We start from the raw sequence: 57671 nt of genomic DNA, 5'->3' as shown, positions 1-57671 counted from the left end.
CCGATGACGGTCGGCCGGCACGTTCCGGAGATCAACGTGCGGGTGGTCCAGCGGATCGCATCAAACAATGCCATCGTTGTTCACCCCGCTCAGGGCTGCGGCGCGCACGGCGTCAAGGCTTTCCACGACGGCCAATAGATCCGTGGTGGTGTGCACGATTGCCATGGCGCCTGCCTCATGGAGTTCACCATCCGGGGCGAATCCCCAGCTGACGCCGATGCAGTCGAGGCCGTTGGCCAGGGCACCGGCCACATCCTGGGCACGGTCCCCCACCATGACGGCGTGCTGGGTGCGGAGGTCGGACAGGGCGGCGGCAACAATTTCAGTCTTGCCGAGCGGAACCCGGGCGTGCGCGGCTTCGTCCGCGGCGGAACCGCGGATGAAGCGGAACGAGGACGCAATGCCGTGGTATTCCAGCACGATCCGGGCCAGTCCTTCCGGTTTCTGTGTGGCCACGGCTATGGGCCGGCCCGCCGCGGCGTATTCCTCAACGAGCTCGCGGATGCCCGGGTAGAGGCGGCTCTGGGCGATGCCCGTTTCGAGATAGTAGGACCGGTACAGGCGGATGACCTCGCCCAGCTGCTCCTGCGGAACTCCCGCGATATTGAGCAGGGAGTCGCTGAGTTTCGGACCGATCATCGAGTTCAGCAGGGCAGGGTCGGGAACCCCGATGCCGAGTTCGGTAAGGGCCGCGGAGATTCCGTCCGTGATCCCCCCTGCCGGGTCGACAAGAGTGCCGTCCAGGTCGAAGATCACGGGCACTGTTGAAAGGGTCACCGGGTTAGTTTCCCACAAGTGCGCGAATGGCTGAAACTCGCATTCCCCGGCAGGAATACTTCTTCCCGCCGGATCAGCAAGCTCCAGCCATTCGTCGCAGCCCGGCAGACACTAGCCCAGGATCTCCGCCAGGAAGGACGCCGTGTAGCTTGTGGTGGACTTTGCGACCTGTTCCGGGGTTCCGGTTGCGATGATCTGGCCGCCGCCGGAACCGCCGTCCGGCCCCAGGTCGACGATCCAGTCCGCGCTCTTGATGACATCGAGGTTGTGCTCGATGGTGATCACGGTATTGCCCTTGTCCACCAGGCCCTGGAGGACCATGAGCAGCTTGCGGATGTCCTCGAAGTGCAGCCCGGTGGTGGGCTCGTCCAGGACATAGATGCTGCGTCCGTTGGATCGCTTCTGGAGTTCCGCGGCCAACTTGACGCGCTGGGCTTCACCGCCGGACAGCGTGGTGGCCGGCTGCCCCAGCCGCACGTAGCCCAGTCCGACGTCCACGAGCGTGCGGAGGTGGCGGGCGATGGGGGTAAAGGCGGCAAAGAACTCCGCGCCCTCCTCGATGGGCATGTCCAGGACGTCGGCGATCGTCTTGCCCTTGTAGTGGACTTCCAGGGTTTCCCGGTTGTACCGCGCACCGTGGCAGACCTCGCATGGCACATAGACGTCCGGCAGGAAGTTCATTTCGATCTTCAGCGTGCCGTCGCCGGAGCACGCCTCGCAGCGGCCGCCCTTCACGTTGAACGAGAACCGCCCGGGCTGGTAGCCGCGGACCTTGGCTTCGGTGGTCTCGGCGAAGAGCTTGCGGATGTTGTCGAACACGCCTGTGTACGTGGCGGGGTTGGAGCGCGGCGTCCGGCCGATGGGGCTCTGGTCGACGTGCACCACCTTGTCCAGGTGCTCCAGGCCCTGCACGGACTTGTGCCGGCCGGCCACCTGCTTGGCGCCGTTGAGCTTGTTGGCCAGCACCTTGTAAAGGATTTCGTTGACCAGGGTGGACTTGCCGGAACCGCTCACACCGGTGACCGCCGTCAATAGGCCCAGCGGGAAGGCGGCATCCACGTTGACGAGGTTGTTTTCCCTTGCGCCGATGACCTTCAGCTCACGCTTTTTGTCATACTTGCGGCGCTTCTTCGGGATTTCAATCTTTTTGCGCCCGGAGAGGTAATCGCCGGTGAGGGACTCGGTGTTTTCCAGGAGTTCCTTGTAGGAGCCGGAGTGCACCACCTGGCCGCCGTGTTCACCGGCTCCGGGGCCGATGTCGACTACCCAGTCGGCTTCCTGGATGGTGTCTTCGTCGTGCTCCACCACAATGAGGGTGTTGCCGAGGTCGCGTAGGCGGGTAAGCGTTTCGATCAGCCGCCGGTTGTCCCGCTGGTGCAGGCCGATGGAGGGCTCGTCCAGGACGTACAGGACGCCCACGAGGCCGGAACCGATCTGGGTTGCAAGCCGGATGCGCTGGGCTTCGCCGCCCGACAACGTGCCGGAGGGGCGCTCCAGGTTCAGGTACTCCAGCCCGACATCCAGGAGGAAGGTCAGGCGCGCCTGGATTTCCTTCAGGACCTGGTGCGCAATCTGCGCCTCGCGGCCGGTCAGCACCAGGGTGTCCAGGAAGTGCGCGCATTCACGCATGGGCATGGCAGCAACGTCGGCAATGGACTTGCCGTTGATCAGCACGGACAGCGAGGCCGGGTTCAGGCGGGCGCCGTTGCAGGCAGGGCACGGGATCTGCCGCATGTATTCCTCGTAGCGGTCCCGGGCAGAATCCGAATCCGTTTCCAGGTGCTTGCGGTGCACGTACTGGATGACGCCCTCGAAGCCGGTGCTGTACTTGCGCTCCCGGCCGAAGCGGTTGCGGTACTGCACCACGACCTTGTGGTCCTTGCCGTGCAGGACGGTCTGCCGGATGTCCTTGGGAAGCTTCTGCCACGGCGTCTTCATTGAGAAGCCGAGCTCTTTCGCCAGCCCGGACAGCAGCCGGTTCCAGTACTCGCTGGTGGCCGTGCCCAGCGACCAGGGCGCGATGGCACCCTCATTCAGGGAAAGCTCCCCGTTCGGAATGATGAGTTCCTCGTCAACTTCCAGCTTGGTGCCGATGCCGCTGCATGCCGAGCACGCCCCGAAGGGGTTGTTGAACGAGAACGAGCGGGGCTCGATTTCATCGATGGCAAGCGGGTGTTCGTTGGGGCACGCGAGGTGCTCGGAGAACGCCCGGATCCGCTCCGGATCATCGGCTTCGAGGTCGACGAACTCGGACAGGACGCGGCCCTCAGCCAGTCCGAGTGCCGTTTCGACGGAGTCGGTCAGTCGCTGCCGGATGCCGTCCTTGACCACGAGCCGGTCCACCACGACTTCGATGGTGTGCTTGAACTGCTTGCCGAGCTTGGGAGGATCGCTGAGCTGGATGAGGTCGCCGTCCACCCGGGCCCGGGAGTAGCCCTTGGCCGTGAGTTCCTTGAAGAGGTCAACGAATTCGCCTTTGCGGCCGCGCACCACGGGAGCGAGGACCTGGAAACGCGTGCCGTCCGGCAGCTCAAGAAGTTGGTCGACGATCTGTTGCGGCGTCTGCTTGGCCACTTGCTCGCCACAGACGGGGCAATGCGGACGGCCTACACGAGCCCAGAGCAGGCGCATGTAGTCGTAGATCTCCGTGATGGTGCCCACGGTGGACCGGGGGTTCTTGCTGGTGGATTTCTGGTCGATCGAAACAGCCGGAGACAAGCCCTCGATGAAGTCCACATCCGGTTTGTCCACCTGCCCGAGGAACTGGCGGGCGTACGCAGAGAGGGATTCAACGTAGCGGCGCTGCCCCTCGGCGAAGATGGTGTCGAACGCCAGGGACGACTTGCCGGACCCGGACAGCCCGGTGAAAACGATCATGGAGTCGCGCGGCAGGTCCAGGTCCACGTTCCGCAGGTTGTGCTCCCGTGCCCCCTTCACCACGAGGCGGGAAAGGTCGGGGCGCGCCGGTTTTCCTTGTTTTAAGGGGACGACGGCGGAGCGGGCATCAAGGGCTGGTTCTTCAGCTACGGCTTTAGGCACTCACTAATGCTAATCGAAAACTTCTTCGAATTTCTATTGCGGGCGCCTATTCCGCGTCGTAGGCGGCCGCAAGCAGCTGCACTGCCTCCGCGAAGCTGGCGCCCTGGGCCTTCGCCGCCGCGGCGAATTCCGCCGCCACTGCGGTCAACGATGTCCAGGCCTCGTCCCTGGCGCAGATCACGGTGCCGTGCCGGCCACGGGTGGCAACCACCCCGGCCGCTTCCAGCTCCTTGTACGCCCGGGCGACGGTGTGCGGTGCGACGCCCAGTGCGGTGGCGAGGCTCCGCACGGCGGGAAGGCGGGTACCGGCAGCGAGGGCCCCGCTGTCCGCCCGCTCGATGATGTTTAGGCGCAGCTGTTCGAAGAGCGGTACCGAACTGCCCTGGTTCGGTTTCCAGGTCCCCGGGAACTCATTCGCGCCGCTCACAGCTCGGACGCCCCTGCCCGCAGGGACTCTTGCCCGCCGGCAAACTGGGCATCGTAGAGCCTGCTGTAGTGGCCGTTGGCTGCCAGCAGCTGTTGGTGGTTCCCTTGTTCAACGATTCGTCCGTGGTCCATGACCAGAATTAGATCAGCGTCCCGCACCGTGGACAAACGGTGGGCAATCACGAAGCTGGTCCGGCCATGGCGCAGCCGTTGCATCGCCTGCCGGATCTGAACCTCCGTGCGGGTGTCCACGGAACTCGTTGCCTCGTCCAGCACCAGGATGCTCCGGCCGGCGAGGTGGGCCCTGGCGATGGTGATCAGCTGCCGCTGCCCCTGGCTCAGGGTGTCGCCGTCGTTGCCCAGCATGGTGGCATAGCCGTCGGGGAGGGCCCGCACGAAGTGGTCCACCAGCGAGGCTTCGGCGGCCGCAACGACGTCGGCTTCGCTCGCGCCGGGACGGCCGTATTCGATGTTTTCCCGGATGGAGCCGGTGAACACCCAGGCGTCCTGCAGCACCATCCCGATCATGGAACGCAGCTCGTCGCGGGAGCGCCCCGCGATGTCCGCACCGTCGATGGTGATCCGGCCGCTATCCAGCTCGTAGAACCTCATGAGCAGGTTCATCATGGTGGTCTTGCCGGCCCCGGTGTGGCCCACGATGGCCACGGTCTGCCCGGGCTCGGCGGTGAAGGACAGTTCCCGGACCACCGGAGCCCCGCTGGTGTAGCCGAAGGTGACGGCGTCGAACACGACCCGTCCGCCGCTGGCACCTGCCCCGGGCTGGCGGGCGCCTGCCGGTTCCGCCCCGTCCGGTTCTAGCCCGTCCGGTTCCGCCCCGTCCGGTTCTAGCCCGTCCGGTTCCGCCCCGTCCGGTTCTACCCCGTCCGGCGAAATCTCCGCCGCATCCAGCAGGGCGAACACACGCTCCGCCGACGCAATGCAGGACTGGATCAAGGTGACCATACCGCCAATCTGGCCGATGGGCTGGCTGAAAAGCCTGCTGAACTGGATGAACGCCTGGACCCCGCCGATGGTCATGGCCCCGGCCGTGACCTGCAGGGCCCCCACCACAGCCACGGCAATGTAATTGAGGTTGGAGACGAACACCAGGAGGGGCTGCACTGCGCCGGAAACATACTGGGCGCGGGCGCTGGTCCGGAAGAGCCTGTCGTTGCTGTTGGTGAAGGTTTCGGTGGCCAGGCCCTGCCGGCCGAAAGCCTTGAGTACCTCGTGGCCCGTGATGTACTCCTCAAGATGCGCGTTGAGTTCGCCTGTAGTGCTCCATTGCTCGGAAAAATGAGCCTGCGACTTCCGGGCCACCAGCACCGTGACCACCGTGGAAAACGGCACGGTCACGAGCGCAATGACCGCCAGCAGCGGCGAAATCCACAGCATCATGGACAGGGCGCCGAGCAGCATCAGCACCGACAGGATCAGCTGGTTCAGCAACTGGTTCAGGGCCTGTGAAATATTGTCGACGTCGTTGGTTGCCCGGCTCAGGACGTCGCCGCGGCGCTGCTCGTCGAAATGCGCGGACGGCAGCCTGGCCAGTTTGTCCTCCACCGCGGCCCGCAGCCGGTAGCTCACGCGTTGGACCGCCGTGGCCGTGACAGCTCCCTGCACCCAGCTGAAGGCCGAGGCGCCGATGTACATCACTGCCACGATGAGAAGCAAGGAAGCCAGCTTCTGTTCGTTGAAGGTCCCTCCAAAAACACCTTCAACCACGACGTCGGTGGCGTCGCCCAACAGTTTGGGCGCCGACACGTTAAGCGCCACAAAGGCGCACGTGGCCGCGACGGCGGCGAGCATGCGCCAGGTGACGGGACGCAGCAGCCGCAGGAGCCGCCTGCCGGTGACCCAAGCGCCACCCCCGGCGCTGCCTGCGGCGTTGTCCGCCGTCGTCGTTGTAGTGGGCGCGGTCACAGCCTGCCTCCCAGAGCGAGCTGTGAGGCAGCGATCTCCTGGTACACGGTCGACGTGCGCATGAGTTCCGTGTGCGTCCCCTGCGCAACGAGCCTGCCCTGGTCCAGCACCAGGATCAGGCCCGCGTCGAGGATGGTGGCGATGCGCTCGGCCACGATGATCACCGTGGACCGGCGGGTGAGCGGCGCAAGCGCCTGGCGGAGCCGGCCGTCCGTTGCGTAGTCCAGGGCAGAGAAGCTGTCGTCGAAAAGGTACACGGGAGCGTCCCGGAGCAGTGCCCGGGCAATGCACAGGCGCTGGCGCTGCCCGCCGGAAAAGTTGGTTCCGCCCTGGCTCACGGCGCTGTGGATCCCGTCCGGCAGTTCGCGCACGAAGTCCTCCGCCTGGGCGGCACGGAGTGCCCGGAGGATGTCCTCCTCGCTGGCGCCAGGGGCCGCGATGCGCAGGTTCTCTGCCACGGTGCCGGAAAAGAGGTAGGCGCGCTGGGGCACCAGCGACAGGCTGTCCCGCAGGAAATGAAGCGGAAGTGAGCGCACGTTGTGGCCGCCGATCAGGACCTCACCGGACGTGGCGTCCAGGAACCGTGGCAGCAGGTTGAGCAGCGTCGACTTCCCGCTGCCCGTTGAACCGATGATGGCAGTGGTGGTACCCGGCGAAGCGGTGAAGCTGATGCCGTCCAGCACGGGCGCTTCCGCTCCGGGATAGGCAAAGGTGACGCCGCGGAATTCCACAGTCCCGCCCGGCGTGCGGCGCCCCGGAGGCAGCCCTGCCCGTGAGATCAGGGGGTCCGCGATGGCCGGGCGGGTGTCCAGCACCGCCTGGATCCGTTCGGCGCAGACGGCTGCGCGGGGAGCGGTCATCAGCACGTACATCGCCATCATGATGGCGATGAGGATCTGCAGGATGTAGGCGATGAAGGCTGTCAGCGAGCCGATCTGCATGTCCCCGGCCTGGATCCTGTGGCCGCCGAACCACACCACCGCCACTGACGACAAATTAACCACAATCATGATCAGCGGGAGCATCCCCGCCACCAGCAGCGCCGACTGCAGGTTGTTGCGGGTCAGTTCGCGGTTCACGACGGCGAAGCGTCGCGCCTCGTGTGCCTGGCGGACGAACGCGCGGATCACGTTGGCTCCGATGATCTGCTCGCGCAGCACCCGGCTGATCCGGTCGATCAGTACCTGGCCCTGCCGGTACAGGGGCACCAGGCGGCGGACGATCACGTACATGATGAGAACCAGCAGGGGCACGATGGCCACCACGATGCCGGAGAGGACAACGTCCTGGTCAAGGGCCAGGACAATGCCGCCGATGCCCATGGCCGGGGCCGCCACGAGCATCGTGAAGACCAGCACGGCCAGCGCCTGGATCTGTTGGACATCATTGGTGGCCCGTGTGACCAGGCTGGGTACGCCGAACGTCCCGACTTCCTGGGAGGACATGGACTGGACTTTGGCGAACAGCTCCTGGCGCAGCTGGCGGCCAAGCTTCATGGCCACAGTGGCGCTGAAGTACCCCGCGGCCAGCGCGGCCGCAACCTGGACGGCGGCAATTGCGGCCATCCAGCCGCCCAGCCGGAGGATGAGGTCCGTATTTCCCTTGACGATTCCATCGTCGATGACGGCGGCATTGAGCGTGGGCAGGAAGAGGTTGGCCGTGGTCTGGACGAACTGCAGCACCACGATGGCCAGAACGGCAGGCTTATGCGCGGCGAGCAGCCGCATCATCATGCCCCGGAGCACCGAAGCTCCTCCCGCCGTCGCGCCATGCTCAGCCCCGTTTCCGCGCGACTGCGAAGATCCTTCGGAACGGAAACACTGTGCCGTGGGCCGTGGCGGGATAGGCGTCCTTGAGCAGTGCGGAATATTCCGCTTCGAATTCAGCCGCCTCCTCGGGTGAGTGCGCCGCCAGTACCGGCCTCAGTCCGGCTCCCCTGACCCATTCCAGCACCGGATCCGGTCCGTGGAGCACCTGCTGGTAGGTGGTTTCCCACGCGTCTGCGTCACAGCCGGCGTCGAGCATGATGTTCAGGTAGCCGGCGGGTTCGGCGACGGCATCGTCGTGGCGCAGCACGCCGTCGAGCGCGTCCTTCCAGCGGCCGGACTCCGCCAGCTGCCGCATGAGCACATGGGAGGGGGACCTGAAATTCCCGGGTACCTGCAGGGCAAACCACGCACCGGGCGTGAGCGCCTCCAGCCAGCCGGCCAGCAGGGCGGGATGGCCGGGGACCCATTGCAGCGCCGCGTTCGACACCACCACGTCGGTGCGCTCCGATGGCATCCAGTCGGCGATGTCCTGCAGCGTAAAGGAAAGGTTGGCCGCCTGCACCGAGTGCTCCGCTGCCTTGAGGAGCATCTCGGCAGATGAGTCGACGCCCACCACCCGGGCAGCGGGCCAGCGCTCCGCCAGGGTGGCGGTCAGGCTGCCCGGACCGCAGCCAAGGTCCACGACGTTGCGGGGACTCTCAGCATGGACCCGCGCGGTGAGGTCAAAATATGGCCTGTCGCGGTGGTTTCCGAACTCCACGTACTTCGCTGGATCCCACTTCAAAGACGCCCCTCCAATGGCTCGTGCTGTTGCCGTCAGGCCGAGCCTAGCCCGGCCCGGCCCCGCGACCAAGGAGGAACCACCCATTGGCGGCGGGCACTAAGCTTGAAAGCAATGAAACTCGTTGAGCAGCTCCCTGTCCCGGCCGAACGCACGTCCAGCGGGACGGACCACGATCCGGACGAGCTCTACACCCGCTTCGTCGAATGGACGGAAAGCCGCGGGTTGTCCCTCTACGCCGCACAGGACGAAGCCATTATGGAGCTGGCGTCCGGGGACAACGTCATTCTGGCTACACCCACCGGTTCCGGCAAGTCCCTGGTGGCAATCGCCGCGCACTTCCAGGCCATGGCACGCGGGGACCGCAGCTACTACACGGCACCCATCAAGGCCCTCGTCTCGGAGAAATTCTTCGCCCTGTGCGACATCTTCGGCGCCGAAAACGTGGGCATGATTACCGGCGACTCGGGCGTCAACCAGGACGCGCCCATCATCTGCTGCACCGCGGAAATCCTGGCCAACATCGCCCTTCGCGAGGGCGCCGGAGCGGACCTCGGCGCAGTGATCATGGACGAGTTCCACTTTTACTCCGACCCCCAGCGCGGCTGGGCCTGGCAGGTACCGCTGCTGGAGCTCCCGCAGGCGCAGTTCCTGCTGATGTCCGCCACGCTCGGTGATGTCAGCCGCTTCGAGGCCGGCCTCACGGAACTGACGGGGCGCCCGACGACGACCGTCAGTTCCGCTGAGCGTCCGATTCCGCTGCACTACTACTACGAGCAGACACCTGTCCACGAGACCCTCGAGGAGCTGCTGTCCACCAAGCAGGTGCCCGTTTATGTGGTCCACTTCAGCCAGCTTGAGGCAATAGACCGGGCGCAGAACCTGATGAGCATCAACGTCTGCACCCGCGAGGAGAAGGACAAGATCGCTGAGCTGATTGCCGGCTTCCGTTTTGCGGCCGGGTTCGGCAAGACCCTCAACCGCCTGGTGCGGCACGGCATCGGCGTCCACCACGCCGGCATGCTGCCGAAGTACCGGCGGCTGGTGGAGCAACTGGCGCAGGCCGGCCTGCTCAAGGTCATCTGCGGCACCGACACACTGGGCGTTGGGATCAACGTGCCCATCCGCACCGTCCTGCTCACCGCACTGAGCAAGTACGACGGCGTCCGCACCCGGCTGCTGAACTCGCGCGAGTTCCACCAGATCGCGGGCCGCGCGGGCCGGGCCGGCTACGACACCGCCGGCACCGTGGTGGTGCAGGCTCCTGAACATGTGATCGAAAACGTCAAGGCGATGGCCAAGGCCACCGCCAAGTTCGGCGACGACCAGAAGAAGCTCCGCCAGGTGGTCAAGCGCAAGCCGCCGGAGGGCTTCGTCTCCTGGGGCGAACCGACCTATAACCGGCTGGTGAGCTCCGTCCCGGACCCGCTGACGTCGAGCTTCACCGTGACGCACGCCATGCTCATGAACCTGATGGAACGCCCCGGCGACCCGTTCAAGGCCGCCCGCCGCCTGCTCACCGAAAACCACGAACCCCGCAGTTCACAGCTGCAGCTGATGAAGAAGGCACTGGGCATCTACCGGGAGCTGCTGGCCGCGGGAGTTGTGGAGCGGATTCCGCCCGAGGAACAGGGCCCGGACGGCAGGACCGTCCGGCTCACGGTCCACCTGCAGGCCAACTTCGCGCTGAACCAGCCCCTCTCGCCGTTCGCGCTGGCGGCGCTGGAACTCCTCGATCCGGAGTCGCCGTCGTACGCCCTAGATGTGGTGTCCGTCATCGAATCCACGCTGGAGAAGCCCCGGCAGATCCTCTCGGCCCAGCAGAAGAAGGCCCGCGGCGAAGCCATCGCCGCCATGAAGGCCGACGGCATTGAGTACGACCAGCGCATGGCCATGCTGGAGGACGTCACCTATCCGCAACCGCTCGCGGAAATCCTTGGCGAGGCCTTCGATGTCTATCGCAAGGCCGCGCCGTGGGTGGGCGACTTCGAACTCGCCCCCAAATCGGTGGTCCGGGACATGTACGAACGGGCGATGAACTTCGGCGAATTCGTCCAGTTCTACGGGCTGGCCCGCTCCGAAGGCATTGTGCTGCGGTACCTCGCCGACGGCTTCAAGGCACTGCGGCAGACTGTGCCGCAGGACGCCCTGAGGGAGGACCTCGAGGACCTGATTGCGTGGCTGGGCGAGCTGGTCCGCCAGGTCGATTCCAGCCTCCTGGACGAATGGGAGGAGCTGACCTCCGGCGCCGCCCCGACTCCGCATGACGCGCCCCCGCCTCCCCCGCCGTCACTGACGTCCAACATCAGGGCCTTCCGGGTCATGGTGCGGAACGAGATGTTCCGGCGCGTGGAGCTCTTCGCCGATGAGGCGGCCACCGATCTGGGCGAGCTCGACGGCGCCGCCGGCTGGGATGCCGAACGCTGGGAAGACGTCCTGGACGACTACTTCGACGAACACAATGACATCGGCACCGGGCCGGACGCCCGCGGACCGGGCCTGCTGATCATCACCGAGGAACCCGGGATCTGGAAAGTGCGGCAGATCTTCGACGATCCCGCCCGGAACCACGACTGGGGCATCTCGGCTGAGGTGGACCTGGCGGCGTCCGACGAAACCGGCACGGCAGTGGTCCGGGTGACCGACGTGAACCGGCTGTAGTCGCTAGTAAACTCGAACAATGAGTGTAATCCGCCCCGCAACCGTTGAAGACGTCCCCGTCATCCTGCAGATGATCCACGAACTGGCCATCTACGAGAAGGAACCCCACGCCGTCCGGAACACCCCGGAAATGCTCGCCGGGGTCCTCTTCGGCGAAAATCCGCGGGTATACGCCGCGATGGCGGAGAACGAATCCGGTGACGTCCGCGGCTTCGCGCTCTGGTTCCTGAACTACTCCACCTGGGAAGGCGTCCACGGCATCTACTTGGAGGACCTTTACGTGACCCCGGAGGCCCGCGGCGAAGGCCACGGCAAGGCGCTGTTGCAGCACCTGGCGGCCACCGCCGTCGAACGTGGTTACGCGCGCGTTGAGTGGAGCGTTCTGGACTGGAACGAACCTTCCATCAACTTCTACAAGAAGCTGGGCGCCTTTCCCATGGAAGAATGGTCCACTTTCCGGCTGACGGGGGAAGCCCTCGAATCCTTCGGGACGTCCCGCGAGGCGCAGGTCCTTGGCTGACCTACCGATGACCGGGCTCTCCGCCGTGGGAATGCTGGAGGCCGCAGCCGATGCCGCCGCCAAGGTTCCCGATGCCGTCCCGCACACCGTCAAGGCCCGCCATGAGTACCGCGGGATGCGCACCGCCGAGCACTATTTCGAGGTGCCGCTGGATCATTTCGGCGGCGGTACCGGGGAAACCATCACCGTGTTTGCGCGCGAGTACGTCTCCGCCGACCACAGCGAGGAAGATGCCGCCAGGCTGCCGTGGCTGCTGTACCTTCAGGGCGGCCCCGGCGGACGCGGCAACCGTTTCCCCTCCCTGGGCGGCTGGAGCAAGGCCGCCGCCAGGGATTTCCGTATCCTCATGCTGGACCAGCGCGGCACGGGGCTGTCCACTCCAATCGACCGCAACACGCTCCCGCTTCGGGGGAACGAAACGGACCAGCTGGAGTACCTGACGCACTTCCGGGCGGACTCGATCGTGGCTGACGCGGAAGCGATCCGGTATGCCCTAGGGTCCGCACCGTGGACCATCTACGGGCAAAGCTACGGCGGCTTCTGTGCCCTCAGCTACCTCTCTTTCGCGCCGCACGGTCTGCGCGAGGCGCTCATCACCGGCGGGCTGGCTCCCCTGCAGGGCCCTGCGGACCGTGTGTACCAGGCCACCTACCGCCGCGTCGCGGCCCGCAACGCAGAATACTTCAAGTCCTACCCCGAGGACCGCGCCGCGGTCACCCGCATTGCCCGTCACCTTCGCGAAACGGTGGAGCACCTGCCCGACGGCGAGCGGCTCACCGTGGAGCGTTTCCAGATGGTGGGCTCGTTCCTTGGCGGAAACACCCGGGTGGACACCCTGCACCATCTGCTCGAGGACGCCTTCGTGGCCACGCCCGCCGGCGACCGCCTTTCGGACGCGTTCCTGGAGCAGGTACGTGGGGTCGTCACCCGTGCAGGGAACCCGCTGTATGCACTCATGCACGAGTCCATCTACGGGCAGCAGGAAGCGACGGACTGGGCCGCGTTGCGCGTACTCCAGGACTTTCCCGAATTCCGCCCGGACGCTGCCGAGCCGCTGCTGACCGGGGAAATGGTCTATCCCTGGTACTTCGAACAGGACGCCGCGCTCCGGCCGCTGCGCGATGTTGCCCAACTGCTGGCCGAGAAATCCGGCTGGAAGCCGCTGTATGACCTGGAGCGGCTGGGAGCGAACACCGTTCCCGTTGCTGCGGCGGTGTACAGCGAGGACATCTACGTTGACCGGGACCTTTCGCTCGAAACGGCTTCGGCCGTGCGCGGGCTCCAGGTCTGGGAGACCGCGGACTTCCACCACGACGGCATCGCGGACGACGGCGAAGGCATCTTCGGGCGGCTGCTGGGAATGGTGCGCTCAGTCCGCAACTAAGCGGATCCGGAAAACAGAAAACCCCGGCCACCCATGCGGCCGGGGTTTTCTGTGCGTTGGGCGGTGCGGGAGCCTAGTCGGCGTCGCTCATGCTCTTGCGGGCATCCTCTTCGAGGCGGGCGTCCACTTTCGCCTGTGCGGCCTTGGAGCTCACCAGGCTGGCAATCACGGCGACGATGATGGTGCCGACGATGACGGCAAGGGACACGAACGTGGGGATTTCCGGGGCCCATTCGATGTGCTTGCCGCCGTTGATGAAGGGGAGCTCGTTGACGTGCATCGCGTGGAGGACCAGCTTGACGCCAATGAACGCCAGGATGAAGGACAGCGCGTGCTTCAGGTAGATCAGGCGGTTCATCAGGCCGCCCAGCAGGAAGTACAGCTGGCGCAGGCCCATCAGGGCGAACAGGTTTGCGGTGAAGACGATGAACGGACTCTGCGTCAGGCCGAAGATCGCCGGGATGGAGTCAACAGCGAAGAGCAGGTCGGTCAACCCGATCGTGACGAAAACGATCAGCATGGGGGTGAAGACCTTCTTGCCGTCAACCGTGGTGCGCAGCTTGCCGCCGTCGAACTTCTCCGACATCGGAATCACCTTGCGGAGCTTCGCGATCAGCGGGTTTTCCTTGTCCTCTTCGTCTTCACCCTCGTCCTGGGCCTGCTTCCACGCGGTCCAGAGCAGGAAGGCGCCGAAGATGTAGAAGACCCAGCTGAACTGCTCGATGACGATGGCGCCGAGCAGGATGAAGATGCCGCGCAGGATCAGCGCGATGATGATGCCCACCATCAACACTTCCTGCTGGTACTTACGGGGCACCGAGAAGCGCGCCATGATGATGATGAACACAAAGAGGTTATCGATGCTGAGGCTGTACTCCGTCACCCAGCCAGCAACGAACTGCCCGCCAAATTCCGGGCCCGTGAAGGCAAACATCGCACCCGCAAAGACCAGGGCCAGGGCAACATAGAACGTGACCCACAGGCCGGCTTCCTTCATGGAAGGCTCGTGCGGGCGGCGCAGCACCAGGAGGAGGTCGAAAGCGAGGATGAGGCCGAGGACGACGAATGAGCCGACCTCAAACCAAACGGGTAAATCGAGCACAGGGATGCCTTTCGCAGGGTACAGAGATGCGGTGTAAGTCTCTCCGGCTTGCCTGTGCACTTGGTGCTGAATCGGCAGCCCGCTACGCCCGGCAGGGCATCTATGCCGTGCGTGTTGACGATCGTAGCGCTTGGGATACTCCCCTACGTGACAATAACTTTACCCTAGGCGTGCCCCGCTGCCTGCATCTGCCGCAGTTCCTTCTTCAACTCCCCTACTTCATCCCGCAGCCGGGCCGCGAGTTCGAACTGGAGTTCGCCGGCCGCGGCGTGCATCTGTTCCGTCAGCTGCTCGATGAGTCCCACGAGGTCCTCCGCCGGCGCGGCCGCCAGACCGTCCGCGCGCACAGTCGACGCGCCCTTGCCCTTGCCGCGGGTCTTCCCGGAGGCGGCGAGCAGTTCGCGCGTGTCGGCGTCCTCTTTGGCGAGCTGGTCGGTGATGTCTGCGATCTTCTTCCGCAGCGGCTGCGGGTCGATGCCGTGTTCAGTGTTGTAGGCGACCTGGATGGCCCGCCGGCGGTTGGTTTCGTCGATGGCGTGCGCCATGGAGTCGGTGATGCGGTCGGCGTACATGTGCACCTGTCCCGAGACGTTACGGGCTGCGCGTCCGATGGTCTGGATCAGTGACGTGGAGGAACGCAGGAAGCCTTCCTTGTCCGCGTCCAGGATGCTCACGAGGGAGACTTCGGGCAGGTCCAGGCCTTCGCGGAGCAGGTTGATACCCACCAGGACGTCGAAGACACCCATGCGGAGTTCCCGGAGGAGTTCCACGCGGCGGAGCGTGTCCACGTCGGAGTGCAGGTATTCCACCTTCACGCCGTGGCCCAGCAGGTAGTCGGTGAGGTCCTCGGCCATCCGTTTGGTGAGGGTGGTGACCAGGACGCGTTCGTTCTTCGCGGTGCGGGTCTTGATCTCGCCCAGCAGGTCGTCGATCTGGCCCTTGGTGGGTTTCACTACCACCTCGGGATCGATCAGGCCGGTGGGCCGGATGATCTGCTGCACGAAACCGTCGGACTTGCCGAGTTCGTACTTGCCGGGGGTGGCCGAAAGGTAGACGGTCTGGCCCACGCGCTCCTGGAACTCGTCCCACTTGAGCGGCCGGTTGTCCATCGCTGAAGGCAGGCGGAAGCCGAAGTCCACCAGGTTCCGCTTGCGGGACATGTCGCCCTCGTACATGGCGCCGATCTGCGGAACGGTGACGTGGGATTCGTCGATGACCAGCAGGAAGTCGTCGGGGAAGTAGTCGAGGAGGCAGTGCGGCGCGGTTCCGCGGGCGCGGCCGTCGATATGCGAGGAGTAGTTCTCGATGCCGTTGCAGAAGCCCATCTGCTGCATCATTTCGAGGTCGTACGTGGTGCGCATCCGGAGCCGCTGGGCCTCGACGAGCTTGTTCTGGCTTTCAAGCACCTGCAGCCGCTCGGCGAGCTCGTCTTCGATCCGCTTGATCGCCCGGCTCATGCGTTCCGGACCGGCCACGTAGTGCGACGCCGGGAATACGTACATCTCTTCCTCATCCCGGATCACTTCGCCGGTCAGCGGATGCAGGGTGTGGATGTTCTCGATTTCGTCACCGAAGAACTCGATCCGGATGGCCAGTTCCTCGTACATCGGGATGATTTCCACGGTGTCGCCGCGGACCCGGAACGTGCCGCGGTGGAAGTCCATGTCGTTGCGGGCGTACTGCATGGAGACGAACTTCCGGAGCAGGTCGTCGCGGTTCATCTCAGCCCCCTTGCGGAGGGTCACCATGCCGGCGATGTACTCTTCCGGCGTGCCCAGGCCGTAAATGCAGGACACGGTGGCCACCACGATCACGTCGCGGCGGGTCAGCAGCGCATTGGTGGCGGAGTGGCGGAGCCGTTCGACTTCCTCGTTCACCGAGGAGTCCTTCTCGATGAAAGTGTCCGTCTGCGCCACGTAGGCCTCGGGCTGGTAGTAGTCGTAGTACGACACGAAGTACTCGACGGCGTTGTTCGGGAGCAGTTCCCGGAATTCGTTGGCCAGCTGCGCGGCGAGGGTCTTGTTCTGCACCATCACCAGGGTAGGGCGCTGGACCTGCTCGATGAGCCAGGCCGTCGTCGCGCTTTTGCCCGTGCCGGTGGCGCCAAGCAGCACCACGTCCTTTTCGCCGTTCTTGATGCGCTCCGTCAGCTCAGCGATGGCGGCAGGCTGGTCGCCTGCCGGCTTGAACTCGCTGATGACCTCGAAAGGAGCCACGACGCGGTTGATTTCCTGGGCAAGACTCATGAATCTAATCTACCGCCGGGCACCGACATCGTGCCGTGATTCAGCTTTGGGCGGTACTGCCGGCTGTGCCTCGGCCTTCCCCGATGTCGGCTGGACCGCCTGCCGCGCCGGCGGCCATGGGTGTGGCATACGACGGCGGCTGCCATCCCGTGCGTTTCACCCACTCGTCCATCCGGCTGGCGGCGTGCTTCGTAAACCACGCTTCCTTGTCCGCTGCGTAGCCGGCCGTCGATCTGTCCACTGTGTGGAGCGCGGCAACCCTCCGCTTCTCCGCCAGGTAGTCGGCCCTTGCCGCAGCGTCCTCGCGGAGCCAGTCCCGGAAAGACAAGGCGAACCGCCACCCGGGCGAGCCGGCAGGCCGGACGTGCAGGTTCACCTGCCGGCCGGGGTCCGCGTTTCCGTGCAGGCGTTTGGCCCAGTCCGCCGGGTCGGGGTGCGAAGGCTTGGGGCTATCAGCAAACACCCCGGGCCACAGCGGAAAGCCTGCCGCGGCGAGCAGCGGCGCAATCCGGTCGGCAGTCGCCAGGTCGGTAACGGTCAGCTGGAGGTCGATGATGTCCTTGGCGTCGAGCCCGGGCACCGCCGTGGACCCGATATGATCCACCGCCAGGATGTCCGCCGGGACGGCAGCCTGGATCCGGGCGGCGAGCCGCGCCGCCTGCGTCGCCCACGTGGGATCGGCCGGGGCAAGCACGGGGCCGCCCGTGCGCGGGGCCGGCCGTTCCTTGCTGATGTTGTCCGCGAAGGGGGCCAGCCGGCGGGTCCACAGCGCGTCGACGGCGGCTTTAAGCTCGTCGACGGTTCCGGAGTTGTCCAGCACCACGTCCGCCGCAGCACGGCGGACATCCCTGGCGGCCTGCGCCGCCATCCTGGACCGCGCCTGCTCCTCGGTCATGTCCCGGTGTTCCACCATGCGCTGAACCCGCACCTCGTCCGGGGCATCCACCACCAACACCAGATGGAAATTGCTGCCCTGGCCCGTTTCCACCAGCAGGGGTATGTCCTGCACGACGACGGCGCCGCGGGGGGCGGTGCCGATCATCGCTGCGGCCCGCTCCCGGACCAGCGGATGAACGATGCTGTTGAGTACTGCGAGCCGGTCCGGGTTGCCGAACACCAGCGCGCCCAGCCGCGCCCGGTCCAGTCCGCCGTCGGCACCCAGCATGTCCTGCCCGAAGGCCTCCACCACGCTGGCAAGTCCGGGGGTGCCCGGCTCCACCACCTCACGGGCGAGGGCGTCGGCGTCGACCAGCACCGCCCCGAGCTCCCGCAAACGCGAAGCAACAACTGACTTCCCAGAGGCGATGCCGCCCGTCAACCCGATCTTCAGCACCCCACCAGACTAGTCCCCACCGCCCCCCTGACCTCGCTCCGCTCGCCCGTGGAACCCTGGCGGCGTGGGCCCACGCCCGGACTAGACTTGGGCGGTGCAAGAGCAACAGAGCAGGGCAACTGCCTACACCACCCTTGCGGCCGGGCCCGACTTCCGCCATGAACTTGAGATCAAACGGTCCAGGTTCATCACCGTGATCCGGCGAACCGGCGACGAGGACGGCGCAAGGGCACTCGTGGCCGGACTGCGCAAGGAATTCCACGACGCCCGGCACCACTGCTCAGCGTTCGTCCTGGGACCGGACCGGGACATCCAGCGTTCCAGCGACGACGGGGAGCCCTCCGGAACTGCGGGTATTCCCATGCTGGAGGCCCTCATCCGGCGCGCAACCGCTCCCGGGGTGACTGACCTCAGCGACGTCAGCGCCGTCGTCGTCCGCTATTTTGGCGGGATCCTGCTGGGCGCGGGCGGCCTGGTGCGGGCCTACTCGGAGTCGGTGTCCTCCGCGCTGGACCTGGCACCACTCGTTCGGCGGAGCCGGCTGAGGATCTGTTCCGTGGAGATTCCGCATTCGGCGGCCGGCCGGCTGGAGAACGACCTCCGGGCTGCCGGCTACGTGATGGCGGAAACCAGCTACGGGGCCAGCACCACGGTCCTCAGGCTTGCCCTGGCTGACCAGGCTGAAGAACTTGAGCGCGGCGCCGAACGGCTTGCGTCCATGACAGCAGGGAGCGCCGTCCTGCGTCCGGGAGAAACGGAATGGATCGATGTGCCCTTCTGAACCGACGTCCCCTTCTTCACCGGCACCTCACGCCGGCCGCGTGGAACTGCTGGACGTCACCGAGGAGATCCTGGAGGAGCTCCTGGACGTCGCCCTCACCGACGCTGCTGCCGACGACGTCACTCCCCCGCTGGGCGCCACTCCCGGCTGGAACGCGGAACGGGTCAGCTGGTTCCGCGACTACCATCGCGCCGCGGCCGCCGGCCTCGACGGACCGGCCGCCCAGAAGACGTGGGCCATCAGCTGCGGCGGACAACTGGCCGGTTCCATCCGGCTCAAACGCACCGGAACGGCAGCACCGGCCCTTACGACCCTGGAAACCGGGCTGTGGCTGGGCCGCAGCTTCCGGGGCCGGGGCGTCGGCCGGGGGGCGCTAAACCTCGTCCGCGCCGCGGCTTTGGGCGCCGGCGCCTCCGTGCTACAGGCCGAAACCACCGCCGGAAATACCGCTGCCCAGTCGCTCCTTCGCTCCGCCGGTGCGGAGCTGGCCGGGGACGGCGTGACCACGCCCCTGACGGCCAGGATCAGTCTTCACTGACCACTACCAGCGGGAGGACCTTTGACCGTCAGGTCCAGTCGTGCACGCTGGGTGATGGTGCGAAAGAGTCCCGTAGTTCCGTTACGGAATAAAAGCGACTAACTTCACTTTTCCTGTATCTACTCACGCGAACTGATTCCAGGGCAGGGCACCGCTCCAGGGGCTGAAGCAGGCCGTCCTCGGGGAGCACACCAAAAAGTTCGACATGGGCCAGGTCCGGTAACCCCGCCAAGGGCTCCAGCGAGCGAACGATCGTCCTCTTGCCAGATGAATCCCAGGACGGGAGTGTGCTGAACCTGGCTGTCCTGAGTCGCCGCAATTGACTCAGCGGTTGCAGGTCAGAGACTTTGGGAAGGTGCATGATGCTCAGGTACCTGAGACGGAGAAGACCCGCCAAGGGCTCCAAGCCCGCATCCGGATATGTCGCTATGACAAGAGTCTCCACATTTGTGAACTTGGATAGTGCCGCAAGCGAATTGTATTTGCAGTGCCATATCCGTAGAGCAGTGACTGCAGCCGGATCGGGATGTGCGGGAAGTTTCCGCGTGTCATCCCTCAGGAAATCAGCGATCATCGTGCAACCGTAGTGGAAAAATCCTCCACACTGTCGGATCTGACAGGTGCGGCAGCAGACTGCAGCATTGTTAGCGTCTGCCTCCGTCGCCGCAACATTCAAGCAGGCAATTGACAACAGGCGGATGCTGGCAAAGCTTCGCCTTCACGGTGACTCCCTCAGCCGGGAGTACATGTACATGTCCCGGCGCCGGCCACCGTTGCTCCTGCCGCTCAACGAACGCCAGGCCCCCAGGGCAGGAGACTGAAGGCCAGGGTTTCCGGTGCGGGCAGGTGCACGGCGTCCATGCAAGACACTCTAGACGTCGGCCGCCGCTCGCCACCCGGCCGGGCCGGTGGTTTGATGGACGGACAATGCCCAACCGGAGTGCCAGCGGACGTGAGGAGCCGGCCCATGGAAACCCGCTACGACCTTGAGCGGTTCGTGCAGGCCCAGGACGCCAACGGAACCTATCGAAGGGCCCTTGCCGAACTAACCGGCGGGTCGAAGGAGAGCCACTGGATGTGGTTCATCTTTCCCCAGATCGCCGGGCTGGGACAGAGCTCCACCTCCCGGAGGTACGCGATCACCTCCCTGGCCGAGGCCAAAGCCTATTTGGGGCACCCCGTGCTCGGTCCGCGGCTGCTCGAGTGCGCCCGGGCTGTTGTTACCCACAGCGGGGTCAGTGCTGTCCGGATGTTCGGCGGGATCGACGCCCGGAAGCTGCAGTCCTCCATGACGCTCTTCCTGCGTGCAGATCCTGCGGAACCGGTATTCCAGGAAGTCCTTGACCAATATTTCAACGGGAGCGCGGATCCTGCGACAGACCGGTTGCTGGGATAAGCACCGTTGCTGGCTTAAACGAAAGGTGGCCGCCCCCTTTCGGGGACGGCCACCTTCAGCGTGCTAACTGCCTGGGCCCTCCGGAATCACGTCCGGAGGAGAACCGGCAAGTTAGTTGCCGGTCAGCTTCTCGCGCAGTGCAGCAAGAGCCTCGTCCGAAGCAAGCGTGCCTGCACCGGTCTCGGCTGCAGCCGGCTCGGAGGAGTAGCTGGTGGTGCCGGAATCGCTGTCACCGGACGTTGCAGCTGCAGCGTCGTCGGCAGCGTGCTGGGCAACCTGCTTCTTGTGTGCTTCCCAGCGGGTCTGGGCGTCAGCGTACTGCTGCTCCCAGGCTGCGCGCTGGTTCTCGTAGCCTTCAAGCCACTCGTTGGACTCCGGGTCGAAGCCCTCCGGGTACTTGTAGTTACCCTCTTCGTCGTACTCAGCGGCCATGCCGTAGAGAGCCGGATCGAATTCGGTGCTGTCGGCGTCAACGCCCTCGTTAGCCTGCTTGAGGGAGAGGGAGATGCGGCGGCGCTCGAGGTCGATGTCGATGACCTTGACGAACAGCTCGTCACCAACGGAGACAACCTGCTCTGCCAGCTCCACGTGGCGGACTGCCAGCTCGGAGATGTGAACGAGGCCTTCGATGCCGTCTTCGACGCGAACGAACGCACCGAACGGAACCAGCTTGGTGACCTTACCCGGAACAACCTGGCCGAGGGCGTGGGTGCGGGCGAAGGTCTGCCACGGATCTTCCTGCGTAGCCTTGAGCGACAGGGAAACGCGCTCGCGGTCCAGGTCGACCTCGAGAACCTCGACGGTGACTTCCTGGCCAACTTCGACAACCTCGGACGGGTGGTCGATGTGCTTCCAGGACAGCTCGGAAACGTGAACCAGGCCGTCTACGCCGCCCAGGTCCACGAAGGCACCGAAGTTGACGATGGAGGAAACGACGCCCGGACGAACCTGGCCCTTTTCCAGCTTGTTGAGGAACGTGGAGCGGACCTCGGACTGGGTCTGCTCGAGCCATGCACGGCGGGACAGCACAACGTTGTTGCGGTTCTTGTCCAGCTCGATGATCTTGGCTTCGATCTGCTGACCGATGTACGGAGCAAGGTCGCGCACACGGCGCATCTCGACGAGGGATGCGGGCAGGAAGCCGCGCAGACCGATGTCGAGGATAAGACCACCCTTGACAACCTCGATGACGGTACCGGTGACGACACCGTCTTCTTCCTTGACCTTCTCGATGTCGCCCCAGGCGCGCTCGTACTGAGCACGCTTCTTGGAGAGGATCAGGCGGCCTTCTTTGTCTTCCTTGGTGAGCACCAGGGCTTCGACCTGATCGCCAACGGAGACGACGTCTCCGGGATCAACGTCGTGCTTGATGGACAGCTCGCGGGAGGGGATGACACCTTCGGTCTTGTAACCGATGTCGAGCAGAACTTCGTCGCGGTCGACCTTGACGACGGTACCTTCGACGAGGTCTCCGTCGTTGAAGTACTTGATGGTGGCGTCGACTGCTGCGAGGAAGTCCTCAGCGGTACCGATGTCGTTAATAGCGACTACGGGGGTACCGGGCTTCTCGGTGGAGGTGATGGTCATGTAGTAGGGGCTCCGTTGTGGATAGTTAGTCGGTCAGGCGGACCGCCGCACACCCGTATGGACGGGGGCGCGGGTGATGGCTGACCACATGGGTCTGCCAGGTTCATCCTGATTTTGTGGATTCTAGACACGTGCACGTAGTACACGCCCGTTTATTCTAGTCGCCGCGGCCAACACCGGTCAAAGCGGCCGGCATGGTCGCCGGCCGCTTTCGCCCGGCCCGTGCCGCGGGGCGGCCGGCCGGAATCGGCTTAGAAGTGCGTCAGGCAGTGCGGCGCCCGTTCGACGGCGAACATCAACCGCGCCCGGAGGGCGGCGCCGGGCGCGTGTTCCCTGATCCGTCCCGCCGCCTTCAAGGTCACCGGACACACAGCTCCGAGGTAGATGGAGGCGAGGCCGGCCACGTCCATGGACAGGTCCGGCCGCGTCTCTGCCGGCGCTGCCGAAATGCTGGCCTCTCCGCCGCTGACGTCCAGGACGAAAGTGCCGGCGGCGAATCCCAGGGCATCTTCGACGGCGAGGACCAGCCGTCCGTCTGCGGAGTAGCGCCGGGCGCCCAGCGCTTTCTCGCTGTCCAGTATCCGCAGCCAGAGCATGTCCCGGTGGTCGGAGGCCTCAACACAGCGGGGGTCCGAGAGGGCCCACACCAGCGGATCGTCCACCGGTGCGTCCGCCCAGCTGACCCGCTGGATCAGGTCGATGCTGCCCAGGAACTGCCAGAGCTCCAGGTACGCGGCATCAGTTCCTGCCACGAGGTCCACCACTTCCACCGTGTAGGGCTTGGTGTCCCAGCCGGCGAACTTGTACGAGACGTAGCCGTCCACTGCTCCCGCGGCGTCATAGTGCAGCGCGCACTTGATGGCTTCGTCTTCGTTGCCGTCACGGCCCACGGTCCCGGACACGTTCTGCCGATAGGCGTCCTGGCGGACGATGGAACCGGGGGTGTGCCGGTGTACGCGCTCAAACACTTCGGGGGCCAGCTCGAGCAGGACCTTGCGGTCGGCGATTTCCACCGTGCCGGAGGGCTCGTGACGGAGCCCGAACCGCGGTCCGGTATCCACCTTGATACTGCGTTCAAAGGTTGCAACGCCGTAGCCGAACCTGCCGTAAATGGAGCCCTCCGAAGCGGTCAGGGCCGCCATGGCAAGGCCGTCGCCCTTCGCTGCGGTAAGGTCTTCCGTCATCATGCGCCGCAGCAGCCCCTGGCGGCGGTGTGTCCCCCGCACAGTCACCGCCGTCACCATATGCGTCAACAGCTGGCGCCCGTAGCCGACATTGAGGTCCCTGCGGAGTGTCCCGAAGGTTGCCACCGGGATGCCGGCGCCCAAGGCGTGCGGTGCGACCTCCCCCGTCTGGTAGACGCCGGTCAGCTCGCGTCGGTCCGAGCGGTACATGGACATGATCTTGTCCACGAATTCATCGTTCCTGCGGGTGTCGTGGAATCCGAAGCCCACGGCCTGGATCCAGTTGGTTCCCTGTTCGTATCCGGGCGCACCCTTCTCTGCCGCCCCGAACCGCCGGATCTCGTACTTGTCTGCCATGTACTGCTCCCCCTTGAACCGAATGAATGACCCATGCAGGACGCCCGCTTGTGGCGTCCTGCATGCATTGAGACTACTTAGTGGCCGGCGTCGTACCAGCTGGGCCCGACGCCGATCTGGACTTCCAGCGGCACGCTGAGGTCCGCGGCTGAGCCCATCTGCTCCGTCACAAGCTTTTCCACTGCTTCCCGTTCACCGGCGGCAACTTCAAGCACCAGTTCGTCATGGACCTGCAGGAGCATCCGTGATTTGAGGCCCTGGGCCTTCAATTCAGCATGCACGCCCAGCATGGCCCGCTTGATGATGTCCGCCGCCGAACCCTGGATGGGTGAGTTGAGCGCAATGCGTTCCGCGTTCTCGCGCAGCTGGCGGTCGGTGCTGGTGAGGTCCGGCAGGTAACGGCGGCGCCCCTCGATGGTGGCCGTGTAGCCGTCGATCCGGGCCTGGTCCACCACGCCGCGGAGGTAGTCGCGTACGGCTCCGAAGCGGTCGAAGTATTCCTTCATCAGCGTCCGGGCCTCGTCAACGGAAATTTCCAGCTGCTTGGAGAGTCCGAAGGAGGTCAGACCGTAGGCCAGGCCGTAGGACATCGCTTTGACCTTGGAACGCATGGCACTCGTGACCTGGTCGGTGGGCACGTGGAAGATGTTCGATCCCACGAACCGGTGAAGGTCTTCGCCGTCCCGGTAGGCCTGGATCAGGCCGGCGTCCCCCGAGAGGTGGGCCATGATCCGCATCTCGATCTGCGAATAGTCCGCGGAAAGGAGACATTCATAGCCCTCGCTGACCACAAAGATGCCACGGACCCGCCGGCCCTCTTCGCTCCTAATGGGGATGTTCTGGAGGTTGGGATTGTTGGACGAGATACGGCCGGTGGCTGCAACGTTCTGCGCGTAGGTGGTGTGGATGCGGCCGTCCTCGGTGACGGACTTCTTCAGCGACTCCAGCATCTGGCGGAGTTTCGAGGATTCCCGGTGCGCCATCAGCTGGACCAGGAATTCGTGCCCGGTCTTTTCCAGAAGGTTCTTGAGCGAAGCGGCGTCGGTGGTGTAGCCGGACTTGATCTTCTTCGTCTTGGGCAGCTGGAGTTCGTCGAAGAGCACAGTCTGCAGCTGTTTGGGTGATCCGAGGTTGACCTCGTGGCCGATGGCGGCGAAGGCAAGTTCCTGGGCGTTGTCGATCACCTTGGCAAGGTCAGCCAGCTGCTCATCCATCCGCTGCATATCGATGGCGATTCCGGCGAGTTCCATATCGGCCAGGACCCGGCTCACCGGAAGTTCCAGCGTGGACAGCAGCTCTTCGGCCTTGCGCTCCTTCAGTTCCGCTTCGAAGTAGTGGCTGAGGGCGTGGACGACGGCGGCAGCGTGGACGAGTTCACCCGCGGCGGCGGAGTCGTCGCCGTCGAACGACAGTTCCAGCTGTCCGGCCTTCGCAACGGCGGTGGAGATTTCAATGTTGAGGTGATGCTGCGCCAGCTCGGCCAGCTCGTAGGTGCGGCGGTCGGGCTGGATGAGGTAACCGGAAATCGACGTGTCGTCGACGACGCCTTCCAGTTCCAGTCCGCGGGCGCTCAGGGCCTTGAGGGCGGCCTTGAAGCCGTGCATCACCTTGGGCGCTTCCGGGTCGCGCAGCCACGCCGCCAGGACGTTTTCGGCTTCGGCATCCTGGCCGGAAAGGTCGATGTATACCGCGGCTCCGTCCCGGACGATTGCCAGCGCGGCGGCATCCTCGCCGATGCGTCCGGGAACGAGGTCGACGGCGACGGCGGACCGCTGACCGGCGCCCGCGGCGAAGAATGCGCTCAGCTCAGCTGCTCCGGCGGGTGTGCTGTAATCCGGGATGTCGAGGCTCTCCCGCTCGGCGAGGTCCACGTCTTCGGCGCCGTAGAGGGCAAAGAGCCGGGTGCGGATGGTCTTGAACTCAAGGTCGTCGAACAGCTGTTCCAGCGCAGCCTGGTCCGGGCGGGGATCCGCAAGGTCGTCCAGGGTCACTGGAAGCTCCAGGTCCGTGTGGAGCCTGTTCAGCCGGCGGTTCCGCTTCACGGCGTCCACGTTTTCGCGGAGCGAGTCGCCTACCTTCCCGCCGATCTTGTCCAGGTGTTCCAGCACGCCTTCCAGGCCGCCGTAGAGGTTGATCCACTTGGCGGCCGTCTTGGGACCAACGCCTGGCACGCCGGGAAGGTTGTCCGCCGATTCGCCCACCAGGGCGGCCAGGTCTGAATACTGGGCGGGGCTGACAAAGTACTTTTCCTGGATGGCGGGGGCATCCAGCCGCGGAATGTCACTGACGCCCTTCCTGGGGTAGAGCACAAAGACGTTGTCCGTAATCAGCTGGAAGGCGTCGCGGTCGCCCGTCACCAGCAGCACTTCGTAGCCCGCCTTTTCCCCCATGGCGGCGAGCGTGGCCAGGACGTCATCCGCTTCGTAGCCGGGCATCTTGATGGTCTTGATGCCCCACGCGCCCATGACCTTGTCAATGAGGTCGATCTGGCCGCTCATCTCACGGGGTGTTTCGTTTCGGCCGCCCTTGTACTCGCTGTACTCGGCCTTCCGGTGGGTGGTCTCGTCCGAGACGTCGAACGCCACCGCGACGTGCGTGGGCTTCTGTTCCTTGATCAGGTTGATGAGCATGGACGTAAAGCCGTGGATCGCGTTCGTGTGCTGTCCCGCGGCGGTGGAAAACTTGTCCGCGGGCAGCGCGAAGAACGCCCGGAAGGCCATCGAATGCCCGTCCAGCACCAGGAGGCGGGGCTGGTCGGTGATGGGAATCACGGGTGCCTCGGTGGCGGAAACCGGCTCCGCGGTGCGTGTGGTTTTCCGGGCGGGTTTGGCTGCAGTCGCTGATTCGGACTCAGCTGCCGGGAGGATGTCTGCTGCGGAGGGGGCAAGGGCCGGTTTGGTAGTTTCGCTCACAGGTGCCAGCCTAGTTCCCATGATGGACAATTTCACGCCCGGGCCGTTCGCTGACGAACTGGCAGCCGCCGGAATCCCGAAGGAAATGCATGAGTGGCTCGGCGAATACGGCGTCGGCGCGCTGGTGGTGAAGATGGGCATCCACTTCCAGGAAATGAGCCCCGAACGAACCGTGGCAACCATGCCTGTGGAAGGCAACACGCAGGTGGCCGGCATCCTGCACGGCGGCGCCCACGTGGTGCTGGCCGAGACCCTCGGCTCATTCGCTGCGGGAATGCACGCCGGCCCGGGACGGCAGGCGGTGGGCATCGAGGTGGGGGCAACCCATCACCGCGCCATCGCCTCCGGCACTGTGACGGGAACCTGCACCGCCATCCATCTGGGACGCACGCTGACCACGCACGAGATCGTGATCACCGATGAGAAGGGCCGCCGGCTGTCCACCGCCCGCATCACCAACCTGATCCGGGACATCGCACCCTAACGCTTCAGCCGAGCCGGTACCGCAGCTCGACAATTCCCCGGCCCATCGTGCTGGACGCCGCCAGCTCCAGCGGCCGGGTGGGCCCTGTCCTGACGGGCAACACAGGCTTTCCGGCACCGAGGACCACCGGGATGATGGACACGATGATTTCGTCCAGCAGGCCGGCGTCGGCGAATTGGGCCGCGAGCTCTCCCCCGCCAACCAGCCAGACATTCTTGCCCCCTGCATCAGCTCTGAAATCGTCCATGAATTCGCGGACGTCGCCGCGGACGAACGTGATGTCGGCTCCCCGGGGCGCAGAGTGTTCGTGGTGGGTGAAGACCCAGCACGGCGTGTCAGGGTAGGGCCAATTGTCCGGCTCGTGCTCCATCAGCCAGGCGTAGGCGTCCCCGCCCATAACGATGCAGCCGACCTCGGACATGAAGGCTTCGTAGCTTTCCCGGCCGCCTTCGAACCCGTCGAACTGGAGGAGCCATGCCAGGTTGTCATCGGATGTGGCGATGAATCCGTCGAGGGATGAGGCCACGAAATATTGGAGTCTGGACATGGCCCCAGCCTAGTCATTTGGACTCGGGGTTCCCATACTCCACGCGCATGCCCGGATCATCGCGGAGCACCACCACCTTGCCGCTCCGGAGCGTCCAGCCCTCGTTGAGCAGGAAGATGCGTCCGCCGCTGACCACGAGCAGCCGGAGGCCGCTGTACTGGTACACCGGATGTTCCGCCGTGCCGCTGGATTGTTCGGTGACGTTGGGCGCACTGATGCCCAGCCGGTCCTTGCTGTACACAACGGCGGTGGGCAGGAGCGCGGACCGCTGCTCGTAGCTCACGGCAAGTCCCCGGCCCAGCGCCTGGGCATAGTCGGACGTGCCCCAGAAGAGCAGCAGCGTCACCAGGCAGAAGATGAGCGTCTTTTCGGACCCGCGGGAGAGTGCGGCCAGGCTGCGCCCGGGTACTTCCGCGGACCGCCGCCACAGACTTAGTCCCCAGGCCGCCAGGAGCACGCCGCCGGCCATGATGTATGGCACGAACAGCACGGTGCGTTCCGGCTGGAGAATCACTACCAGCCACATGGCGGCTGCGCAGCCCAGTCCCGCAACCAGGATCACTGCGGCGAGCCTCCGGATGCCCGCACCCCGGCCGGCGGTGAGGCGTCCGGCCAGGAACCTGTCCACGGAAAGCCAGACGGCAGCCACAATCAGCAGCCAGACCAGCGGGATGAACAAAGACGGGATGCTCCTGAGGACAAAGTCCTGAACGGTGAAGCCGAAGAGGCTCACATCCAGTCCCATGGCCTTCGCCTGGGCATCCGTGCGTGCCCAGCCGAAGTAGACCAGCAAAGCTGTCGCGATGGTCAACGGCGGGCCGATGACCGCCAGCATGTCGACAGCGCGTTTCCAGCGGGGATCCGCCTCCGGTTCGCCGCTCATGACGTCGGTCCTGCCGACGTCCCGGAGGGCGGCGGGGAAGTGTCCGGCGGTGACGTGGGCGGTGTGGTTGGCGTGGGGCCTGGCGGCGTCGGTTCAGCGTAGCGGAGCAGGGCTTCACCGGACACCGGGGGTGTTGCCGCCACTGTCACGGTGGCGGACGTCGCGCCCGATGCGGCCGGCGGGGCGTAGAACTCGAAGGGGCCGAACTGCGGGCCTTCCACGTCAACCGGATTGCCGTCCACCAGCACTCTATCCACGTTCACGAAGAACCCCTGAAGCCGCACCCGGGCTCCGCCGCCTGAAGGAACGGATGGAGTGGCCGTGCCGGCAAAGGGTCCATCGAGGACCGTCAGACCTGTCACCCGGCGGGGGCAGTCGTCGCCTGCCGTGGCTGCGTTCACCACGAGCTGGGCCCCCGGGTTGGCGGTCCGCAGGTCCACTGCCTGATGCAGCGATTCCGTGACCTTGATTTCCCAGCAACGTTCTGCCGGCAGGCCGGGAACCGCGGCCAGCGCGGATTGTGCCTGCCGCCAGTCCTCCGGCAGGTCCGTGGCCAGTGCCTGGCAGGTGGCTTCCGCGGCCTTCCAGACGGCAGGAAACGCCGTGTTCAGCGTTGATTCACGGAGGCCGGCACAGTCGCGGCTGCGCAGGAGCTCGTACAGCGTCCCCTCGGGCGGATCGGTGGGTGCGGCCGGCCCAACGGGGATCCACCGGATGACGGGGGCGCCGGCAACAGGCGGTCCGTCAACCGGACCGGGCAACGGTGCAGCCGTGGGCGGATCATTCGAGGCGGAGGACGAGGAGGCGGGATCCGAGGCGGCTGGTGGCCCCGCCGTCGTCGAACTTGCCTCGGATTCCGGTGGCGGGGATGGCGGAGAGGCGCATCCGCCCGAGAGGGCCAGCAGGCACAAAGCCGCGGCAATACCTGGGAGTCCGGCTGCTAGCCGGGCTGCTGCTCCGGTTTGACTGTGCATGACAGACCCACCTGCTTGCGGTCCCCGGCAGGGGAACCGGCCTGGATAAACCCTTCGGGATGGCTCCCGGCATCGGCCGGCCGCGGAGCCGGACCAAACACGCTGAAACAGTGTTAACTATTCCCCCGTTGGGTCATATCCGCCAGAGCAGTCCCGTGAGCTCCACGCGTAACTGCCGGGAGCTACTTGCTGAAGTACGGAATGATCAGGTAGAGACCAAACAGCACCGCCAGGCCGCACAGCCCGAAGCAGGCGTAGGCGAGTGATTTCATCCACCGCGGCGTGGCCTGCTCGGGATCACCGGCGATGGCGGTGAAACGGACGCCGATGGAGTAAAGGACCACTACCGTCACGGCGGCAAGGAGCGTGGCACCGGCCACCTGCACCAATTCCAACCATTTCATTTAATTGCCACCCTTCAGCTTGTTGGCGCGGCTGGCGGCCATTGCCTTCTTTTTGCGGAAGCGGACGGCCTGGCCTGCTTCCTCGACCTCCACGGCATTGTGGTGGCCCACATGGGACTTGCGGGACTGCACGAACATGAACAGCACGGCGCCGGTCCCGGCAACGGCGGCGATGACTACACCCACCGTTCCGGTCATGACGAGCAGGGCCGTCAGGGCGCCGACGATCCCGGCGGCCGGAAGCGTGAAAAGCCAGCCGACGGCGATGCGCCCGGCCGTGCCCCAGCGCACCGAGGTGCCCTTCCGGCCCAGCCCTGAGCCGATCACGGATCCGGAAGCCACCTGCGTGGTGGACAGTGCGAAGCCAAGGTGGGAGGAAGCGAGGATGGCCGAGGCCGTGCTGGCTTCAGCTGCGAAGCCCTGGGCGGGCTTGACGTCGGTAAGGCCCGAGCCCATGGTGCGGATGATCCGCCAGCCGCCGGCATAGGTCCCGATGGCAATCGCGAACGCACAGGCTGCAATGACCCAGAACTGCGGGCCGGAGCCGGGCGCCTGCGTTCCGGCGGAGATGAGCACCAGGGTGATGATGCCCATGGTCTTCTGGGCATCGTTGGTCCCGTGTGCCAGGGCCACCAGGCTGGATGTGAAGATCTGGCCGGTCCGGAAACCGCCGCGCTTCTGCGTGAGCTTGCTGCCGGTCTCGGGATCGTGCCGGGACGTTAGCGCGTAGGCCAGGCGGGTACAGACGTAGGCCACTCCGCCGGCGATCACCGGGGCAAAGATAGCGGGAAGGATGACCTTTTGCAGCAGGGATTCGAAGTTCACCGAATGGATGCCGATGCCGGCGATCGCGGCGCCGATCAGGCCGCCGAAGAGGGCGTGCGACGAACTCGACGGCAGGCCCTTCAGCCACGTGATCATGTTCCAGAGGATGGCGCCCATCAGGCCGGCAAAGATAATGTCCGGCGTGATCTGGATTCCGTCTGCACCTTCCTTGATGATGCCGCCGGAAACCGTCTTGGCCACTTCCGTGGAGAGGAACGCTCCGACAAGGTTCAGGACCGCTGCCAGGGCAACTGCCGTCTTCGGTTTGATGGCACCGGTGGCAATGGGCGTAGCCATCGCGTTGGCGGTGTCATGAAATCCATTGGTGAAGTCGAAAAAAAGTGCCAGCGCTATAACCAGCGCCACCATGAAGGTGATTTCCACCTGTTGCCCAATCTGCAGAGTCGACGGTCAGCAGTTCCACTTCCCCGTTGCCCCCGGCCGCACGCAAAATTCACACGGCATCTGCCGGCAATTAACGCGGTGTTGTTCGGAAGGGGCTTGAAACCCTAACGATCGTACGCGTCAACGCCCTGAGGACAAAACACCGGGCGGTCAAAGGAATGCACGGACTGCGTCCAGTTCAACCGGGGACAAGCCCCGCCTTGGATGCGGTGAAATCAACAGCAGGCGCCCACTGAGGATGGACGCCCATGCACGGGCCTCGGCTTCGTAATCGAGTTGGTCGTCAATCCACACAGCACGGTCCGGAGCGCACGCCTCGATGTCGCGTTGCAGGGCCCGCAGCTTCCACCAGCCGTCGCCTCCGCCCAGCCCATCACTGGCAAGGACAGGCCATTTCCGCCCGGCAAGGCCGATGGCGGGGCACAGATATTCCGGCGCCATCTCCTCCCAGCTGGTGAGCCAGACGCAGCGAACGCCGGGTGTTGTGGACAGCGAGTTGAGGGATTCCACAAGTTCACCGGCGTACGTCACTTCGAGGAGTCCGGCATCGGACGTCCGCCAGCGGCTCCCCCAGTCCGTGTTTCCTGAGGCACCGAACGGGCAGATCACGCCGTCCACGTCCAGGTAGAGGGAGACATTCCTCACGGCGGCATCCTTTCCTCCGGGAGCCCCACTCAAAACGTTACCGAGGGGCAGGAGGGCCGGCAACACACCGTGCTGCACGAAAAGTGCCGGACACGGAAGCGTGTCCGGCACTTTTCAGGGTGCAGCGCTATGCCTGGGGCGGAGGATCAGGCGGGGACTTTCACCACGGTCTCCATACGGACGGCCGCAGGAATTCCGTCGCCGGCCTGGCCGTACAGCCAGTCGTTGTACTGGAAGTCGTTGTCCTTCCGGCTCTTGAAGAGCAAATTGCGCAGGGTCCGGGCCAGTCCGGAGACATGCCAGGACTCGCCCCACACACGGGCGGTGCGCTGGACCCGGGCGGTGCGGCCGGCGCGGATGTTGTTGAACTCCTTGATGGCGCCATCCCAGGCTTCCGGGTTGACACCGTCCGCGGTGAAGACGGTGCCGACGCTGACATCCTGCAGCACGGCTGCGTCCTCGAGGGCCTGGCAGGCGCCCTGCGCGAGGTACTGGAGCATCGGGTGCGCGGCGTCGCCCATGAGCACCATCCGGCCGGCAACCCAGTTCTCGATCGGGTCGCGGTCGTACATGGGCCAGCGGATGCCGGTGGCCAGGTTCTTCAGCGCTTCCTGAACGGCCGGGACGCAGTCCTTGTAGGCTGCCTCGAGCTCGTCCACTCCACCGTACTGTTCGTCGCCGGCCTCGAAGGACGGCGACTTGAAAACGGCCACGGTGTTCAGCAGTTCGCCCTTGCGCAGCGGGTACTGCACCAGGTGGCAGTCCGGTCCGAGGTAGACGATGACGTCTTCAAGGTCAGCCTTGGGCGTGTTCCCGGTGATCGGCACGGTGCCGCGGTAGGCGACGTAGGCCGAGGAGACGGGTTCGTCGTTGGCCACGAGCGGGCGGAGCGTGGACCGGAGGCCGTCGGCGCCGATCACGACGTCGGCCTCGTAGTCAACGCCGGCTGCGGTGTGGGCGACACCGCGGCCGTTCACGGTTTCGACGCTTTCGACCATGACGTCGTTGACGAGCTTGACGCCGGCGGCCTCACAGCCTTCGAGGAGGACCCGGTGCAGGTCGCTGCGGTGGATCACGACGAAGGGCGCGCCGTAGCGTTCCTCGAATTCCGCGCCGAGGGTCTGGCGGGTGAGCTCCTCGCCGGTGATGGCGTCGCGGAAGACCAGGTGCTTGGGCTGGACCCCGATTTCGAGGGCCTTCTCCAGCAGGCCCCAGCGGCGGAGGACGCGGGAGGCGTTGGGGGCCATCTGCAGCCCCGCACCCACCTCGCCGAACTCGGGTGCGCGTTCTACGAGGGTGACGTCGGCGCCGTTTTCGCGCAGCGCGAGGGCTCCGGCCAGTCCGGCCATTCCCCCTCCGATGACGAGGACATCGGTGGACGTGGCGTGCTCAGACATTGCTTACTCCTGTTGATGAAGGTGAGATTGAGAGTTTCGACTTGAGTTTGAGGCCGACGGCGGCCAGCAGGACCGCTGCGATGGCACCTGCACCGGCGAAGGCGAGGAAATTCGAATTGACGCCCAGTCCGGCAGCCAGCAGGAGTCCGCCCACCTGGGGCGCGACGACGGCGCCGATGCGGCCCGTCCCCAGTGCCCAGCCCAGCGCGGTCCCCCGCAGGTGTCCGGGATAGTGGCTCGCGACGGCGGCGATGATGAGGCACTGGGTGCCGTGGGTGCCGACGCCGGCAAGGACCAGCATGAGGTAGACGACAGTGACAGACGGCCCGGTGATGAGGACCACCAGCGCGACGGCGGCGACGGCGGCAGCGGCGATCGCCGTCGGCACCGGACCGAAGCGGGTCCCGGCCCAGGCCGTGATGACCGAACCGGCCACCGCACCCAGGTTGAGGGCCAGTGCGAAGGTCAGGGCGGAACCGAGGTTGTACCCCGCCAGCTGCATGAGGTTGGGCAGCCAGGTACCCAGCCCGTACCAGGCGAACAGGGTGGCGATTGTCGCCAGGGCGAACAGAATGCTGACGCCCAGGTACGGGGCGCGGAGCAGGGAGGAGAAGCCGGACGGTTCCTTGACCGCACTGGCACTGCCTGCGGCCCGGACCGGGGCCAGTGTCTCCGGGAGGTATTTCAGTCCCAGCGGCACCACGATCACCAGGGCAAGTACGGCCACAAGGAACATGGCCTGCCAGCCGAAGGCGGGGATCAGTTGGATGCCGACCAGGGCGGCGATGGATCCGCCGATCGGAACACCGGACATCATCAGCGTGGCGATGGTGGACCGCCACTTGGTGGGGACCAGCTCGGCAACCAGGGCATTCGCCGAGGGCACCAGTCCGCCGAGCCCGATACCGGCGAGGAGCCGCAGTCCGCCAAAGACGGCAGCGTTGGGGGCGAAGGCACAGAGGGCCGTGAAGATCGAGAACACGACGGCGCAACCCAGGATGGTGCGGCGGCGACCCCACGAGTCGGCCATCCGGCCGGCGAAGATCGCGCCGATCATCATGCCGAGGAAGGCCATGGAGCCGATGGTCCCGGCGGTGGCTTTGTTCAGGCCCCAGCCGGTCTCGGAGATCAGCGAAGACTGGACAGTGCCGTAGACGATCAGGTCGTAGCCATCGAAGACCACCAAAAGCCAGCAGACGAGGACGGCCGCGGCCGATGCTTTGGAGAACCGCGATGCAGGCCCGTCAGCGGAAGTGGGGGCGGTAACCCCGGGGAAAGACCGGTGCGGCGCTGCAGCGGAAGTTGTGTGATTCATGCCACTACTGTCTTAGCTGCGCGCGGTGAACCACAATATAATTCTGATGTGCAGAAACAGCCCAGCTCCAAGCCGGTGTCCAAATCAGCGCGGAAGCCCGTGCAGAAGCGGCCCACCTATTCCATCGAGGCCGTGGACAACGCGCTGCAGCTCCTGCAGCTGCTCCGTGACGGCGGCGCCCTGCGCCTCAAGGACGCCGCCGAGGAGCTGGGCGTGGCCCCGTCCACTGCCCACCGCCTGCTGGCGATGCTGGTCTACCGGGGCTTCGCCGTGCAGGATGAAACCCGGCGCTACGTGCCCGGCCCGGCAATGGGCGTGGGTCCGGCAGGGCTGAGCTGGACCAGGCTGCTCCGCTCGCTCGCCCAGCCGCATATGGAACTGCTCTCCGCGCAGCTGAACGAGACCGTCAACCTCATGGTGCGGGTGGGGACGAAAATACGGTTCCTGGCCACTGTGGAGGGAAACAATGTTTTGCGAGTCGGTGACCGGCAGGGGACGGTGATGCCTGCCAACAAAACCTCCGGAGGCAAGGCCATGCTCGCCGAACTGGAGCTTCCCATGATCGACCAGCTCTTCCGCAGCAACAACGCCGAGATCGGCGGGGACACCATCCCCGCTGAGGAGTACCCGGCGTTCCTGCGCGAGCTGGAGTCGATCCGCAACAACGGTTTCGCCGCCAATTTCGAAGGCACCGAGGAGGGTGTGAGTGCCCTCGGGATGGCCCTGCACAACAGGCACGGGAAGGTGGTGGGGGCGCTCAGCGTGGCCACTCCCGCGACCCGCTTCCGCAGGGTGTTCGATGCCGGACTGGTGCCTGCCCTGCGGGAAACCTGCCGGCAGCTGGAGATCGACATCGCGGCAAATCCGGCCGAGCCGGACTGAACGCCGGGCCAGGCGTCCCGCGGCCCCGCCGATGAACTGGTCGAATAATTCTGACCAGCAGAATATGTTGGGGGTCACATGGCAGCATCCGTAGAGTCGAACTACGCCAAGAACTGTTCTGACCTACCGAGGAGGCCCACGTGTCCATCAGCGCCGAGAACACGACTCATGAATCAGTGGCCGCGGGGCACACTGCTCCGGAGCCGACGCCTGAAGAAGCTGCCCAGCTCAAGGAGCTGTACCGGGATTTTGACCGGGAGAACCTGATCCCTTTGTGGACTGAGATCGGTGATTTGATGCCGATGGTCCCGTCCCCGAAGGCGGTGCCCCACGTGTGGCGCTGGAGCGACTTGTATCCGCTGGCGGCCCGCGCCGGTGACCTGGTGCCGGTGGGCCGGGGCGGGGAACGCCGTGCGATTGCCCTGGCCAACCCCGGACTGGCCGGTACCCCGTATGCCACCCCGACGTTGTGGGCGGCGATCCAGTACCTGGGTGCCCGCGAGACCGCTCCGGAGCACCGCCACTCGCAGAACGCCTTCCGCTTCGTGGTTGAGGGCGAGGGTGTGTGGACGGTGGTGAACGGGGATCCGGTGCGGATGTCCCGCGGGGACTTCCTGCTGACCCCGGGCTGGAACTTCCACGGCCACCACAACGACACCGATGAGCCGATGGCATGGATCGACGGCCTGGACATCCCGTTCGTGCACTACGCCGATGCCGGGTTCTTCGAGTTCGGCACCGAGCGCGTCACCGACGAGGCCACCCCGGACATCTCCCGCTCCGAGCGGCTCTGGGCCCACCCGGGCCTGCGCCCGCTCTCGGGCCTGGATGACACCACCAGCTCCCCCATCGCCGCGTACCGCTGGGAATGCACCGACCGGGCCCTGGCCGAGCAGCTTTTGCTCGAGGACGAGGGCCACCCGGCCACCGTGTCCCAGGGCCACGCCGCTGTCCGCTACACGAACCCCACCACCGGCGGGGACGTGATGCCCACCATCCGGGCCGAATTCCACCGCCTCCGGCCCGGCGCCACCACCGAGACCGTGCGGGAGGTCGGCTCCAGCGTCTGGCAGGTCTTCGAAGGGACCGGCTCCGTGGTCCTGAACGGCGAGACCCGGACCCTGGCGAAGGGCGACCTGTTCGTCGTCCCGTCCTGGGCTGCCTGGTCCCTGCAGGCCGAGAGCGGGTTTGATCTGTTCCGGTTCAGCGACGCCCCCATTTTCGAACGCCTGAACTTCAACCGCACCTACATCGAAGGACGCACCAAGTAATGAGACTCCTCACCCTCCGCACCTCCAACGGCACCGGCACCGGCCGAGACACTGTGGCTGTCCGCCAGGACGGGACCACCCTGACCGAAATCGACGGGTTCTCCGACGTCGGGGAACTCCTGAAAGACTCCGCCTGGGAAGAAAAAGCTAAGGCCGCGAACGGCGCGACGCATCCGCTCGAGGGCGCGGACCTCGCCCCGGTGGTCCCTTTTCCGGGGAAGATCATCTGCGTGGGCCACAACTACCGCAACCACATCAAGGAAATGGGCCGGGAAATCCCGGAGTACCCCACCCTGTTCGCCAAGTACCAGGAATCCCTGATCGGCCCCAACGATGACCTGGCCCTGCCGCAGGAATCGGACACCGTGGACTGGGAAGCCGAACTCGCCGTGGTGATCGGTAAGAAGGGCCGCCGGATCAGCGAAGCCGACGCCAAGGACCACATCGCCGGGTACTCGGTGCTGAACGATGTGTCCATGCGCGACTACCAGTTCCGCACCATCCAGTGGCTCCAGGGCAAGACCTGGGAGAACTCCACCCCGTTCGGCCCCGCCCTGGTCACGCAGGATGAATTCACCGCAGGTCCCCTGATGACCTCGGCCGTGGACGGTGAGATCCAGCAGAGCACCCCGACCGGGGACCTCGTGTTCACCCCGGAATTCCTGGTCTCCTACATCTCCACGATCATCACGCTGAACCCGGGAGATGTGATCGCGACCGGCACCCCGGGAGGGGTGGGCCACGCCCAGGATCCCAAGCGCTACCTGCAGGAAGGCCAGATCCTGGTCACCACCATCGAGGGCCTGGGCCAGCTGAGCAACCGCGTGGTCAAGGAAGCCTGATGGTTGCCCGCCACGACCAGACCACGGACCCGGTCCTGCTCGAGGGTTTGCTGCAGGCACGGCGGGGCACGGCGTTCTTCGCCCGCAAGCTCAACGAGCTCTCCGACGCGGACCTTGACGGGGACTCGCTGCTGCCGGGCTGGACCCGGAGGCACGTCACGGCCCACATCGGCTACAACGCGCGGGCCATCGCGCGGCTCATCGAGTGGGCTGCCACCGGCGTGGAGACGCCCATGTACGCCTCCACGTCGGTCCGGGACCACGAAATCAGCCTCGGCGCCACGCTGCCGCCGATCGCGTTGCGGCACCTCTTCGACCACTCCGCGGTACACCTGAACGTCGAATGGCGGGACCTCCCGGCAGAAGCCTGGCGCCACAAAGTCACAACAGCCCAGGGCAGGATCGTCCCGGCCGAGGAAACCGTGTGGATGCGGACCCGCGAAGTCTGGGTCCACGCCGTGGACCTCGACAACGGCGCAACCTTCAACGACATCCCCGCCCCGGTCCTGGCACGCCTGCTGGCGGACATCACCAGTGCCTGGCACACCCGAGGCACCGACACCGGACTACTGGTGAAAGTCACCGACCAGCCGGCCGTCATGACCTTCGGCGACACCAGCGCCCAAACACCAACAGTGGTGTCCGGCCCGCTCGCTGCCATCACCCAATGGGCCACCGGCCGCCGCACCGATGGCGTGACAGCGACGAGCACCGCAGCACCAGCCGGGACAGCAGCGGACGCCGCTGCACCGGCGTCGGACGCTGACCTGCCTGAAGTGCCCGCAGCACCACAGTGGATCTAGCACTCAAGGCCTGGCGCCCGCAGCGGGCGTGAAGCACGACGGCGGCTCCCGCACATGGTTATGGCCCCCTCCGCGGAGGGGGCCATAACCATGTGCTGACGGTGCCCGCTATTCCTCGTGCTTGACCTTGTGGACCCTGGTGACCACCGTGGGGCACGGAACACGCAGCAGGACCGCGTGGGCCGTTGAGCCAAGGACAAGGCGGCTGAATCCCCCGCGTCCGCGGCTGCCGATGACCAGGAGGCGCGCATTCGCGGCGGCCTCGACCAGGGCCTTGGCCGGATCGGTGTCCTTGTCCAGTACCTGATTCACCACCAGGTCGGGGTACTTATCCCGCAGCCCGGCCACCGATTCCGCGAGCACAATCTTGTCCTCTTCCTCAATGACTTCCGCCAGCCCGCTGGCAGGCATCCCGCTCTGCACCCAGCGGGCGGGGCGCCGGAAAGCCAGTACGGCCGTCAACTCATCGCCCTCGCGGTCTGCTTCCGCTGCGGCGAATGCAACAGCCTGCAGGGACTCCTCCGAACCGTCCACACCCACCACCACGCCGCGGCCTTCCGGCCCCTGATCCTGCGGAATTACCGCCACCGGGCTGTCCGACGCAGTAACGACCTGAAGGGCCCGGTCCGTCATGGGTCCTCCGTCGGCCCAATGACGGTGGTGTGATCCGATGACCACCATGGCGGCGTCTTTGGACATTTCCCTGAGCGCGGCGCCCGCGCTGCCGTGGCGCAACTGCACGTCGACGGCCACGTCGGGTTCCTTCTTGGCAGCATCCTCCTGCACCTGCCTCAGCAGCTCCATGCCTGATTCCCTGATCAGTTCGTGGTACTGGAAGTCCGGCGACATCCACCGGTCATCCACCGCATGGACGGCGATCACCGGAAGCTTGAGCCTGGCTGCCCGGTGGAGCGACCACGACATTGCGGCCTCGCTTCCGGTGGAGCCGTTGATGCCGACGACGATTGGTTTGCTCATTCTGAATCCTGCTCTTCTCCATCGCGTTTTCGGATCAGCACGCCGGAGGCCGCTGACACCTTCAGTGTGCTCCGGCGGCAGACACAGGGGTTAGGGCCTTAAGCCCCTCACCCGGTGCCGGTGCCGCGCGTAGCGTCGGGCCCATGGAGCAGACCAGGGCCGGCACCGCCGCCCCCTCGCGGCCCCAACCGTTCCTCCGCCGCTGGTTCCTGTGGGTCACCCTCGGTGAGAGTGCAGGATTCCTGGCTCCCGCCGTCGTCGCAGTCTTCGTAATCATTCCGGACACCGCCGGCGGGATGGCCTGGCTGGTGGCGGCCGGCGTCGTCGAAGGCACAGTCCTGGGGCTCGCCCAGGCGCACGTGCTCCGAAGCCGGCTTCCCGGCCTCAGCGTGACCCGGTGGACCATCCGCACCGCCGCCGGCGCGGCAATCGCCTGGCTCCTGGGGCTCAGCCCCGGTACTTTCGCCGATCAATGGCAGCCCTGGCCGCCTGCCCTGCAGCTCGCCGTCGCGGTTCCCGGCGCCCTGCTGCTGCTGTGTTCGATCGGGCTGGCGCAATGGCCGGAACTCCGCCGGCACCTCGCGCACAGCGGACGGTGGGTGGCCGGGAACGCAATGGCATGGTGCGTGGGGCTGGGACTCTTCTTCGCCGTCGCACCTCCGCTGTGGCAGCCGGGACAGCCGCCGACGACGGTGATCGCCATCGGCGTTGCCGCCGCCATCCTGATGGCCGCCGGCATGGCACTGGTAACCGGCCTGGTGATGAAACGGCTGCTTCGCTTTCCAGCGGCAGCTCAGAAGCCGGTGGGCTCGGTTTCGAACTCCGGCTCACTTGGCGGCGCCTCGTGATGGAGCGGACGAAGCGCCGAGGTCTGCTCCATCCAGATGAGGGCGTCATAGCGCCCTCCCATCCGGGTGGGAACATAGTTTCCGGATTCCCGTGCCGGGCGGTAGACAACCCCGATGGCCCGGTGACCCAACCAGGCTGACAGCCACGGCCCGGACCTGTCCTTGCCGAATTCCAACAGTGCCGGTGCGCCCAGTGCCCTGTGCAGCAGGTCCTCGTGGCTGCCGGTCCGGGCCTCCGGCACAGTGAGCACCCGCTCCGGGGAGCCCCAGGCGTCCGCAGCCATCACAGTTCCCTGGTAGGAACCGAAACCTATCAGGGTCACGCCTTCGGAACCGTGGCGCTCGCGGAGCAACTGGCCCACGTTCACCAGCCCGTCCCGCGCCATGTCCGTGGCCCGGGCATCGCCCACATGGGTGTTGTGCTCCCAGATGATCCCTTTGGACGCCGGGCCCAGATGCGCACTCAACCGGTCCACAGTGTCCGCCATGTGGCGGTCCCGGACGTTCCAGGACTCGCGGCTCCCCTGCACCATGATCCGGTAGTAGTGCTCGGCGTTGGCGGCAACCACAGCGTTCTGGACCGCGTCGAAAGCCTCGTCGCTCGCGACGCGCGGTTCGTGGTCCCGCAGCGCAAGTGTCCGGTTCCGCACCTCGGTCAGCAGTGCAACCACATCAGCCTCGCACGATTCGGGGACCAGCCGGGTGCTCCAGGCGTACTCGTGCGGGTCTTCGTGATGCGGAAGGAAACACTGCCACGCCCGCATGGCAGCGGGAACGGCGTCGGGCTCGTTTTCCTCGAGCCAGCCGATGATCTCCCGCAGGGAATCCCACAGCGAGTAGACGTCCAGGCCGTAGAAGCCAACCCGCTCCTCCATCGGACGCTCCAGGTTCCAGCCGCGCAGCCAGTCAAGGAAACCTGCCACTTCCTCGTTTGCCCACATCCAGGTGGGCCAACGACCGAACCCGGCAAGCATGGTGTGCACGCCCGTATCCTGCCCGCTTTGTCCCCGGACCCAGCGGTTGATCCGCCAGCAGTCCGGCCAGTCGCCTTCCACTCCGATCCAGCTGTATCCCTGTTCTTCGATCAGCCGCATGCTCAGGCGCGCACGCATGGTGTAGTACTCGTGGGTGCCGTGGGATGCTTCACCGATGGCCACAAAGCGTCCGGCACCGGCCCTGTGGACCAGCCGGTCAAGGTCCCGGAGTCCGCTGAGGGGCCTGGCCAGGGTGCGGATCTCGTCCAGCATGCTCAGGACGGCACGGTTTCCGTTGGTCATGTCGGGTCCTCGAGCGAGATGGCTTCAAGGTATTCCGGAACACGCACCCGCCAGCCGAGTTCGCGCTTGATGCGGATCCGGAGCGCATCGGACGCCTCCGGTTCGCCATGGGTGATGTAGGTCATCCGGGGCTCCCGTCCGGCGGCCCTCATCCACTCGATCAGCCCGTCGGAGTCCGCATGCGCGGACAGGCTTTCCATCTGGATCACTTCGGCCCGGATGCGCACGTCCTCGCCGTAGATGCGAAGTTGCCGTTCGCCGGCGGCGAGCGCGGCGCCGCGGGTTCCGCCGGCCTGGTACCCGCTGAGGATGATGGCGTTTTTCGGATCGGGTCCGTATTCGGCGATGTGGTGCAGGATCCTGCCTCCGGTGAGCATCCCGCTTGCGGAAATAATCACCATTGGTCCCCCGCGGAGGTTGAGCAGCTTCGAGTCGTCCACCGTCCGGGTCATCTTGGCCACTTTGTACATGTCCTCGTACTCCCGCTGCTTGAGCCGGTGCTCATCCGGATGCCGCTGGTACATGCCGGACGCGTCAATGGCCATGGGGCTGTTCAGATACACGGGGATGTCCGGAATAGCGTTTTTGCTGCGGAGCCGGGACAGGTGCAGCATCAGTGTCTCCGCGCGTCCGACGGCGAACGCCGCAATCATGATCACGCCGTTCTTCTTCGCCACACGGGTGATGATCTCCCCCAGCTGCAGTTCAGGATCCAGGCTCGAATGCTTGCGGTTTCCGTAGGTGGATTCGGTGACGAGTATGTCAGTGGCGCCGAGTCCCCGGGGCGGAAACATCAACGGATCATCGTTGCGTCCCAGGTCGCCGGTGAAATGGACGGAATGCTGGCCCACGTCGAGCCTGATCTGGGCTGCGCCCAGGATGTGGCCGGCAGGCAGGAACGTCGCGGTGATGCCCCCGCCGAGCTCCAGCGGGGTGTCGAAGCCCTGTTCCCGGAAGCTGTCGAGCGAGCGGACCGCGTCCGCAGCCGTGTAGAGCGGAACCGGCGGGCTGTGCCTGGACGACCCGTGCTCGTAGGCGTACTTGGCTTCTTCTTCCTGCAAGTGCCCGCTGTCCGGCAGGAGCAGGGTGCACAGTTCGGTGGTGCCCTCCGTGGCGTACACCGGCCCGCTGTAGCCGTCCCGGACCAGGGCGGGTACGTAGCCGGTGTGATCTAGATGCGCATGGGTCAGAAGGACGGCGTCAATGGAGTCCGGCCTGACGTGGAAGGGGATCCGGTTGCGGTCTCGGAGCACCTTGTAGCCCTGGAACAGCCCGCAGTCCACGAGGATGCGTTTCCCGGCTGCCTCAACCAGGTACCGGGAACCGGTCACGCTGTCCGTGGCTCCGAGGAACCGGAGTTGCGGGTGTCGGTGTTTCATAATGCTCCCTGCTCCCGTCGCGCAGCGTGCCCGTTGCCGTCCGGCGGCAGCGGCAGCGCCAGGGCCCGGCAGGCGCATGGGCTGCAACGCGCCGGAATGCGCAGTCGCGATGTACGTCCTAGCTTCCGCTTCTTCCGGCAGCCCACCTAGGGCCGAAAGTCACGGCTGCCCGCGAGCTCCCGCCTTTTCTGGAACCGGGGCCGGCAGTACGCTGGAACCACCCCTTGGAGACGTCGTATGGCTGAACAGGATCTAATCACCAGCGCCCGCGCGGCGTACGCCCGCAGGGACTGGCCCGCGGCCCGCAACGGTCTGCTGGCCGCCAGGACCACCACCGGCCTGGAGCTGCAGGACCTGGCTGCCCTGGCCGACTCGATGTGGTGGCTGGGCGATATTCCCGAATCGCTCTCGGTGGCAGAGGATCTGTACCGCGGCCTTGCCGGAGCCGGTGACCGGCCCGCTGCCGCTATGAAGGCCATACTCCTGTCCCTGCAGTGGGGCACCCGGGGGGATCTCGTGGTTGCCTCCGGGTGGCTCAACCGGGCACGGCGCCTGCTGCAGGACCTGCCGGAAGGGCCTGAACACGGGTACCTGCTCTACCTGGACAGCGCGATGTCCCTGGACCTGGAGGAAGACCCCGGACCGGCGCAAGCAGCCGCAGCCAGGCTCGACGCCCTGGCGAACCGCCTGGCGGACCCCACCCTCGGCTGCTTTGCCCGGGTCATTGCCGGACTTGGCGGGGTCCGGGCCGGGCGGACCGAGGACGGTTTCAGCGACCTGGACGAGGCCATGCTGCCGGTCTTGGCCGGTGCCGTTGCGCCCGTATGGGCGGGAGACATCTATTGCACCGTCATCCACCTCTGCCACCAGCTCGGAGACCTGGCCAGGATGCGGGCCTGGACCGGCGCTCTGGAACAGTGGACAGCGGGCCTGTCAGCCACTTTTGTGTACACCGGCGTCACCCGCATCCACGAACTTCAGCTGGTCAGCGCCGAAGGCGGCTGGGATGCGGTGGAGCGCGAAATAGGCGCTTCCAGCGACAACCTGGTCACAGCACATGGCTGGATGGCCGGTGCGGGCTACTACGAACTCGGCGAGGTCCGCCGCCTGCGCGGCAATGCTGCCGGGGCGCTGGCCGCGTACCGCCGTGCCCGGGACCTCGGGGTGGACCCGCAGCCCGGCGAGGCCCTGTTGCACTATGAAGCCGGCGACACTGCCCTGGCGCTCAACCAGCTCCGCGCCTCGCTGGGCGAGAGCCGACTGCTGGACCGGGCCAGGCTGTTGCCGGCCGCCACCGAGCTGGCACTGGCCCGGCGTGATGCGGCGCTCGCAGAGGCCCTGGCAGCCGAACTGGAAAGGACCGCCGCCCGGTTCGCCTCTCCGGGCCTCCAGGCATGGGCATGCCAGGCCCGTGGCGCCGTCCTGCTGGCGTCCGGCCGCGCGGACGGCGCGCTGCCGTTCTTTGAGGCGGCCGCCCGGACGTACCGCGCGCAGCGTGCGCGCTACCGCACGGCCCGGATCCACGAGCTTCTGGCCGAGTCCCGGCGCGCCCTAGGCCATGCCGGTGCGGCCGATGCCGACCTCGCCACAGCACTCGCCATCTACCGCCAGCTAGGGGCCGTCCCCGACGTGGAACGGCTGGAGCGCGCGGGAGACCGCGCCGGCGGCACTGCCGGCGGCGCGGACAGGGGCGGACTGACGGCCCGCGAGCGCGAAGTCCTGGCACTCATCACCACTGGTGCCAGTAACCGCCAGGTGGCGGATGCCCTGGTCATCAGTGAAAAGACAGTGGGTCGGCACCTGGCCAACATCTTCGCCAAGATCGGGGTCTCCACCAGGACCGCCGCGGCCGGCTGGGCCAGGGACCACGGACTGGCGTGACGTACGACGACGGCGAGCGCCGCTCCCGTCGTCGTCGTGCGTCCGCCTGAAGGCCCCCTTGCAGGGACATGCTCCTGCATCATTCACCCCACGGCCCCGGTGAAAGATGCATGATCCGCCCGACGCGGCGTGCCCGGCCGCGAACGTACTTTCGAAGTAGCCGGACACGGAGTCCGCCGAAGAAAGGAAAGACAATGACCACCACAGACCTCCACCTCACGGCAGGAGACGGTGCGGCCGCCCGCGGTGACACGGTGGCCGCGGAGGACGCCGTTGAAGCCGCAGCGGCCCGCCTGATCGGCATCCTCAACGACAGCTCGGCCGCCGTCCTGGCAAGCATCGGCCACCAGACCGGGCTGTTCGACGTGATGGCCGGGCTGCCGCCTGCCTCGAGTGAGCAGATTGCCGACGCTGCCGGGCTCAACGAACGCTATGTCCGCGAATGGCTCGGCGGCATGGTGACGGCCCGCTTCGTCGAGTATCGGCCCGACGCCGGCACCTACCGGCTGGACCCCGCGCTGGCGCCGTCCATCTCCGGCCAGGGCGTCGACAACCTGGCCCGGACGCTGCAGTACATCACGTTGATGGGTGAGGTGGCGGGCAAGATCGCGCATAAATTCCGGACGGGCGGCGGCCTGGGGTACGAGGACTATCCGGATTTCGTCGGCATCCAGGCCGCTGACAGCGCCTCGGTCCATGACGCATCCCTCGTGTCCGCCATCCTCCCGCTGGCCGGGTGCGTGGACAGGCTGAAGAAGGGAATAGACGTCGCGGATATCGGCTGCGGCGCCGGGCACGCCGTCAACCTGATGGCCGAAGCCTTTCCCGCGAGCCGTTTCACGGGCTACGACTTCTTCGAGGACGCGGTGCTCGCCGGGCGGGCGGAAGCCCGGCGGCTGGGACTGCGGAACGTCAGGTTCGAGATCCTGGACGCGGCGGACCTTGACGTCGTGGAGGGGCTGGACCTCATCACCCTTTTCGATGCCATCCATGATCAGGCCCGGCCGGCCAAGGTGCTGCGGAACATTCACAACGCGCTGCGCCCGGACGGCACCTTCCTCATGGCCGACATAAAAGCTTCAAGCAACCTGCTGGACAACATTGAGCTCCCGTGGGGGACGTTCCTCTACGCGATTTCCACGTTCCACTGCATGTCCGTTTCCCTGGCGCAGGGCGGGGACGGGCTTGGAACGGTGTGGGGCGTCCAATTGGCTGAATCCATGGTCCGGGCTGCGGGCTTCGGCACCGTTGAGGTGAAGGAACTCGAGGAGGACCCGTTCAACGCCTACTTTGTGGCCCGCAAGTAGGCGCCTGACTGCTCAGCCGGCGGGGTCCCGCGCTGCCGGGGCCCTGCTGCCGGGCATCTATTGCCGGGCATCTATTGCTGGGGACCGGCGATGTTCACCAGCCACGCGACGCCGAACCTGTCCGTGCACATTCCGAAGGTGTCGCCCCACGGCGCTTGTTCGAGCGGCACCGTCACGGTGCCGCCGTCGGACAGCTTCTCCCAGTACCCGCGCAGTTCGGCGTCGTCATCTCCGCTGAGGGAAACGGAGAAGTTGTCGCCGGGGGTGTAACTCATGCCGTTGGGTGTATCGGCGCCCATCAGCACCATGCCGGATCCGGTGGTCAGCATGCCGTGCATGATCTTGTCCTGCTCGGACGCGTCTTCGCTGGCATGGAACTCACCAAAGGTACTCATTGCCAGTTCGCCTCCAAATACGGACTGGTAAAAGTTCATGGCCTCCCGCGCATTGTCCCGGAAGCCAAGGTAGGGATTCAGTCTCGTGGTCATCTTCTTGTGTCCTCTCGTACCGGTCGATACCCGGACCACCCGTGGATCCGGTGGCCGCCCGGGCTTGGAACACTTCATATGTTGCCCCAGTCATGCCGGACTGCATAGGGGCGGCGATGGCCCTCGGCCTCAGCTCCAAAGAGCAACGTGAACTTTGGATCCCCGTCGTTCAAGCCCCCGCGAGCCGCCCGGAGCAACCATGGCGGCTGTTGCATCCGGTGTGGTGACGAAGCGCTGCAGCGCCTTTGCCTTGGAGGTTGTCCGGCCGTGGCTAAGCGTGCTTGCCCACCACAGACCGGAAACTGGAGTTCCGACGACCGGTACGCGCACCAGGACTCCGGTTTGGAGTTCCGCCCGCACAATATGCCCCACGGCCAGTGTCAAGCCCTCTCCCGCCCTGACCGCGGCGAGCGCGTCGGTTTCGCTGCTTAGCCGGATCACTTCGGGCACTACGCCCATCGACGACAGCCACCGCCCTTCATCCGTCTCCGCCTGGATGCCGGAGGGGCCGGCGAACCACGGGCGGTCCATTAGCCGTCCCAGTGGTACCGGCCCGTGCAGCACCGCGAGGGGATGCGACGCCGCCACCACAAAGACGCGCTGATACCGTAGGAAAGGGACCATCTCCAGTCCGACGTCGGCACCCGGGCCGGCTGGCTGCGCAGGCCTGGCCCCGAGGGCTATGTCGTAGGCGCGGTCAAGCAGAAGCGACGCTATGTCGGCAGCGGACTCCACTACGACATCGACAGAGGCTCCGGGGACCCGTTTGGTGAAGAGGTCAAGCAGCCGTCCGGCCGCATGTTCAGCGAACGGGGCTGTTGCGACGATTCTTAGCAACCCCGCGTCTGTGGTTGCGTGGGAGACCTCCCACCGGGCCTGGTCAGCCAGGCCGACGATTTCCTGGGCATAGTCCGCCAGCGCCCGGCCGCCCGGCGTCAGGGCAATGCCTCCGGCAGCACGGACGAAGAGGGGGTCGCCAAGGTCCCTTCGGAGCGCAGCCAGGGCCGAGGAGACCGCCGGCTCGCTGACAGCAAGGGCCGCCGCGGCAGCGTGAAGCGACCCCAGTCTGGCCACGAGCGCGAAGGCCCGCAGCTGGCTCAAAGTCATCGACACGGCTTCATAACCCTTCGCTTATGACGATATTGACACTCCACTCGGGCCGGGGCAAGACTGACCTCAAATCGGCGTCTTACAGTGTGCGGCGCCATGGAGTGAGGTAGGGACAATGCAGATTCCGGCTCCTTTTGACTACGTGCGGGCCAGCACGGTGAACGATGCCCTTGAACTCCTTGCACGCCACGGCCCCGAGTCCCGGGTGATAGCCGGCGGGCACAGTCTGCTGCCCATGATGAAACTCCGCCTGGCCCGTCCCGAATGGCTGATTGACATCAACGACCTGTTCGAGCTCGACTTCATCCTTCTCGACGGGGATCACCTGCGGGTGGGCGCGCTGACGCGCCATACGGCCCTCTTGGAATCAGCCGAAGTGGCCCGACTCTTCCCGATCATTTCGGACGCCGAAGCGGTCATCGCGGATCCTGTGGTCCGCAACCGCGGAACCATTGGCGGTTCCCTGTGCCAGGCCGACCCGGCCGAAGACCTTTCCACGGTCTGCGACGTCCTGCGTGCTGTGGCGGTGGTCCGCGGTCCCGGCGGCGAACGCCTCGTCGACATGAAGGAGTTCCACCGCGGCCCCTATGAAACGGCGGTGGCACCAGATGAGTTGCTGTGCGAAGTCCGGTTCCCCGTTCGTCCGAGCTCGGGAAGCGCCTACGAAAAAGTGGAACGCCGGGTTGGCGACTGGGCCGTCGCCGCAGCCGGGGCGGCTGTCTCGCTGGCGGACGACGGTAGCGTCGATGCCGCGGCCATAGGTCTCACGGCACTGGGCATCGACGGAACCGTCGAGGAAGCCGCAGCCGTACTCCTTGGACAGCAACCCCGCGAGGAGCTGTTCGTCGAGGCCGGCCGGCTGGCAGCCATTGCGTGTGATCCCGTCGCGGACCAGCGCGGACAGATCGACTACAAACGGCATCTGGCCGACGAGCTCACCCGCAGAGTCCTGCGGCTTGCATGCGCCCGGGCTGCCGGAACACAGGAAGGTTGAGCTCCATGCAGATCAGCATGACCGTGAACGGCAACGAAGTAGCCTCCGACATCGAACCGCGGGTGCTGCTGGTTCATTACATCCGCGAAGTCCTTGGCCTCACGGGCACGCACTGGGGGTGCGACACCACCAACTGCGGAACGTGCGTGGTCCTGATGGACGGCCAGCCCGTGAAGTCCTGCACCGTGCTCGCGGCGATGGCGGCCGGGCACGATATCCGCACCGTTGAAGGACTCGCCACGGCAGGCACTCTCGATCCGGTTCAACAGGGGTTCATGGAGGAGCACGGGCTGCAGTGCGGCTTCTGCACCCCCGGCATGATGCTCACGGCCCGCGCCTTGCTGGACAAGAACCCGCATCCGGACGACACCGAGATCCGGAAGGCCATTTCCGGGCAGATCTGCCGCTGCACCGGATACGCCACCATCGTCCGCTCAGTGCAGTGGGCTGCCGCCCACCCGGCAGGGTCGGCCGCCGACGTTGCAGCACCAGACGAAGTCATCGAGGGTACGGACACGGCGGTCCCGGACGTCGCAGACACAGAGGTGAAGGCATGACTGTTATCCACGATCGGCCCGGCAATCCGGCGGCCGGTGACGCCGACCGGCCGATCGGGTACGGGCGCATCCAGCGCAAGGAAGACCCCCGGTTCGTCCGTGGGAAGGGCCACTACGTCGACGACATTGTGCTGCCGGGAATGCTGCACGGCGCCATCCTGCGCGCCCCGGTTGCCCATGCGCGGCTGGTCTCGATCGACACCACCAACGCGTTGGCCCACCCGAAAGTGCTCGCCGTGATTACCGGCAAGGACCTGCTGGCGCTCAATCTGGCCTGGGCGCCCACGCTTTCAGCGGATGTGCAGGCTGTGCTCGTGACCGACAAAGTGCGCTTCCAGGGGCAGGAGGTCGCTTTCGTCGTCGCGGAGAACCGCTACGCCGCACGGGATGCCTTGGAACTGATCGACGTCGAATATGACCTGCTCCCTCCGGTGATCGATGCGCGCAAAGCCCTGGACCCGGACGCCCCCCTGATCCGGGATGATCTCGAAGGCCGGACGGACAACCGGATTTTCGACTGGGAGATGGGCGATGAGGCGGAAACCGAGGCGGTATTCGCCGCAGCCGACGTCGTCGTGGCACAGGAGGTCGTCTACCCCCGAGTCCATCCGGCACCCATGGAGACCTGCGGCGCCGTCGCGGACTTCGATGCCGTCTCCGGAAAGCTGACGCTCTATGAGACGACCCAGGCCCCGCACGCGCACCGCACCCTGTTCGCGATTGTGGCCGGCATCCCCGAACATAAGATCCGTATCGTCTCCCCCGATATCGGCGGCGGCTTCGGTAACAAGGTGGGTATCTATCCCGGCTACATCCTCGCCGTCGTCGGATCGATCGTCACCGGCAAGCCGGTGAAGTGGGTGGAGGACCGCTCGGAAAACCTGATGTCGACGTCGTTCGCCCGGGACTACATCATGCAGGGCGAGATCGCCGCCACCAAAGACGGCAAGATCCTCGCTCTCAGGACCAGCGTGCTGGCCGATCACGGCGCGTTCAACGCCACCGCGCAGCCCACTAAGAACCCCGCCGGCTTCTTCTCGATCTTCACTGGCAGCTACGACCTGAAGGCCGCGTTCTGCAAGGTCAGGGGCGTCTACACCAACAAGGCTCCGGGCGGCGTTGCCTACGCGTGTTCGTTCCGGGTGACGGAAGCCGTCTACCTTGTGGAGCGGATGGTGGACATCCTGGCCCGAAAGCTGGACATGGACCCGGCGGAACTCCGGCTGAAGAACTTCATCAAGCCCGAACAGTTCCCCTACGCGAACAAGACCGGCTGGGTCTATGACTCAGGCAACTATGAAGAGGCCATGCGCCTGTCGATGAAGATGGCCGGCTACGAGGCGCTCCGGCGCGAGCAGGTAGAAAAACGCGAACGTGGCGAACTCATGGGCATCGGCGTCGCCTTCTTCACTGAGGTCGTGGGAGCCGGCCCCCGCAAGCACTTCGACATCGTGGGTCTGGGCATGGCCGACGGCGCCGAGTTGCGCGTCCACCCCACCGGCAAGGCCGTCGTGCGGCTTTCCGTCCAGAGCCAGGGGCAGGGCCACGAGACCACGTTCGCGCAGATCGTCGCGGAAGAGCTCGGCATTCCGCCGGAGAACATCGACGTCGTCCACGGCGACACGGACCAGACGCCCTTCGGCCTGGGCACGTACGGGAGCCGATCGACACCGGTCAGCGGCGGCGCGGTGGCACTCGTTGCGCGGAAGGTCCGCGAAAAGGCGAAGCTTATCGCCGCAGCCATGCTCGAAACCCGGCCCGAAGACCTCGAGTGGGAGAAGGGCCGCTGGTTCGTCAAGGGCGATCCCGGCGCCGGGAAGACCATCGAGGAAATCGCCATGGCCGCCCACGGCACCATGACGCTGCCCGAAGGGGTCGACGGCAACCTCGACGCCGAGGTCACGTACGACCCGCCGAACCTGACCTTCCCCTTCGGCGCCTACATCTGCGTAGTGGACATCGATGCGGGTACAGGCCACGTCAAGGTGCGGCGTTTCATCGCGGTGGATGACTGCGGGACCCGGATCAACCCGATGATTATCGAAGGCCAGGTGCACGGCGGCCTGACCGACGGCGTCGGCATGGCCCTCATGGAAATCATTGAGTTCGACGAGGCAGGCAACTGCCTGGGCGGCTCCTTTATGGACTACCTGATCCCCACGGCGATGGAGGTACCGGACTGGGAGACCGGATTTACAGTGACGCCATCACCGCACCACCCCATCGGCGCCAAGGGCATCGGAGAGTCCGCCACAGTCGGCTCGCCCCCGGCCATCGTGAACGCGATCGTCGACGCCCTGGCACCTTACGGGGTGGTCCACATGGACATGCCGTGCACGCCGGCCCGGGTGTGGGAGGCCATGCAGGGCCGGCCAAGGCCACCGATCTGACATGCAGGCCACGGGAGAAACCCTCGCGGCAAGGGCAACGGAACTCATCAGCCGCCGGGAGCCGTTCGTCCGTGCCACGGTGGTGCGGGCGCAGCGGCCCACGAGTGCACACGCCGGTGACACCGCCCTGATCCTGTCCACCGGGGAAATGAATGGCTTCGTGGGCGGAAACTGCGTCGAAGCCTCCGTGCGGGAATACAGCCTGAAGGCACTCGCAGCCCAGGAGCCGTTGTTGCTCCGCGTTGTGCCCGGCGAGCCGTCGCACCGGAGCGAGGAAGGCGCCGTCGAGGTGTCAAACCCCTGCCTCAGCGGAGGAACGGTGGAAATCTTCCTCGAGCCGCACATCCCGGCGCCGCGGGTGCTGGTGGTCGGCACCACCCCGGTGGCCCAGGCCCTGGCTTCACTCGGAGCCGGAGTCGGCCTGCAGATGGAACTGACCGACGGGCAGGCGGCCGACCCCCGGCCCGACGACGCCGCCCTGATCGTCGCCTCCCACGGCAGGGAGGAAGAAGGTGCGCTGGAAGGCGCACTGCGTGCCGGGGTGCCCTACGTCGCGCTGGTTGCCAGCGAGGTGCGGGGCGCCGCCGTCCTGGCATCCCTGGACGTGGACGAATCTTTGCGCTCCCGTGTGTTCAGCCCGGCAGGGTTGGACCTGGGAGCCCGCACCCCGGGCGAGATCGCCGTGTCCATCCTCGCGCAGCTCATTGCCGAACGGGCCAAGGGACGGCACCCGGCGGCTGGACAAAGCGCACCGGCGACGGCCATTGACCCTGTGTGCGGGATGACTGTGGCCGCTGTCGAGTCAACGCTGCACCTCGAGCACGGCGGCACCACCATCTACTTCTGTTCCCGGGGATGCTACGAGGCATTCCGCAAAGATCCGGAACGCTATGACGCCTCCCGATGAAGCCCAGCCGCGTCATGCACGCAGCCCTGACCCGCTGACACCCGGCCGTCCAACCGGAAAGCCCCGGATTGCCGGGCTGGTCCTGGCCGCGGGCGGATCCCGCCGGCTGGGACGCCCCAAGCAGCTCCTTCCCTACGGAGACGGAGTGCTGCTCGACGCCGTACTGGCCACCGCCCGGGCCTGCGGCTTCGCCCAGCTGGTGTTGGCGTTGGGCGGCTCGAGCGAAGAGGTGCTGAAAGTAGTGAACACGGCTGGCTGCGATGTCGCCGTCAACCCGGACTTCGGCACCGGGTGTGGATCGTCGATAGCCGCCGCCCTGCCGGCGCTTCATTCCGACATAGATGTGGTGGTCCTGTTGCTCGGGGACCAGCCGGGGGTCATGGCCGAGAACGTGTACAAGCTGCTGGCGGGACGCGGGCAGTCCGGAATCGCCGTCTGCCGCTACGACGACGGAATCGGCCATCCGTTTGCCTTTGCCCGGTCCGCCCTGCCGGCGCTCGCCGGACTGCACGGCGACAAGGCGGTGTGGAAGTTGTTTGAGGAGCGGGCGTCGGAGGTGGCCGAGGTGACCGTGTCCGGCGCCATTCCCCTGGACATCAACACCGATGAGGACTACGAACGGGTGCTCAACGCGCTTCGGGGCGTACCGTGAGCAACGCTGCGCGCAGTGGCGCGGAAGAAGATGTGCAGCAGCTGGTTCCGGACGTTCCGTCGCTAATGGCTGCACTTGACGACGGCGACTACCTCGCCGACGTCGGACTGGCCACGGCGCTGTTCCTGGCCGTGCGTTTGCCCCAGCCCATCCTGCTGGAAGGAGAAGCGGGGGTGGGCAAGACGGAGGCTGCGAAGGCGCTGGCCCGCGTGCTCAACACTCCCCTGTTCCGGTTGCAGTGCTATGAGGGGATTGACGCAGGTGAAGCGCTCTATGAATGGAACCACCAGCGCCAGCTGCTCGGGATCCGGCTGGCAGAAGTGCGCGACGCAGCCCTGAACGAGTCGGACCTTTTCGGGCCGCAGTACCTGCTGCGCCGGCCGCTGCTCCAGGCGATCGAGCATCCCGGACCGCGCCCGGCCGTGCTGCTGCTGGACGAGATCGACAGGGCTGACGCCGAATTCGAGGCGTTCACCTTCGAACTGCTGGCAGAGGCCGCTGTGACCATCCCGGAACTGGGCACCATCCGGGCCACGCATCCGCCGGTTGTGGTCCTCACGTCCAACCGGACGAGGGACCTGCATGACGCGCTCACGCGCCGCTGCCTCTATCACTGGATCGACTATCCCGCGCCCGCGCGGATTGCCGAGATCGTGCGCCGCCGTGTCCCCGGAAGCGCCGGTCCCCTGGCTCAGGAGGCAGCGTCCGCCATCACGAAGATGCGGTCACTGGACATGGCCAAGCCACCCGGGATCGCCGAAGCGATCGACTGGGTATCCGCTTTGTCGGTGCTCGGCATCACGCACATCGATGCGCCCACCGTGGAGAAGACCTGGGGCTCGATCGTCAAGAACCGGGACGACCTCGAGCTTGTGGGATCGCGTGGCGCGGCCTGGCTGGTCGGGGACGGCCATGGCTGATTTCGGTGCCGCCATCAGCCCGCCCGGAGTGGAGGCCGCTTCCCTGGCCGCCGGACTTGTCACTGCGCTGCGCCGTGCCGGCCTGGCGACTTCCCCGGACCGCGCCGTTCGGCTGGCAGAAGCCCTCCGCCTGATCCCGCCCTTCGCCCGCGAACCGCTCTACTGGACGTGCCGGGTGGTCCTGGTGTCCTCCCGGGAGCAGGTGCCGGTTTTCGACGCCGTCTTTTCCGCCGTGTTTGATGGCCGGATTGACCCGGCAGACAGCAGGGGCGCCACCAAGGCAGAACCGGCGATCGACCCCGGGGCGCGCCTCCGCCCGTCCCCGCCGTCAGGGGCGGCGAAGGCGCCGTCAGCCCTCCCCAAGGCTTCGCCGCCCGCTCTGCTTCCCGGCAGGGAACGCTCCGGTGAGGGGGACGGTCCTGAGCGCGAGGCCATTCTGGCCATGGCGTCGGCGGAGGAAAGAATGCACGAAACGTCCTTCGCCGAGCTCTCCGCCGAGGAAGTGGGCCAGGTACGCCGGCTCGTTCGGGAGATAGTCTTCGCCACGCCGGAACGCCTGAGCCGCAGGACCCGCAAGTCTTCGCATAACAATGCACGGCTGGACATCCGGAGCACCGTCCGTGCAGCCCAGCGCACCGGCTCCGATGCCACAAAGCTCATCTACGCCCATCGCCGGCCCCGTCCGCGGCAGCTGGTCCTGCTGTGCGATGTATCGGCGTCCATGGAGCCCTACACAAGGGTGTTCCTGTCGTTACTGCAGGGCGCCGTCGCCGGAGCCCGGGCGGAGGCGTTCGTGTTCTCTACCCGCCTGACGCGGCTGACGCAGCAGCTGGCAGTCCGGAACCCTGATCAGGCGCTGGCCCGGGCCGCCGCGAGGGCGCCGGACTGGGCGGGAGGGACACAGATCGCGGAAAGCCTGCGGAGCTTCATTGACGCGCACGGCCGCCGCGGTTTGGCCAGGGGTGCGGTGGTGGTTGTGCTCTCCGACGGCTGGGCCCAGGATGATCCGGGCCTCGTGGCCACGCAAATGGGACGCCTGAAGCGGCTCGCCTACCGGATTGTCTGGGTTAATCCGAGGAAGGCGGACGTGAACTACCGGCCGCTGGCGGGCGGTATGGCGGCGGCGCTCCCCTACTGCGACGCCTTTGTCAGCGGCCACAGCTATGCGGCCCTCGCGGAAGTGGCAGCCGCGGTCCGGGACGGACGCGGGACAACACAAGAGAGGCAGGGCAACAGCTAATGCAAATAGACAGCGCTTTCTCCGTAGTCGCTCCCATCGACAAAGTCTGGGACACGCTTATGGACTTCCAGCGCGTGGCCGGATGCGTACCAGGGGCTCAGATCCTGAACAAGCTTTCCGACGACGCCTATCAGATAGGGATGAAGGTGAAGCTGGGACCGGTTTCCATGCAGTACAAGGGGCAGATGTCCGTCCTCGAACGGGACGCTGACGAACACCGCGCGGTGTTCCAGGGCCGGGCGCAGGAAACCCGCGGCCAAGGTACGGCCGAAGCCACTGTGACCCTGCGCCTGGCAGAGGCGCAAGGTTCGACGCAGGGTACAGTCAGCGCCGACCTGGCCCTGTCCGGAAAGGCCGCGGCAATGGGGAAAAGCGTCATCGGCGGCGTCACCGAGCAGATGATGGCGCTGTTCGCCGCCAACCTGCAGACGCTGCTGGCGGAACCTGCCGGGGAAGCACCGGGCGAGGCCGCGCACGAAGCGCCGGCCGAAGCCGGGCAGGGCGCGCCGGGCGAGGCCGGGCAGGAGGCACCGCCGGCACCTCTTCCCGGGTCACTTGGGGCACCTGTTCCCGCAGTATCCGCACCGTTGTCGCCGTCTGCCCCTTCGCCACCTTTGCAGCCCGACAACAGCCTGAATGCACTTTCGCTGGCTAAGGGAATGCTCACCGATCAGCTCAGCAACCCCGGGAAACTCATCGGGCTGCTTGCCGCCGTAGCGTTTTGTGCTTATCGGCTGGGCCGCCGTACGGGGCTGCGCTCGCGCCGGCCCTGAGCCGGCGGTGGAGGACAGAGGAAAATGCGTGACGTTCTCGCGGCCATGATGCCGGGCTGGCTGCAGGGTGGCACCGCCGGTTTGGCTACCGTCGTGCGGACTTTTCGTTCCGCACCGAGGCCCCCGGGCGCTGCCATGCTGGTCACGGCCACCGGCGAAGTCTTCGGCTCGGTCTCGGGAGGCTGCGTCGAGGGTGCCGTCTACGAGCTTGCCACACAGGTTAGGGCCGACCACCGCCCGGTCCTGGTGAGCTACGGCGTCAGCGACGACGACGCCTTCTCGGTCGGGTTGACCTGCGGCGGCACTATTGAGGTGTTTGTAGAGCCAATTTCGCAGCAAACCTTCGGGGAGCTGGACCGGGTCCGTGAGGACATCGAGACATCCCGCCCGGTGGGAGTTGCCACCGTGATCGAGCACCCCGATCCCGGCTGGCTGGGCCGCCACCTCGTCGTCCGGCCCGGCGGATTCGAAGGCGGGCTGGGTTCGGTCCGGGCCGATCGCGCCGTCGGCGACGACACCCAGGGCCTGCTGGCAGCCGGCCGGAATTCCGTCCTGACGTACGGCCCTGACGGCGAGCGCCTCGATACCGGCATGTCCGTGTTCTTCGCCAGCTACGCGCCGCGGCCGCGGATGCTGGTCTTCGGAGCCATCGACTTCGCCGCGGCACTGGCACGGTTGGGTACCTTCCTGGGCTATCAGGTCACCGTTTGTGACGCCCGCGCCGTATTTGCCACCCAAGCGCGGTTCCCCGATGCCGCGGAGGTGGTCCGTGCGTGGCCGCACCATTACCTCTCCGAGCAGCTCGCCCGGGGACTCCTCGACGAGCGGACCGTGATTTGTGTCCTGACCCACGACCCCAAGTTCGATGTCCCGGTGCTGGAGGCGGCCCTTCGAGGCCGTCCCGTCGCATACATCGGTGCGATGGGCTCCCGGCGCACGCACAACGATCGGATGGAAAGGCTTCGCGCTGCAGGCCTGAGCGACGAGCAACTGCTGAAACTGCACAGCCCCGTTGGCCTGGACCTGGGGGCGCGCACTCCCGAAGAAACAGCGGTATCGATCGGGGCGGAGATCATCGCCCTGCAATGGGGTGGCAGCGGTGAGCCGCTGGGGTCCCGAGCGGAGCGGATCCATCACGACGAAATGCCCGGGCGGGCCACTGACACGGCAGCCCCCGCGCCACAGACGGATCCATAACTCATCCGCTCCGAGGCGACTGGCGTTGATTGACGACAAAGTCCTTCGCGGCATGATCACCATTGGGCACCGCACCCGCTGCCACGCAGAGGTGGCTGTTCTCCGTGCAGAAATTAACGCAGGGCCATAAGCTCAAGGCATGGCCAGATACTTTGATGTGCACCCAGACGATCCCCAGCCGCGCGCGATAGGTCAGATAGTGGAGCTGTTGCGGTCCGGCGGATTGATCGCTTATCCCACCGACTCCTGCTACGCCCTTGGTGCGCAGCTCGGCAACCGCGAGGCCCTTGACCGCATCCGGGCCATCCGTCAGCTGGACAGCAAACACCACTTCACCCTGGTCTGCAAGGATTTTGCCCAGCTGGGCCAGTTTGTCCAGA

The 57671-nt window shown here is 66.1% G+C and carries 51 protein-coding genes (2 of these 51 cut by a window edge); 24 read left to right on the top strand and 27 right to left on the bottom strand.

Annotated features, from left to right (window positions below):
- The 7 genes from ACSQ12_RS10870 to ACSQ12_RS10840 form a co-directional block, all read right to left on the bottom strand.
- Positions 1-74 carry the beginning of a lysophospholipid acyltransferase family protein gene (locus tag ACSQ12_RS10870; protein ID WP_436065416.1) on the bottom strand. Its footprint begins 595 nt before the window's first position, so only the first 74 of its 669 coding nucleotides appear in the window; its start codon is at positions 72-74; the stop codon falls past the left edge of the window.
- Positions 61-777 carry an HAD hydrolase-like protein gene (locus tag ACSQ12_RS10865; RefSeq protein ID WP_436065415.1) on the bottom strand — a complete coding sequence of 239 codons (717 nt, stop codon included), beginning with the start codon at positions 775-777 and terminating at the stop codon, positions 61-63. The genes ACSQ12_RS10870 and ACSQ12_RS10865 overlap by 14 nt, the downstream gene beginning before the upstream one ends.
- Before the next feature lie 111 nt (positions 778-888).
- Positions 889-3816, bottom strand: coding sequence for an excinuclease ABC subunit UvrA (uvrA, locus tag ACSQ12_RS10860; RefSeq protein ID WP_209744843.1), 2928 nt, complete (start codon positions 3814-3816; stop codon positions 889-891).
- A 46-nt stretch (positions 3817-3862) separates the two neighbouring features.
- Entirely contained in the window at positions 3863-4243 is a 381-nt protein-coding gene (locus ACSQ12_RS10855) for a GntR family transcriptional regulator (protein WP_209744846.1), read from the bottom strand.
- Positions 4240-6051 (bottom strand): ABC transporter ATP-binding protein, encoded by a 1812-nt coding sequence (locus tag ACSQ12_RS10850; protein ID WP_436066983.1) that lies wholly within the window; start codon positions 6049-6051, stop codon positions 4240-4242. Before ACSQ12_RS10850 ends, ACSQ12_RS10855 begins: the two co-directional genes overlap by 4 nt.
- 110 nt (positions 6052-6161) lie before the next feature.
- Complete coding sequence (locus ACSQ12_RS10845) at positions 6162-7898, bottom strand: ABC transporter ATP-binding protein (protein WP_436066982.1); 1737 nt, start codon at positions 7896-7898, stop codon at positions 6162-6164.
- A 40-nt stretch (positions 7899-7938) separates the two neighbouring features.
- Entirely contained in the window at positions 7939-8718 is a 780-nt protein-coding gene (locus tag ACSQ12_RS10840; protein ID WP_436065414.1) for a trans-aconitate 2-methyltransferase, read from the bottom strand.
- Positions 8719-8829: 111 nt separating this feature from the next.
- Here ACSQ12_RS10840 and ACSQ12_RS10835 point away from each other — a divergent pair, with 111 nt between their 5' ends.
- From ACSQ12_RS10835 to ACSQ12_RS10825, 3 genes are read left to right on the top strand one after another with little or no spacing between them, the layout of a single operon-like run.
- The gene (locus tag ACSQ12_RS10835; RefSeq protein ID WP_436065413.1) at positions 8830-11376 is read left to right on the top strand and encodes a DEAD/DEAH box helicase; all 2547 of its coding nucleotides are present in this window, start codon (positions 8830-8832) and stop codon (positions 11374-11376) included.
- Positions 11377-11395: 19 nt separating this feature from the next.
- Entirely contained in the window at positions 11396-11896 is a 501-nt protein-coding gene (locus ACSQ12_RS10830) for a GNAT family N-acetyltransferase (RefSeq protein WP_209750286.1), read from the top strand.
- Positions 11897-11927: 31 nt separating this feature from the next.
- A complete protein-coding gene (locus ACSQ12_RS10825; protein ID WP_436066981.1) occupies positions 11928-13280 on the top strand; it encodes an alpha/beta fold hydrolase in 1353 nt (450 codons plus the stop codon).
- Between the two features lie 73 nt (positions 13281-13353).
- Here ACSQ12_RS10825 and ACSQ12_RS10820 read toward each other — a convergent pair whose 3' ends face one another.
- The 3 genes from ACSQ12_RS10820 to coaE form a co-directional block, all read right to left on the bottom strand.
- Positions 13354-14382, bottom strand: coding sequence for a TerC family protein (locus ACSQ12_RS10820; RefSeq protein ID WP_043429752.1), 1029 nt, complete (start codon positions 14380-14382; stop codon positions 13354-13356).
- 164 nt (positions 14383-14546) lie between these two features.
- The gene (gene uvrB / locus ACSQ12_RS10815) at positions 14547-16628 is read right to left on the bottom strand and encodes an excinuclease ABC subunit UvrB (RefSeq protein WP_011691916.1); all 2082 of its coding nucleotides are present in this window, start codon (positions 16626-16628) and stop codon (positions 14547-14549) included.
- 40 nt (positions 16629-16668) lie between these two features.
- Positions 16669-17961: a dephospho-CoA kinase gene (gene coaE / locus ACSQ12_RS10810; protein ID WP_436065412.1), complete on the bottom strand. Its 1293-nt coding sequence runs from the start codon at positions 17959-17961 to the stop codon at positions 16669-16671.
- A gap of 94 nt (positions 17962-18055) precedes the next feature.
- Here coaE and ACSQ12_RS10805 point away from each other — a divergent pair, with 94 nt between their 5' ends.
- The 3 genes from ACSQ12_RS10805 to ACSQ12_RS10795 all read left to right on the top strand — a co-directional run bounded on the left by ACSQ12_RS10805 (position 18056) and on the right by ACSQ12_RS10795 (position 20676).
- Complete coding sequence (locus ACSQ12_RS10805; protein WP_436065411.1) at positions 18056-18742, top strand: IMPACT family protein; 687 nt, start codon at positions 18056-18058, stop codon at positions 18740-18742.
- The gene (locus ACSQ12_RS10800; RefSeq protein WP_436065410.1) at positions 18729-19280 is read left to right on the top strand and encodes a GNAT family N-acetyltransferase; all 552 of its coding nucleotides are present in this window, start codon (positions 18729-18731) and stop codon (positions 19278-19280) included. Before ACSQ12_RS10805 ends, ACSQ12_RS10800 begins: the two co-directional genes overlap by 14 nt.
- A 967-nt stretch (positions 19281-20247) precedes the next feature.
- Positions 20248-20676 (top strand): DUF1810 domain-containing protein, encoded by a 429-nt coding sequence (locus ACSQ12_RS10795; protein ID WP_436065409.1) that lies wholly within the window; start codon positions 20248-20250, stop codon positions 20674-20676.
- Positions 20677-20787: 111 nt separating this feature from the next.
- Here ACSQ12_RS10795 and rpsA read toward each other — a convergent pair whose 3' ends face one another.
- The 3 genes from rpsA to polA form a co-directional block, all read right to left on the bottom strand.
- On the bottom strand, positions 20788-22263 hold the full coding sequence (gene rpsA, locus ACSQ12_RS10790; RefSeq protein ID WP_011691911.1) for a 30S ribosomal protein S1: 1476 nt from the start codon (positions 22261-22263) through the stop codon (positions 20788-20790).
- 251 nt (positions 22264-22514) lie between these two features.
- Positions 22515-23804 carry a GNAT family N-acetyltransferase gene (locus ACSQ12_RS10785; RefSeq protein WP_436065408.1) on the bottom strand — a complete coding sequence of 430 codons (1290 nt, stop codon included), beginning with the start codon at positions 23802-23804 and terminating at the stop codon, positions 22515-22517.
- Between the two features lie 77 nt (positions 23805-23881).
- Positions 23882-26524 (bottom strand): DNA polymerase I, encoded by a 2643-nt coding sequence (gene polA, locus ACSQ12_RS10780; RefSeq protein WP_436066980.1) that lies wholly within the window; start codon positions 26522-26524, stop codon positions 23882-23884.
- Positions 26525-26735: 211 nt separating this feature from the next.
- On the opposite strand from polA, the gene ACSQ12_RS10775 reads away from it, so the two are divergent.
- Entirely contained in the window at positions 26736-27200 is a 465-nt protein-coding gene (locus ACSQ12_RS10775) for a hotdog fold thioesterase (RefSeq protein WP_436065407.1), read from the top strand.
- 4 nt (positions 27201-27204) lie between these two features.
- Here ACSQ12_RS10775 and ACSQ12_RS10770 read toward each other — a convergent pair whose 3' ends face one another.
- The 9 genes from ACSQ12_RS10770 to ACSQ12_RS10730 form a co-directional block, all read right to left on the bottom strand.
- Entirely contained in the window at positions 27205-27747 is a 543-nt protein-coding gene (locus tag ACSQ12_RS10770) for a dihydrofolate reductase family protein (protein WP_436065406.1), read from the bottom strand.
- 13 nt (positions 27748-27760) lie between these two features.
- Entirely contained in the window at positions 27761-28630 is an 870-nt protein-coding gene (locus ACSQ12_RS10765) for a hypothetical protein (RefSeq protein WP_436065405.1), read from the bottom strand.
- A complete protein-coding gene (locus ACSQ12_RS10760; RefSeq protein WP_436065404.1) occupies positions 28627-29391 on the bottom strand; it encodes a hypothetical protein in 765 nt (254 codons plus the stop codon). Before ACSQ12_RS10760 ends, ACSQ12_RS10765 begins: the two co-directional genes overlap by 4 nt.
- A 19-nt stretch (positions 29392-29410) precedes the next feature.
- Positions 29411-29539, bottom strand: a complete 129-nt coding sequence (locus ACSQ12_RS10755) for a hypothetical protein (RefSeq protein WP_436065403.1) — start codon at positions 29537-29539, stop codon at positions 29411-29413.
- 247 nt (positions 29540-29786) lie between these two features.
- A complete protein-coding gene (locus ACSQ12_RS10750) occupies positions 29787-30008 on the bottom strand; it encodes a hypothetical protein (protein ID WP_011691904.1) in 222 nt (73 codons plus the stop codon).
- The gene (locus tag ACSQ12_RS10745) at positions 30009-31217 is read right to left on the bottom strand and encodes an anion permease (protein ID WP_436065402.1); all 1209 of its coding nucleotides are present in this window, start codon (positions 31215-31217) and stop codon (positions 30009-30011) included. It abuts the gene before it with no gap.
- Positions 31218-31388: 171 nt separating this feature from the next.
- Positions 31389-31883 (bottom strand): HAD domain-containing protein, encoded by a 495-nt coding sequence (locus ACSQ12_RS10740; protein WP_436065401.1) that lies wholly within the window; start codon positions 31881-31883, stop codon positions 31389-31391.
- A gap of 146 nt (positions 31884-32029) precedes the next feature.
- The gene (locus ACSQ12_RS10735; protein ID WP_436065400.1) at positions 32030-33280 is read right to left on the bottom strand and encodes an FAD-dependent oxidoreductase; all 1251 of its coding nucleotides are present in this window, start codon (positions 33278-33280) and stop codon (positions 32030-32032) included.
- A complete protein-coding gene (locus ACSQ12_RS10730) occupies positions 33273-34595 on the bottom strand; it encodes an MFS transporter (protein WP_436065399.1) in 1323 nt (440 codons plus the stop codon). The genes ACSQ12_RS10735 and ACSQ12_RS10730 overlap by 8 nt, the downstream gene beginning before the upstream one ends.
- 48 nt (positions 34596-34643) lie before the next feature.
- On the opposite strand from ACSQ12_RS10730, the gene ACSQ12_RS10725 reads away from it, so the two are divergent.
- The 4 genes from ACSQ12_RS10725 to ACSQ12_RS10710 all read left to right on the top strand — a co-directional run bounded on the left by ACSQ12_RS10725 (position 34644) and on the right by ACSQ12_RS10710 (position 38393).
- Positions 34644-35477: an IclR family transcriptional regulator gene (locus ACSQ12_RS10725; RefSeq protein ID WP_436065398.1), complete on the top strand. Its 834-nt coding sequence runs from the start codon at positions 34644-34646 to the stop codon at positions 35475-35477.
- A gap of 140 nt (positions 35478-35617) precedes the next feature.
- Positions 35618-36748: a cupin domain-containing protein gene (locus ACSQ12_RS10720; protein ID WP_436065397.1), complete on the top strand. Its 1131-nt coding sequence runs from the start codon at positions 35618-35620 to the stop codon at positions 36746-36748.
- Positions 36748-37590: a fumarylacetoacetate hydrolase family protein gene (locus ACSQ12_RS10715; protein ID WP_436065396.1), complete on the top strand. Its 843-nt coding sequence runs from the start codon at positions 36748-36750 to the stop codon at positions 37588-37590. Before ACSQ12_RS10720 ends, ACSQ12_RS10715 begins: the two co-directional genes overlap by 1 nt.
- Positions 37590-38393, top strand: a complete 804-nt coding sequence (locus ACSQ12_RS10710) for a maleylpyruvate isomerase family mycothiol-dependent enzyme (RefSeq protein WP_436065395.1) — start codon at positions 37590-37592, stop codon at positions 38391-38393. The genes ACSQ12_RS10715 and ACSQ12_RS10710 overlap by 1 nt, the downstream gene beginning before the upstream one ends.
- Positions 38394-38501: 108 nt before the next feature.
- Here ACSQ12_RS10710 and ACSQ12_RS10705 read toward each other — a convergent pair whose 3' ends face one another.
- The gene (locus ACSQ12_RS10705; RefSeq protein WP_209744909.1) at positions 38502-39371 is read right to left on the bottom strand and encodes a universal stress protein; all 870 of its coding nucleotides are present in this window, start codon (positions 39369-39371) and stop codon (positions 38502-38504) included.
- A gap of 143 nt (positions 39372-39514) precedes the next feature.
- On the opposite strand from ACSQ12_RS10705, the gene ACSQ12_RS10700 reads away from it, so the two are divergent.
- Complete coding sequence (locus tag ACSQ12_RS10700; RefSeq protein ID WP_436065394.1) at positions 39515-40219, top strand: hypothetical protein; 705 nt, start codon at positions 39515-39517, stop codon at positions 40217-40219.
- Here the strand turns inward: ACSQ12_RS10700 and ACSQ12_RS10695 are convergent.
- On the bottom strand, positions 40165-41496 hold the full coding sequence (locus ACSQ12_RS10695) for an erythromycin esterase family protein (protein WP_436065393.1): 1332 nt from the start codon (positions 41494-41496) through the stop codon (positions 40165-40167). The genes ACSQ12_RS10700 and ACSQ12_RS10695 overlap by 55 nt on opposite strands.
- Positions 41493-42875, bottom strand: a complete 1383-nt coding sequence (locus ACSQ12_RS10690; protein ID WP_436065392.1) for an MBL fold metallo-hydrolase RNA specificity domain-containing protein — start codon at positions 42873-42875, stop codon at positions 41493-41495. The genes ACSQ12_RS10695 and ACSQ12_RS10690 overlap by 4 nt, the downstream gene beginning before the upstream one ends.
- 237 nt (positions 42876-43112) lie before the next feature.
- On the opposite strand from ACSQ12_RS10690, the gene ACSQ12_RS10685 reads away from it, so the two are divergent.
- On the top strand, positions 43113-44756 hold the full coding sequence (locus ACSQ12_RS10685; RefSeq protein WP_436065391.1) for a LuxR C-terminal-related transcriptional regulator: 1644 nt from the start codon (positions 43113-43115) through the stop codon (positions 44754-44756).
- A gap of 194 nt (positions 44757-44950) precedes the next feature.
- Positions 44951-46063, top strand: coding sequence for a class I SAM-dependent methyltransferase (locus ACSQ12_RS10680; RefSeq protein ID WP_436065390.1), 1113 nt, complete (start codon positions 44951-44953; stop codon positions 46061-46063).
- Positions 46064-46134: 71 nt separating this feature from the next.
- Here ACSQ12_RS10680 and ACSQ12_RS10675 read toward each other — a convergent pair whose 3' ends face one another.
- Together ACSQ12_RS10675 and ACSQ12_RS10670 are read right to left on the bottom strand one after the other, a co-directional pair.
- The gene (locus ACSQ12_RS10675; protein WP_209744927.1) at positions 46135-46551 is read right to left on the bottom strand and encodes a VOC family protein; all 417 of its coding nucleotides are present in this window, start codon (positions 46549-46551) and stop codon (positions 46135-46137) included.
- Positions 46552-46680: 129 nt separating this feature from the next.
- Positions 46681-47658, bottom strand: a complete 978-nt coding sequence (locus ACSQ12_RS10670) for a LysR family transcriptional regulator (protein WP_436065389.1) — start codon at positions 47656-47658, stop codon at positions 46681-46683.
- Positions 47659-47776: 118 nt separating this feature from the next.
- Between ACSQ12_RS10670 and ACSQ12_RS10665 the strand changes: the two genes are divergently transcribed.
- From ACSQ12_RS10665 to ACSQ12_RS10620, 10 genes are all read left to right on the top strand, one after another.
- Positions 47777-48655, top strand: a complete 879-nt coding sequence (locus ACSQ12_RS10665) for an FAD binding domain-containing protein (protein ID WP_436065388.1) — start codon at positions 47777-47779, stop codon at positions 48653-48655.
- A gap of 5 nt (positions 48656-48660) precedes the next feature.
- Positions 48661-49212 carry a (2Fe-2S)-binding protein gene (locus ACSQ12_RS10660; protein WP_436065387.1) on the top strand — a complete coding sequence of 184 codons (552 nt, stop codon included), beginning with the start codon at positions 48661-48663 and terminating at the stop codon, positions 49210-49212.
- Positions 49209-51602 carry an aerobic carbon-monoxide dehydrogenase large subunit gene (locus tag ACSQ12_RS10655; RefSeq protein ID WP_436065386.1) on the top strand — a complete coding sequence of 798 codons (2394 nt, stop codon included), beginning with the start codon at positions 49209-49211 and terminating at the stop codon, positions 51600-51602. The genes ACSQ12_RS10660 and ACSQ12_RS10655 overlap by 4 nt, the downstream gene beginning before the upstream one ends.
- A 1-nt stretch (position 51603) precedes the next feature.
- Positions 51604-52509 carry an XdhC family protein gene (locus tag ACSQ12_RS10650; RefSeq protein ID WP_209744941.1) on the top strand — a complete coding sequence of 302 codons (906 nt, stop codon included), beginning with the start codon at positions 51604-51606 and terminating at the stop codon, positions 52507-52509.
- Positions 52493-53161 carry a nucleotidyltransferase family protein gene (locus ACSQ12_RS10645; RefSeq protein WP_436065385.1) on the top strand — a complete coding sequence of 223 codons (669 nt, stop codon included), beginning with the start codon at positions 52493-52495 and terminating at the stop codon, positions 53159-53161. Before ACSQ12_RS10650 ends, ACSQ12_RS10645 begins: the two co-directional genes overlap by 17 nt.
- The gene (locus ACSQ12_RS10640; protein ID WP_436065384.1) at positions 53158-54081 is read left to right on the top strand and encodes an AAA family ATPase; all 924 of its coding nucleotides are present in this window, start codon (positions 53158-53160) and stop codon (positions 54079-54081) included. Before ACSQ12_RS10645 ends, ACSQ12_RS10640 begins: the two co-directional genes overlap by 4 nt.
- The gene (locus ACSQ12_RS10635) at positions 54074-55321 is read left to right on the top strand and encodes a vWA domain-containing protein (RefSeq protein WP_436065383.1); all 1248 of its coding nucleotides are present in this window, start codon (positions 54074-54076) and stop codon (positions 55319-55321) included. Before ACSQ12_RS10640 ends, ACSQ12_RS10635 begins: the two co-directional genes overlap by 8 nt.
- A complete protein-coding gene (locus ACSQ12_RS10630) occupies positions 55321-56094 on the top strand; it encodes an SRPBCC family protein (RefSeq protein ID WP_436065382.1) in 774 nt (257 codons plus the stop codon). The genes ACSQ12_RS10635 and ACSQ12_RS10630 overlap by 1 nt, the downstream gene beginning before the upstream one ends.
- Positions 56095-56118: 24 nt before the next feature.
- Positions 56119-57291, top strand: coding sequence for an XdhC family protein (locus ACSQ12_RS10625; protein ID WP_436065381.1), 1173 nt, complete (start codon positions 56119-56121; stop codon positions 57289-57291).
- A gap of 139 nt (positions 57292-57430) precedes the next feature.
- Positions 57431-57671, top strand: the 5' end (the start) of a protein-coding gene (locus tag ACSQ12_RS10620; protein ID WP_043481340.1) for an L-threonylcarbamoyladenylate synthase. Its footprint extends 380 nt past the window's final position; 241 of the gene's 621 nt are visible here — the first part of the coding sequence; its start codon is at positions 57431-57433; its stop codon lies off the right edge, out of view.

Source organism: Arthrobacter sp. LjRoot14 (assembly GCF_964253905.1).
Taxonomy (GTDB): Bacteria; Actinomycetota; Actinomycetes; order Actinomycetales; family Micrococcaceae; genus Arthrobacter.
Note: the sequence above shows the minus strand (reverse complement) of the source record. Positions and strands in the feature narration are given on the sequence as shown.

Coding starts and splice junctions, on each gene's coding strand:
- ACSQ12_RS10850 (WP_436066983.1), bottom strand. CDS start 6,051: ATGCTCGCCGCCGTCGCGGCCACGTGCGCCTTTGTGGCGCTTAACGTG.
- ACSQ12_RS10845 (WP_436066982.1), bottom strand. CDS start 7,898: ATGATGATGCGGCTGCTCGCCGCGCATAAGCCTGCCGTTCTGGCCATC.
- ACSQ12_RS10835 (WP_436065413.1), top strand. CDS start 8,830: ATGAAACTCGTTGAGCAGCTCCCTGTCCCGGCCGAACGCACGTCCAGC.
- ACSQ12_RS10830 (WP_209750286.1), top strand. CDS start 11,396: ATGAGTGTAATCCGCCCCGCAACCGTTGAAGACGTCCCCGTCATCCTG.
- ACSQ12_RS10825 (WP_436066981.1), top strand. CDS start 11,928: ATGCTGGAGGCCGCAGCCGATGCCGCCGCCAAGGTTCCCGATGCCGTC.
- uvrB (WP_011691916.1), bottom strand. CDS start 16,628: ATGAGTCTTGCCCAGGAAATCAACCGCGTCGTGGCTCCTTTCGAGGTC.
- ACSQ12_RS10800 (WP_436065410.1), top strand. CDS start 18,729: ATGTGCCCTTCTGAACCGACGTCCCCTTCTTCACCGGCACCTCACGCC.
- ACSQ12_RS10795 (WP_436065409.1), top strand. CDS start 20,248: ATGGAAACCCGCTACGACCTTGAGCGGTTCGTGCAGGCCCAGGACGCC.
- rpsA (WP_011691911.1), bottom strand. CDS start 22,263: ATGACCATCACCTCCACCGAGAAGCCCGGTACCCCCGTAGTCGCTATT.
- ACSQ12_RS10785 (WP_436065408.1), bottom strand. CDS start 23,804: ATGGCAGACAAGTACGAGATCCGGCGGTTCGGGGCGGCAGAGAAGGGT.
- polA (WP_436066980.1), bottom strand. CDS start 26,524: ATGGCCTTCCGGGCGTTCTTCGCGCTGCCCGCGGACAAGTTTTCCACC.
- ACSQ12_RS10775 (WP_436065407.1), top strand. CDS start 26,736: ATGATGGACAATTTCACGCCCGGGCCGTTCGCTGACGAACTGGCAGCC.
- ACSQ12_RS10770 (WP_436065406.1), bottom strand. CDS start 27,747: ATGTCCAGACTCCAATATTTCGTGGCCTCATCCCTCGACGGATTCATC.
- ACSQ12_RS10765 (WP_436065405.1), bottom strand. CDS start 28,630: ATGAGCGGCGAACCGGAGGCGGATCCCCGCTGGAAACGCGCTGTCGAC.
- ACSQ12_RS10750 (WP_011691904.1), bottom strand. CDS start 30,008: ATGAAATGGTTGGAATTGGTGCAGGTGGCCGGTGCCACGCTCCTTGCC.
- ACSQ12_RS10735 (WP_436065400.1), bottom strand. CDS start 33,280: ATGTCTGAGCACGCCACGTCCACCGATGTCCTCGTCATCGGAGGGGGA.
- ACSQ12_RS10730 (WP_436065399.1), bottom strand. CDS start 34,595: ATGAATCACACAACTTCCGCTGCAGCGCCGCACCGGTCTTTCCCCGGG.
- ACSQ12_RS10715 (WP_436065396.1), top strand. CDS start 36,748: ATGAGACTCCTCACCCTCCGCACCTCCAACGGCACCGGCACCGGCCGA.
- ACSQ12_RS10710 (WP_436065395.1), top strand. CDS start 37,590: ATGGTTGCCCGCCACGACCAGACCACGGACCCGGTCCTGCTCGAGGGT.
- ACSQ12_RS10705 (WP_209744909.1), bottom strand. CDS start 39,371: ATGAGCAAACCAATCGTCGTCGGCATCAACGGCTCCACCGGAAGCGAG.
- ACSQ12_RS10700 (WP_436065394.1), top strand. CDS start 39,515: ATGGAGCAGACCAGGGCCGGCACCGCCGCCCCCTCGCGGCCCCAACCG.
- ACSQ12_RS10695 (WP_436065393.1), bottom strand. CDS start 41,496: ATGACCAACGGAAACCGTGCCGTCCTGAGCATGCTGGACGAGATCCGC.
- ACSQ12_RS10690 (WP_436065392.1), bottom strand. CDS start 42,875: ATGAAACACCGACACCCGCAACTCCGGTTCCTCGGAGCCACGGACAGC.
- ACSQ12_RS10685 (WP_436065391.1), top strand. CDS start 43,113: ATGGCTGAACAGGATCTAATCACCAGCGCCCGCGCGGCGTACGCCCGC.
- ACSQ12_RS10680 (WP_436065390.1), top strand. CDS start 44,951: ATGACCACCACAGACCTCCACCTCACGGCAGGAGACGGTGCGGCCGCC.
- ACSQ12_RS10675 (WP_209744927.1), bottom strand. CDS start 46,551: ATGACCACGAGACTGAATCCCTACCTTGGCTTCCGGGACAATGCGCGG.
- ACSQ12_RS10670 (WP_436065389.1), bottom strand. CDS start 47,658: ATGACTTTGAGCCAGCTGCGGGCCTTCGCGCTCGTGGCCAGACTGGGG.
- ACSQ12_RS10665 (WP_436065388.1), top strand. CDS start 47,777: ATGCAGATTCCGGCTCCTTTTGACTACGTGCGGGCCAGCACGGTGAAC.
- ACSQ12_RS10660 (WP_436065387.1), top strand. CDS start 48,661: ATGCAGATCAGCATGACCGTGAACGGCAACGAAGTAGCCTCCGACATC.
- ACSQ12_RS10655 (WP_436065386.1), top strand. CDS start 49,209: ATGACTGTTATCCACGATCGGCCCGGCAATCCGGCGGCCGGTGACGCC.
- ACSQ12_RS10650 (WP_209744941.1), top strand. CDS start 51,604: ATGCAGGCCACGGGAGAAACCCTCGCGGCAAGGGCAACGGAACTCATC.
- ACSQ12_RS10645 (WP_436065385.1), top strand. CDS start 52,493: ATGACGCCTCCCGATGAAGCCCAGCCGCGTCATGCACGCAGCCCTGAC.
- ACSQ12_RS10635 (WP_436065383.1), top strand. CDS start 54,074: ATGGCTGATTTCGGTGCCGCCATCAGCCCGCCCGGAGTGGAGGCCGCT.
- ACSQ12_RS10630 (WP_436065382.1), top strand. CDS start 55,321: ATGCAAATAGACAGCGCTTTCTCCGTAGTCGCTCCCATCGACAAAGTC.
- ACSQ12_RS10625 (WP_436065381.1), top strand. CDS start 56,119: ATGCGTGACGTTCTCGCGGCCATGATGCCGGGCTGGCTGCAGGGTGGC.